Annotated in this window: 42 protein-coding genes (1 of these 42 running past the window's edge); 30 read left to right on the top strand and 12 right to left on the bottom strand. The window is 60.6% G+C overall.

All coding sequences use genetic code 11. The features are described 5' to 3' along the window. The 3 genes from DW892_RS05500 to DW892_RS05490 all read left to right on the top strand — a co-directional run. Positions 1 to 1,212, top strand: partial view of a polysaccharide deacetylase family protein gene (locus DW892_RS05500; RefSeq protein WP_233546843.1) — the 3' portion only. It extends 195 nt beyond the left edge of the window; only the last 1,212 of its 1,407 coding nucleotides appear in the window; its start codon lies beyond the left edge, outside the window; it ends in the stop codon at positions 1,210 to 1,212. Positions 1,213 to 1,540: 328 nt separating this feature from the next. Further along, positions 1,541 to 3,385 (top strand): magnesium transporter, encoded by a 1,845-nt coding sequence (locus tag DW892_RS05495; RefSeq protein ID WP_117766257.1) that lies wholly within the window; start codon positions 1,541 to 1,543, stop codon positions 3,383 to 3,385. A gap of 74 nt (positions 3,386 to 3,459) precedes the next feature. Continuing rightward, a complete protein-coding gene (locus DW892_RS05490) occupies positions 3,460 to 4,656 on the top strand; it encodes an Nramp family divalent metal transporter (RefSeq protein ID WP_055252163.1) in 1,197 nt (398 codons plus the stop codon). Between the two features lie 550 nt (positions 4,657 to 5,206). Here DW892_RS05490 and DW892_RS05485 read toward each other — a convergent pair. Then, complete coding sequence (locus tag DW892_RS05485) at positions 5,207 to 7,423, bottom strand: acyltransferase family protein (RefSeq protein ID WP_117766255.1); 2,217 nt, start codon at positions 7,421 to 7,423, stop codon at positions 5,207 to 5,209. Positions 7,424 to 7,609: 186 nt separating this feature from the next. Here DW892_RS05485 and DW892_RS05480 point away from each other — a divergent pair, with 186 nt between their 5' ends. The 16 genes from DW892_RS05480 (at position 7,610) to DW892_RS05405 (ending at position 27,103) form a co-directional block, all read left to right on the top strand. Then, a complete protein-coding gene (locus tag DW892_RS05480; protein WP_117766253.1) occupies positions 7,610 to 8,605 on the top strand; it encodes a ribokinase in 996 nt (331 codons plus the stop codon). A gap of 4 nt (positions 8,606 to 8,609) precedes the next feature. Next, positions 8,610 to 9,584, top strand: a complete 975-nt coding sequence (locus tag DW892_RS05475) for a nucleoside hydrolase (protein WP_117766251.1) — start codon at positions 8,610 to 8,612, stop codon at positions 9,582 to 9,584. 312 nt (positions 9,585 to 9,896) lie between these two features. Next, a complete protein-coding gene (locus DW892_RS05470; RefSeq protein WP_117766249.1) occupies positions 9,897 to 10,907 on the top strand; it encodes a LacI family DNA-binding transcriptional regulator in 1,011 nt (336 codons plus the stop codon). A 257-nt stretch (positions 10,908 to 11,164) separates the two neighbouring features. Continuing rightward, on the top strand, positions 11,165 to 12,565 hold the full coding sequence (locus tag DW892_RS05465) for an L-fucose/L-arabinose isomerase family protein (protein ID WP_117766247.1): 1,401 nt from the start codon (positions 11,165 to 11,167) through the stop codon (positions 12,563 to 12,565). 2 nt (positions 12,566 to 12,567) lie between these two features. Then, positions 12,568 to 13,404, top strand: coding sequence for a transketolase (locus tag DW892_RS05460; RefSeq protein WP_197736868.1), 837 nt, complete (start codon positions 12,568 to 12,570; stop codon positions 13,402 to 13,404). Further along, entirely contained in the window at positions 13,397 to 14,338 is a 942-nt protein-coding gene (locus DW892_RS05455; protein WP_117766245.1) for a transketolase family protein, read from the top strand. Before DW892_RS05460 ends, DW892_RS05455 begins: the two co-directional genes overlap by 8 nt. A gap of 177 nt (positions 14,339 to 14,515) precedes the next feature. After that, positions 14,516 to 16,006, top strand: coding sequence for a glycerol kinase GlpK (locus tag DW892_RS05450; protein ID WP_117766243.1), 1,491 nt, complete (start codon positions 14,516 to 14,518; stop codon positions 16,004 to 16,006). Positions 16,007 to 16,158: 152 nt separating this feature from the next. Continuing rightward, positions 16,159 to 16,647 (top strand): S-ribosylhomocysteine lyase, encoded by a 489-nt coding sequence (locus DW892_RS05445; RefSeq protein WP_117640520.1) that lies wholly within the window; start codon positions 16,159 to 16,161, stop codon positions 16,645 to 16,647. 201 nt (positions 16,648 to 16,848) lie between these two features. After that, entirely contained in the window at positions 16,849 to 17,688 is an 840-nt protein-coding gene (locus DW892_RS05440) for a PRD domain-containing protein (RefSeq protein WP_117646431.1), read from the top strand. A gap of 68 nt (positions 17,689 to 17,756) precedes the next feature. Then, positions 17,757 to 19,127 (top strand): PTS transporter subunit EIIC, encoded by a 1,371-nt coding sequence (locus tag DW892_RS05435; RefSeq protein ID WP_158567030.1) that lies wholly within the window; start codon positions 17,757 to 17,759, stop codon positions 19,125 to 19,127. A 105-nt stretch (positions 19,128 to 19,232) separates the two neighbouring features. Continuing rightward, positions 19,233 to 20,213 (top strand): alpha/beta hydrolase, encoded by a 981-nt coding sequence (locus tag DW892_RS05430; RefSeq protein WP_117766239.1) that lies wholly within the window; start codon positions 19,233 to 19,235, stop codon positions 20,211 to 20,213. Between the two features lie 123 nt (positions 20,214 to 20,336). Next, a complete protein-coding gene (locus tag DW892_RS05425) occupies positions 20,337 to 20,981 on the top strand; it encodes a DUF4867 family protein (protein ID WP_117766237.1) in 645 nt (214 codons plus the stop codon). A 343-nt stretch (positions 20,982 to 21,324) separates the two neighbouring features. Then, on the top strand, positions 21,325 to 22,755 hold the full coding sequence (locus DW892_RS05420; protein ID WP_117758597.1) for a 6-phospho-beta-glucosidase: 1,431 nt from the start codon (positions 21,325 to 21,327) through the stop codon (positions 22,753 to 22,755). A gap of 432 nt (positions 22,756 to 23,187) precedes the next feature. Continuing rightward, positions 23,188 to 24,987 carry a histidine kinase N-terminal 7TM domain-containing protein gene (locus DW892_RS05415; RefSeq protein ID WP_158567029.1) on the top strand — a complete coding sequence of 600 codons (1,800 nt, stop codon included), beginning with the start codon at positions 23,188 to 23,190 and terminating at the stop codon, positions 24,985 to 24,987. Positions 24,988 to 24,989: 2 nt separating this feature from the next. Next, the gene (locus DW892_RS05410; RefSeq protein ID WP_117766233.1) at positions 24,990 to 26,483 is read left to right on the top strand and encodes a sensor histidine kinase; all 1,494 of its coding nucleotides are present in this window, start codon (positions 24,990 to 24,992) and stop codon (positions 26,481 to 26,483) included. Further along, positions 26,480 to 27,103 carry a response regulator transcription factor gene (locus DW892_RS05405; protein ID WP_117766231.1) on the top strand — a complete coding sequence of 208 codons (624 nt, stop codon included), beginning with the start codon at positions 26,480 to 26,482 and terminating at the stop codon, positions 27,101 to 27,103. The genes DW892_RS05410 and DW892_RS05405 overlap by 4 nt, the downstream gene beginning before the upstream one ends. 192 nt (positions 27,104 to 27,295) lie before the next feature. On the opposite strand, the gene DW892_RS05400 is transcribed toward DW892_RS05405, so the two are convergent. From DW892_RS05400 to DW892_RS05375, 6 genes are all read right to left on the bottom strand, one after another. Next, positions 27,296 to 28,138: a hypothetical protein gene (locus DW892_RS05400; RefSeq protein ID WP_117766230.1), complete on the bottom strand. Its 843-nt coding sequence runs from the start codon at positions 28,136 to 28,138 to the stop codon at positions 27,296 to 27,298. 80 nt (positions 28,139 to 28,218) lie between these two features. Then, entirely contained in the window at positions 28,219 to 29,460 is a 1,242-nt protein-coding gene (locus DW892_RS05395; RefSeq protein WP_117766228.1) for an SPFH domain-containing protein, read from the bottom strand. A gap of 48 nt (positions 29,461 to 29,508) precedes the next feature. Further along, complete coding sequence (locus DW892_RS05390) at positions 29,509 to 30,831, bottom strand: hypothetical protein (protein ID WP_117766226.1); 1,323 nt, start codon at positions 30,829 to 30,831, stop codon at positions 29,509 to 29,511. A gap of 24 nt (positions 30,832 to 30,855) precedes the next feature. After that, positions 30,856 to 31,593: a DUF4428 domain-containing protein gene (locus tag DW892_RS05385; RefSeq protein WP_117766224.1), complete on the bottom strand. Its 738-nt coding sequence runs from the start codon at positions 31,591 to 31,593 to the stop codon at positions 30,856 to 30,858. A gap of 332 nt (positions 31,594 to 31,925) precedes the next feature. Next, positions 31,926 to 33,437, bottom strand: coding sequence for a nucleoside hydrolase-like domain-containing protein (locus tag DW892_RS05380; RefSeq protein WP_117766222.1), 1,512 nt, complete (start codon positions 33,435 to 33,437; stop codon positions 31,926 to 31,928). 79 nt (positions 33,438 to 33,516) lie between these two features. Further along, complete coding sequence (locus tag DW892_RS05375; protein WP_117766220.1) at positions 33,517 to 34,854, bottom strand: prolyl oligopeptidase family serine peptidase; 1,338 nt, start codon at positions 34,852 to 34,854, stop codon at positions 33,517 to 33,519. 490 nt (positions 34,855 to 35,344) lie between these two features. Between DW892_RS05375 and DW892_RS05370 the strand changes: the two genes are divergently transcribed. Then, the gene (locus tag DW892_RS05370) at positions 35,345 to 36,772 is read left to right on the top strand and encodes a PTS transporter subunit EIIC (RefSeq protein WP_117766218.1); all 1,428 of its coding nucleotides are present in this window, start codon (positions 35,345 to 35,347) and stop codon (positions 36,770 to 36,772) included. Positions 36,773 to 36,982: 210 nt separating this feature from the next. Then, the gene (locus tag DW892_RS05365; protein ID WP_117766393.1) at positions 36,983 to 38,296 is read left to right on the top strand and encodes a DUF4038 domain-containing protein; all 1,314 of its coding nucleotides are present in this window, start codon (positions 36,983 to 36,985) and stop codon (positions 38,294 to 38,296) included. Positions 38,297 to 38,511: 215 nt separating this feature from the next. On the opposite strand, the gene mgtA is transcribed toward DW892_RS05365, so the two are convergent. Next, entirely contained in the window at positions 38,512 to 41,280 is a 2,769-nt protein-coding gene (gene mgtA / locus DW892_RS05360; protein WP_117766216.1) for a magnesium-translocating P-type ATPase, read from the bottom strand. A gap of 435 nt (positions 41,281 to 41,715) precedes the next feature. Between mgtA and pyrE the strand changes: the two genes are divergently transcribed. Together pyrE and DW892_RS05350 are read left to right on the top strand one after the other, a co-directional pair. After that, positions 41,716 to 42,396, top strand: a complete 681-nt coding sequence (gene pyrE, locus DW892_RS05355) for an orotate phosphoribosyltransferase (protein WP_117640525.1) — start codon at positions 41,716 to 41,718, stop codon at positions 42,394 to 42,396. Positions 42,397 to 42,797: 401 nt separating this feature from the next. Continuing rightward, positions 42,798 to 43,418: a helix-turn-helix domain-containing protein gene (locus tag DW892_RS05350; RefSeq protein ID WP_055250846.1), complete on the top strand. Its 621-nt coding sequence runs from the start codon at positions 42,798 to 42,800 to the stop codon at positions 43,416 to 43,418. Positions 43,419 to 43,560: 142 nt separating this feature from the next. Here DW892_RS05350 and DW892_RS05345 read toward each other — a convergent pair whose 3' ends face one another. Both DW892_RS05345 and DW892_RS05340 read right to left on the bottom strand, forming a co-directional pair. Continuing rightward, complete coding sequence (locus DW892_RS05345) at positions 43,561 to 44,415, bottom strand: MurR/RpiR family transcriptional regulator (protein ID WP_117766214.1); 855 nt, start codon at positions 44,413 to 44,415, stop codon at positions 43,561 to 43,563. A gap of 166 nt (positions 44,416 to 44,581) precedes the next feature. Continuing rightward, positions 44,582 to 47,173 (bottom strand): glycosyl hydrolase, encoded by a 2,592-nt coding sequence (locus DW892_RS05340; RefSeq protein ID WP_117766212.1) that lies wholly within the window; start codon positions 47,171 to 47,173, stop codon positions 44,582 to 44,584. Between the two features lie 114 nt (positions 47,174 to 47,287). On the opposite strand from DW892_RS05340, the gene DW892_RS05335 reads away from it, so the two are divergent. The 4 genes from DW892_RS05335 (at position 47,288) to DW892_RS05320 (ending at position 51,366) form a co-directional block, all read left to right on the top strand. After that, entirely contained in the window at positions 47,288 to 48,280 is a 993-nt protein-coding gene (locus DW892_RS05335; protein WP_117766210.1) for a helix-turn-helix domain-containing protein, read from the top strand. Between the two features lie 167 nt (positions 48,281 to 48,447). After that, complete coding sequence (locus DW892_RS05330) at positions 48,448 to 49,896, top strand: glycoside hydrolase family 1 protein (RefSeq protein ID WP_117766208.1); 1,449 nt, start codon at positions 48,448 to 48,450, stop codon at positions 49,894 to 49,896. 140 nt (positions 49,897 to 50,036) lie between these two features. Further along, positions 50,037 to 50,573, top strand: a complete 537-nt coding sequence (locus tag DW892_RS05325) for a PTS glucose transporter subunit IIA (RefSeq protein ID WP_117629667.1) — start codon at positions 50,037 to 50,039, stop codon at positions 50,571 to 50,573. A gap of 235 nt (positions 50,574 to 50,808) precedes the next feature. Further along, entirely contained in the window at positions 50,809 to 51,366 is a 558-nt protein-coding gene (locus tag DW892_RS05320; RefSeq protein WP_117766206.1) for a hypothetical protein, read from the top strand. Between the two features lie 426 nt (positions 51,367 to 51,792). On the opposite strand, the gene DW892_RS05315 is transcribed toward DW892_RS05320, so the two are convergent. Together DW892_RS05315 and pepT are read right to left on the bottom strand one after the other, a co-directional pair. Beyond that, positions 51,793 to 52,914, bottom strand: a complete 1,122-nt coding sequence (locus DW892_RS05315; RefSeq protein ID WP_117766204.1) for an IS110 family transposase — start codon at positions 52,912 to 52,914, stop codon at positions 51,793 to 51,795. 381 nt (positions 52,915 to 53,295) lie between these two features. Next, the gene (gene pepT, locus DW892_RS05310) at positions 53,296 to 54,543 is read right to left on the bottom strand and encodes a peptidase T (RefSeq protein WP_117766202.1); all 1,248 of its coding nucleotides are present in this window, start codon (positions 54,541 to 54,543) and stop codon (positions 53,296 to 53,298) included. Between the two features lie 120 nt (positions 54,544 to 54,663). On the opposite strand from pepT, the gene DW892_RS05305 reads away from it, so the two are divergent. From DW892_RS05305 to DW892_RS05295, 3 genes are all read left to right on the top strand, one after another. Then, positions 54,664 to 55,086 (top strand): metal-dependent transcriptional regulator, encoded by a 423-nt coding sequence (locus tag DW892_RS05305; RefSeq protein ID WP_035138800.1) that lies wholly within the window; start codon positions 54,664 to 54,666, stop codon positions 55,084 to 55,086. Between the two features lie 10 nt (positions 55,087 to 55,096). Then, entirely contained in the window at positions 55,097 to 55,990 is an 894-nt protein-coding gene (locus tag DW892_RS05300) for a homocysteine S-methyltransferase family protein (protein WP_117766200.1), read from the top strand. Positions 55,991 to 56,149: 159 nt separating this feature from the next. Then, positions 56,150 to 57,550: a phosphoglucomutase/phosphomannomutase family protein gene (locus DW892_RS05295; RefSeq protein WP_117766198.1), complete on the top strand. Its 1,401-nt coding sequence runs from the start codon at positions 56,150 to 56,152 to the stop codon at positions 57,548 to 57,550. Positions 57,551 to 57,671 lie beyond the last annotated feature (121 nt).

The raw sequence follows: 57,671 nt of genomic DNA, 5'->3' as shown, positions 1-57,671 counted from the left end.
CTGCCCTATGCGCTCATCGCCGTGGGTTGTGCGCTTGTGCTGTTTATCGCTGCCGTCGTGGGCTACGTCAACCGCAGCGTGGACGTGGAACTCAACGGGCAAAAGACCGCGGTGCGCGTGGGCTCTACGCTGCAGAATCTTATCGACGACCAGGAGTTGACTGACACCTACGATGCAGGCGACCTGCTGGCCGTCGATGACAGCGTGCTCAAGCGCCATGGCGGCGAAAAGCTGTCGGTTAAGGTGGACGGCAAGCGCATAAAACAGGGCAAATGGGATAGCCGCGAACTTGAGGGTGGCGAGAAGGTGACGGTCAAGGATGGCCGTAACACCTACGAGAAGCATGAGGTTCAGGCTACGGTTATCGAGCCCAAGCTCAAGGTCGAGGGCACGGGCGCTATCGAGTATGTGCAGACGTGGGGTGTCCAGGGCCGCTCGGAGGTGTGGGTCGGCGAGCAATCGGGTAAGACGCAGGACCGCGGCGAGGTTGTGCCCGCTACCGATTGCGTCGTTGCGTGCGCCAGCGTGGCGCCCAAGGGTAACGAAAAGTACGTTGCGCTGACGTTTGACGAGGGCCCGAGTGGCGCGACCAAGCAGATCTTGCAGGTGCTCAAGGAGAAAGGCGTCACCGCGACGTTCTTCCTGTCGGGCGATGCGGTCGAGGCCTCGTCCGCCACGGCCAAGGCGATTGTCGATGCCGGGTGCGAGATCGGATCCAACAGCTACAGCGACGATTCGCTCAAGGGTCAGGACCGTGAGGCGGTACGCGAACAGATCACGAAAGGCACCGAGGCGATTAAGTCGGCGACCGGCGTGAAGACGATGCTGCTGCGTGCTCCCTACGCTGCCTTTGACGAGCAAAACTGGATTGATGCGATGGACCTGGTCTCCGCCGTGGTCTCGTGGAATATCGACTCGGGCGACTGGCTGCTCAACGGTGCCGACGAGCAGGTCTCGACGGTGCTCGATTCGGTGACGCCGGGCAATATCGTGCTGCTCACCGATAGAGACGAATGCGCCGAGCAGACGCTCGAGGCGCTGCCGCAGATTATCGACGGCCTCATTGCCGACGGCTACAAGATCGTGACGTTGAGCGATCTGGTCAAGACGGACACGTCGCTGAGCAAAAAGCTCACCTCGCTGACGAAGGTCACCATGCCCAAGGACGCCGTGTTCCCCCAACTTGCCGAGGACGACGACACCACAGAGTAGTCATTGGGTAGTCATTTAAGAACGTCCCTAATGACTATGTCACGGATGCGTCAGCGTTTGGTATGCCTGCAATGTGCAGCGCATAAATTCGATGCCGCAGGGCGATGCTGATGCTATAGTTACTGCGGTTAATGAGGGTCAAGAGAAAGGTTACAGGTGAAATCCAAACCTCGACCATACAGTCGATGACCCCATGCAGGTGCTTTCTGCGCATGCACGGGGTGTAAGCGTCGAGCGGCGTGCCGCCCGCGCATGCGTATACATATCCAGAAGCCCCCGGACGCCGCACGCGCGGTCGCGTCTGGAGGAATAATGATGGGGAGCACCATTGAATTATCTGAGTGAGATGCTCAAATTGCCGGTCTTGGACGTCGATGGCGAAAAGCTCGGCGTTGTGAACGATTTTGGCATTGCTACCGGCGAAGTTTTTCCGCACGTGACGTCGCTCGCGTTCCGCGGACCCGGCAAGACGCCGTTTATGATCAGCTGGCGCAAATGGGTCGACCGTATCGACGAGACGGGTGTACACCTTAAGACGTCGGCCACCGAAATCCGTTTTTCGTACCTGCAGCCGACCGAACTCCTGCTCGCCCGCGACGTGCTCAACAAGCAGATCGTCGACACGCAGGGCATGAAGGTCGTGCGCGTAAACGACATCAAGTTTTCCATGTCGGGCGAAAACCAGCTGCGCCTGCTGGGCGCCGAGGTCGGTGCCCGCGGTCTGCTACGCGCGATCAGCCCCACGCTCGAGCATATCGTCGAAGGCTTTATGAAGCACCTGGGCAAGCCGCTCAGTGAGGACATCATCGCTTGGTCCTACATGGACCTGCTCGACCGCTCGACCAAGAACATCCAACTCTCGGTGTCGCACAAGACGCTCGGCGAGCTGCACCCTGCCGACATCGCCGACATTATCGAGCAGCTTGACCCGCGCCTGCGTGCGCAGGTGTTTGCGCAGCTCGATACTGCCCAGGCCGCCGAGGCCATCTCGGAGTTCGACGACGACGAGCTCATGACCGAGATGCTCGAGGGCCTGTCCGACACCGACGCATCGTCGATGCTGGCCATGATGGACCCGGACGACGCCGCCGATCTGATCGACGAGCTCGATTACGAGAAGGCCGAGAAGCTCCTGCGCCTGATGGGCGTCAAGGAAGAGAAAGCGATTCGTAACCTGCTGGGGTATGAGGACAACACCGCCGGCCGTATCATGACCTCGGAGTTTGTCTCCCTGCCCGCCACGGCAACGGTCGGTGACGCCATCGAGGCGATTCGCGAGCTCGACGAGGACTTCGAGAGCGTCTACTACGTCTATACCGAGGATCCGAGCGGCATGCTGACCGGCGTGCTTTCGCTGCGCACGCTGATCGTAGCCGACCGCGACGCCACGCTGGGTCAGCTGGCTTATCGCGACCTGGTCTATGTGTCGCCCGACGAGGACCAGGAAGACGTAACGGACGAGATGACCAAGTACGACCTGGTTGCCATCCCTGTCTGCGACGAGAACCGTCATATCCTGGGTATCGTAACCTTCGACGACGCCATGGACGTTATCGCCGAGGAACATCAGGAGGACCTGCAGATCGCCGGTGTCGGCTCGGGCGATAGCGCGTCGGACGACTCGACGAACGTGCTCAGCTGGTTCGTACATCGCCAGTACTGGGTTGTTGTATGGGGCATCGCGTCGTGCATCATGGCGACCGTGCTGGGAACGGCGCTCGGCTCCGCGCATCTGGTGGTGTTCCCCATGTGCGCCATGCCGCTCGTGCTGCTGGCGGCCTCGCGCATGGTGTCGTTCGTCAAGAACTACTTCCTGGAATACGACGGTCACGACGACGAGCCCAAGCCGTATCTGGGGTTCTTCTTCCAGAGCACGGGCATGGGCCTGATTCTGTCACTCGTGACCTACCTGTGCGCCCAGCTGGTGCGCACCGCTGCGTTCCCCGATGCGTCCATGTTTGAGGAGCAACTCTTTACCGGGTGCTTTAATATCGCCGCCATCATTTGCCTGGTTGGCAACATGAGTGCCGTGATTTACCTGATGGTGCTGTTCTGGCGTGACGAGCACGATCTCAACACGTCGGGCACCGCCATGAACGTTATTGCCGTCATGATCTCGTGCGTAGCGTACTGCGCCGCTGCGGTGCTGCTCACCATGTCGGTCATGGGTTAGGTGGTCGCGTGCAAAATACCAAGCAAAAGTCGGGCACCAAGCAAAAGTTGACCATCGCGGCCATCTTTGGCGCTATGGGTCCCGGTCTGCTGGCGGCGCTTTCGGGCAATGACGCCGGCGGCATTGCAACGTATTCCAGCGCGGGCGCCAGCTATGGCTACAAGATGCTCTGGATGCTTCCCGTTATGACTGTGCTGCTCATCGTGACGCAGGAGACCGCGGCGCGCTGCGGCTGCGTCACGGGCAAGGGCCTGGCATCGCTCATTCGCGAGCGCTTTGGCGTGCGCAAGAGTGTACTTGCTATGGCGGCGCTGTTGATCGCCAACACGGCTGTGACCATTTCGGAGTTTGCGGGTATCGCGAGCGGCCTTGCTCTCTTTGGCGTGCCGGCGAGCATCTCGGTGCCGTTGGTGGCGCTGCTGGTGTGGATGCTTACCATGTCGGGTAGTTTCCAGCGCATCGAGAAGATTCTGCTGCTGGTAAGCTGCGTCTTCGTGACCTATATTGTCGCCGCGTTTATGGCTGGCCCCAACTGGGGTGAGGTCGCGGTCGACCTGGTCGTGCCTAACATCCAAAATGACCCCAGCTACGTGTCGCTCGTGGTCGCAACGATCGGTACCACCATCGCGCCGTGGATGATTTTCTTGGCGCAGAACAACGTGGTCGATAAGAATGCGGGCGAGGACGACATCGTGCTGCAGCGTATTGATACCGTGAGCGGCTCGATCGCTGCTGATATCATTGCGGGCTTTATTATCATCACGACCGGTACGGTGCTGTTCCCGGCGGGTATTCAGATTAGCGATGCTGCCGATGCCGCCCGCGCGCTGGAGCCCATCGCGGGTCAGTGGTCCACGGTGCTGTTTGCCTCGGGCCTGGTCGCGGCGAGCTTCTTGGCTGCCTGCGTGCTGCCGGGCGTTACGTCGAGCGCTATCTGCGAGGCATTTGGCTGGGAGCGCGGTGCCGACCGCAGCTGGGACGAGGCCCCGGTATATCGCGGCATCATTACGGCCATCATCGGTATCTCTGCCGTACTGGTGCTTATGCCCGGTGTCGATCTGTTCCAGATTATGATGACCTCGCAGGTCATCAATGGCGTGCTATTGCCCGTGGTTCTGGTGTTCCAGGTGGTTATCGCCGCCGACCGTCACATTATGGGTGCCAACCGCAACGGCCGCGTGTGGAACGTGCTCACTTGGGCGACTATCGGCGTGATTACGGTGCTGACGGTCGTCATGTTTGTGCTGCAAGCGATGGGCTACAGCGCTTAGTGCCTCTTTTGGACTCCAAACAGGCCGCTGCCATGGGTTGCGGCCTGTATTTTGCCTGTTATAGGGGGTTAGTAATATGCGTGTGGACAAAAAATGCCATATATGAGTACTGTCGCCTGGCCAATAGCATTTACGACAAGGAAAATAATGAACATATCTAAAAATCTGTTCATTAAAAGCGCAGCTCCAAGTCCTAAGCCGGCCATTCTGGTCAACTGGAAAGGTCGTGCGCTACCGCATGGGCGTCATTTTGGGTGGTTTTGCCTGCTACTAAAATGGTAACAGTACTCATATTTGCCCCTTTTTGTCCACGACCTCTTGGAGCCGGCTCGAAAAGAGTGATTTTGGGTTGTTTGCTGCTGCGGGTGTGGGCTTGGAAACAACGCTCGGGGTGGCGAGGCGCCCAGAATTCGGTCGCAAGGAGGGCATTCCTCGGCTGTGTCAGGAGTGTCCCTAGGTGCCGGCACATAAGGAACGTCCCTAACTGCCGGAGGGGGGGTGCCTGCCGTGGCAGGCACCCCCCCCGGATGTGGGAAGTTTGCGCTGCAGGTTACTTGTCGGTGCCCAGCTTGTGCGGCTTGAGAGCGAGCGCATTGACGAGCGCGTCGGTGGCAGACTTGACGGCTGCCGGCTGCGGATCGTTGACGTGATCCTCGGGATGCACGGGCAGGTCCTTCTTGACTGCGTCGTGGATCAAGTTGAGGTATTCAGTCACGCCAGTGGTCGATAGGTGCGTGCCATCGCCATCGAACAGGTCGTTGCGGTTGGCACTGTATCCGTACCAATCGATAACGCGCACGTTCTTGTAGCGCGTAGCGGCGTTGGCGATGGCCTGGTTGGTAGAGCCAACCCACGGCTGCGGGCTGCGCGTGTTCACAAACACCACAATACGCTTATCTCCCGCATCGGCCATGATGGCGTCGATCTGATCGTCGGTTACCAAGCCGTTGGTGCCCAGCGCAAAGACCACGATCTTGCCGGCAAGGTTCTGTTGGAGATAGCCCTCAAATGTCGCGCGGCCCGCATCAAACTGGCGGCCCTTTTCGGCATCGATATGGCTGTGCGGGAACACGCCGTCAAAGGAATCAACGGCGCGCAGCGACACGGAGTCACCGATCATCAACAGGTCGTAGGAGCCATCGGGGAAGCCGTCGTTGTCCTTGTCGGTGTCGTCGGCCGCCTGCTGGTCGGTGGGCGCGGTGTTTTTGGCTTCCTTGTTGAGGACTTCGGCGCCCTCACCGCTCAGCGCGGAGGTCTCCGGCACAAAGATCAGGCCGCCCAGCGCGATGACAAGCACGATCCCGCAAGTGGCGCACACAGGAATATGCGCGCGTACCCAGTTGGCGGGCGTGGTGGTGCCGTCGCGGAACTCGGATACGGTGCGCCCAAAGGCGCCCTTTCTAAACGGCGTCTCGATAAAGCGATATGAGCATTCGGCCACGGTGACCACCAACAGCACCTGCAAAATGTACTGCCACCACGGTGTATCGTTGATGTTGGCGACCGGGTTCATAAGCAACAGCAGCGGATAGTGCCACAGGTAGATGCTGTATGAGCGCTTGCCAACCCACACGAGCGGCTCGGCGGACAGCGCGCGGGCAACCATTCCCTGGGGCTGCACGCAGGCCGCGATGACCATGAGTGTGAGGATCGAGCACAGCAGCGTGCCTCCGCGATACTGGAAGGCGGTGTAGCCGTTGGTGAGCGCGACCATGGCGGCAAGGCCAACCAGACCCACGACGCCCAACACATCGATGGATGCGGGCGAGGACCAAAAACGCACGAGGGCGCTCGGCTGTGCCGGGGCGGTCTCGGCTGCGTCGTCGGCCTTCTCGCCAGGCTTGCCCTCGGCCTTCTTGCCGTGCTTGGCGGCGCCAGCCAGGCGATTGAGCCCCAAACGATGAGCGAGACGCACCGGCGCCAGGTCGCGATCGGGGATAAAGGCCATCCAGGCGCCCAGCAGCAGCGAGAAGACGCGGGTGTCGGTGCCGTAGTACACGCGGCTGGGGTCGGCGGCAGGGTTATAGAGCACCATCATGGCGATGGCGGAGACGGCAGCCAGGCCCAGAACCACGCGGCGCGTGTTGGGCTTGCTCATGTGCATGGATACCATAGCGAGCAGCAGCGGGGGCCAAACCAGGTAGAACTGTTCCTCGATGGCGAGCGACCAAAAGTGCGTAAGCGGCGAGGGGTCGCCCAGGGCGTTGAAGTACGAGACGTCCTGCATAATCTGCCACCAGTTGTTAAAGAACAGCAGCGATGGCAGGATGTCGGGGCGCATCTTGGTGAGCATCACGTGGTTGAAGACGGTGCACAGCGCGCAGGTCACCACCACGACGGTTACCACGGCGGGGACCAGGCGACGGATACGGCGGATCCAGAAGCTCTTGAGGTCGATGCGACCGGTCTTAGCGACTTCGTTGAGTAGCAGGCGTGTGATCAGATAGCCCGAAAGCACAAAGAAGATCGTGACGCCGAGCAGGCCGCCCTGCGCCCACGTGAGGTTGAGGTGATAGAGCACCACCGCGACGACGGCAAGCGTGCGCAGGCCGTCAAGGGCAGGGATGTAGCGGGACTTGGGGCGAGCAGGCGTCTGCTCCGTGGCGGGAGTGTTGGCACGGCCCGCGCTGTTGGCGGAAGCGCGATGGGGGCTCGTGGTGCGTTGCGGCTCGTTGGCACGGCATTCGTCCTTCACGCGTTCGTGCGGTGCCGGCTCGTTGCCCGTGCGGCGTCGACCGCGCGAGCCCGATTGCGAGAATTGTTCCATAAAACATCATCCAATGACGAGAATAATCAGCACACATTCATTGTAGCTGCCTGTTCCTGTGAATGCTTGCTGCTGGCGCAAGCTCAAGCGCGTGTTCACATCAAAGTGAACTAAAGTTATAGAGGTGCGAGAGCACGCGATTGACGGCCGACAGCGGGTGCAGAGCCCACGGACGAGGAGGTTTCCATGGCGGATCACAGCATCGTTGCGGTGTTCGGCAGCATGAACATGGACCTTTCGGTGGCGTGCGAGCGCATGCCGCGCGCGGGCGAGACAGTCGGTGGCAGCGGTTTTATCACCAACGCCGGCGGTAAGGGCGCCAATCAGGCCGTAGCTGCCGCGCGTATGGGCGCGTGCACGCACATGATCGGCGCGGTCGGTCGCGATACCTTTGGCGATGTGCTCGTGGCGGGGCTTCAGGATGCCGGCGTGGGCGTTGAGCTTGTGACACGTCTCGATGGCGTGGAGACCGGTACCGCGACTATCATTCGCTGCGAGAGCGACAACCGCATCGTGCTGTCGCCGGGCGCCAACCATGCACTTGCGGGCGAGGACGTTTCCCGCGCACTGAGGCGCCTGGTGCCCGACGAGCTCGATGGCGACGCCAGCGAGATTGCCCCGGCTGCCGGAAGCGTCTTTATCGTCCAGGGCGAATGTGATCTGATGGCAACGGCCGCGGCGCTCTCTTGCGCTCACGAGCTGGGATTCTATACGATCTTTAACCCGGCACCCGCCTGCGACCTGCCGGCGGGAGCGTGGTCTGCGGTCGACCTGGTCTGCCCCAACGAGACCGAGTGCCAGGTGCTGACGGGCATTCTGCCCACGGATGACGCGAGTTGCGCCGCCGCGCTCAATGCGCTGCTCGACAAGGGCGCCGGGGCTGCGGTCATCACGCTAGGCGGCGACGGCTCAGTTGCACTTGGTGATGACGGTGAGCTGCTGCGCATGCCGGCGCTTTCGAGCGAGGTGGTCGACACCACGGCTGCGGGCGATACGTTTATCGGCGCGCTTGCGGCGGCTCGCCTGCAGGGTCTGCCGCTCTTTGAGTGCATGGCGGCGGGCGCACGCGCCTCGGCGGTGACGGTGTCGCGCCTGGGCGCTCAGCAATCAATTCCCACGCGTGCGGAAGTCGAGCGCAAGTTTGGTTTAGACGGTTTGGATGTAGACGGAGAAGCGGAGTAGAACAATGGCAATCAAGAAGTTGATCCTTGATCTGGATATGGGTGTGGACGATGCGATGGCGCTCGCCTATGCCATCGCGAGCCCCGAGGTGGAGCTCGTGGGCATTACCACATGCTTTGGCAACGTGCGCGTCGAGCAGTCGGCGCACAACTGCCTGGCGGTGCTCGACCTGTTGGGTCGTCCCGAGGTGCCGGTGTACCTGGGCGCCGATCGTCCCATGAAGGCGACCGAACCCTACACGCCGCCGGCGTCCACCACGCTTATCCACGGCAAGAACGGCATTGGCGGCGCAAGCGTGCCCGCCTCGCCGTACGAGCCGGTGGGCGCGACGTCGGCCGATGGCAATGCGGCGGTCGATTACCTGATTGATGCCGCGCGCACCTATGGTCCCGACCTGATCTACGTGGCGACCGGCCCGCTCTCCAACTTGGCACTTGCCCTGGAGCGCGATGCGGCGGCGATGATGTCTATCGGCCGCGTGGTGGTGATGGGCGGCGCCCTGACCGTGCCCGGCAACGTGAGCGCGGGTGCCGAGGCCAACATGGCAAGCGACCCCGAGGCCGCCGACGCCGTGCTGCGCTCGGGTCGCAAGCTCACCATGGTGGGCCTGGACGTGACGCATCGCGTGGTGCTCACGCGCCGCGATGTTGCCGGCTGGACGGGCTCGGGCACCATGGCGGGCTGCGCATTTGCGAGCATGGTCGAGCACTACATTGGCTCGTACGAGATGAACGCACCCTACCTGGGCGGCTGCGCACTGCACGATCCCCTGGCTGTTGCCGTGGCGATCGACCCCACACTCGTGGGTGCGCTCGGCTGCAATTTGCGCGTCGACCTGCTGGGCGAGTACCGCGGCCGCACCATCTGCGACGAGCACCGCCTGTCCGATCCGGACAAGAGCGCGCTTGTGGCGCTGACCGTCGACGCCCCGCGCTTCCTGACTGAGTTCAAGACGCGCATGGCCCGCGTCCTGGGATAAATGTTTTTCACGCCCCGCCCCATGTAGTCAATTTGGGACGGGGCTTTTTCCCTACCTCGGTAATGATTTTTCTGGGACGGGGATTAAAAAATCATTTGGTGGGAGCGGCGGCGAAAGTAGTCAAAATAGCCCCGTCCCAAATTAGCTACCGAGCAAATGCGCCCGTTGGGGGAATAGTCGCGTCGCTTCGCTTGACAACAGGCTAAACTAGCTATTAAACATTTACTATTCTGTTTAGATTGAATTTGCGGTCGTTTAGTTGCCGAGCCATCGAGTCGCGATGCTCCGCCACGGCCGTTGCTAGGGGGAACAATGGCCAAAGCAAGTGTTCGCGAGATCAGCCGCATCACCGGTTTTTCGCCCGCAACCGTGTCCAACGCGCTCAACCGCAAGCGCAGCGTGAGCGAGGAGACCGCCAAGGTCATCTTGGAGTGCGCGCAGTCGCTCGGCTATCAGCAGTCGACGCAGCTCGAGAGCATCCAGTTTGTGCTTGCGCGCAAGACGGGCGCCATTCTGGACGAGAGCACCTTCCATCCCGCGGTCATCGAGGGCGTGGAGCGCCAGGCGCGTCGCCACGGCATGAGCACGAGCTTTGTCTCGCTCGACTTTAGCGACCTGAACGCCGTGCGCCCGCAGGTCGAGGGCCTTATCGCCGACCCGGCTGCCGCCATCGTGCTGATGGGCACCGAGCTGGGCGAGGAAGACTACGCCCTGTTTGCCAACGCCGCCGCCCACCTGATCGTGCTCGACGGTTGGAGCGACCGCCAGTACTTTGATGCCGTAGTCATTGCCAACATCGATTCGGTGCTGCGTGCCGTGGATTACCTTATCGAGAAGGGTCACAAGCATATCGGCTATCTGGCAGGCGACCTTCGCATCCGCAACTTTAAGGATCGCGAGCGCGGCTATCGCCAAGCGCTTGAGGATGCGGGCCTCGAGGCCAATCCGGCATGGCGCGTCACGCTGAACACCACGCTCGAGGGCGCTTATCGCGACATGGGCGTGTGGCTCGACAGCATCTCGCGCGACGACCTGCCGACGGCTTTCTTTGCCGAGAACGATGTGCTTGCCGTGGGCGCCATGCGCGCGCTGAACGAACACGGCGTACGCGTGCCCGAGGATGTCTCGATCATCGGCTTTGACGACCTGTCTCTGGGCGCCTTCTCCAACCCGCCGCTCACTACGGTGCACGTTCCCAAGCACGAGGTGGGCGAGATCGCGGTGCGCCGCCTGGTGGGCAACATCCGCAATCCCAAGAGCTATACCTGCAAGACGGCCGTATCGACGTATTTTGTCGAGCGCCAGAGCGTGCGCGAAATCTAGGCGAGGGCAGCATCGCTCGCGGCGCGTCAAAGCGCGCGAGGGCAGTAAAAACAACCCTATTCAAAAAGGGGGTCCTTCGGGACCCCTTTTTGTTTCCCTTGTATGTTCAGTCTGTTTACATACCGTTTAGGCTGATTTCACTACCGTCCACGGGTATTTCGCGCTAAACTTCTAAACAGAATAGTAAAACATTTAGTAAACAGAACAAAACGAAACAAGCGTCTGTTTACTGAACATGTGACTAGGGGAGGACGTACATGGATAAGATCAAGCTCGGCTTTGTGCCCACGCGCCGCAGCATTTTTAGCGCGCCGGACGCGATTAAGTATCGCGGCCTGACGGCTAATCGCCTGCGCGAGATCGGCGTCGACATTGTGGACATCGACGACATCAACGACGAGGGCCTGCTGTTTGACGACAGCCATATCGAGCCTATCGTCAAGAAGTTCCGCGCCGAGGGCGTCGACGGCATCATGCTGTGCCACGCCAACTTTGGCACCGAGTACGTTTGCGCCCGCCTTGCCCGTGAGCTCGGCCTGCCCGTGCTGCTGTGGGGCCCGCGCGACGAGCGCCCCGAGCCCGACGGCACCCGTCTGCGCGACAGCCAGTGTGGCCTGTTCGCGACTGGCAAGGTCCTGCGCCGCTTCCAGGTTCCCTTCACCTACATGACCAACTGCCGCCTGACCGACCCCGAGTTCGAGCGCGGCGTCTGGGACTTCCTGGCCGTGTGCAACGTGGTCAAGACCTTCAAGCACACCCGCATCCTGCAGATGGCCACTCGTCCGTTCGACTTCTGGTCGACCATGTGCAACGAGGGCGAGCTGCTCGAGAAGTTCAACATCCAGCTTTCACCCATCCCCATGACCGAGCTCGTCCAGGCCGTGCGCGACGCCCAGACCGACGAACAGGCCATGTCCGCCATGCTCGACCACATTCGCGACAGCTTTGAGATCTGCATTCCCGAGGACAAGGTCCCCGCGGTCGCAGGGCTCGCTATCGCCATGAAGCGCCTGGTCGATAAGTACGGCTGCAACGCCGGCGCCATCCAGTGCTGGAACGCTCTGCAGGACGAGCTGGGCATTATGCCCTGCGCCGCCAACGCCATCCTCAACGAGATGGGCATCCCTATCGTGTGCGAGACCGATATCCACGGCGCCATTACCGCGCTGATGGTCGAGGCCGCCGACCTGGGCCGTCACCGCGGCATGTTCGCCGACTGGACCGTGCGTCATCCCGATAACGAGAACGGCGAGCTGCTACAGCACTGCGGTCCCTGGCCCTGCAGCTGCGCGGCCGTCAAGCCCAAGCTCACCTACCCGCTGGCTTTCGATCACCCCGGTGCGCTGACGGCCGAGGCCAAGCACGGCGACCTCACCCTTGCCCGCTTTGATGGCGACAACGGCGAGTATTCGCTGCTGCTCGGCAACGCCCGCGGCATCGACGGGCCGGCCGGCATGGGCACCTACCTGTGGGTTGAGGTCGACAACCTCAAGCGCCTCGAGGCCAAGATCGTCGAGGGCCCCTACATTCACCACTGCGTCGCCATTCACGCCAACGTGGTACCGGTGCTCTACGAGGCGTGCAAGTACATTGGCATCCAGCCCGACCTATACGACCCGATTGAAGAAGACGTCAAAGCTTACCTGCGAGGAGAGTAGAAATGGCAACTATCGAAGAGCTTGAGTCCCTGCGTTGGGATCTTCGCCGCGATTGCGTCGATATCATCATGGCTGGCGCCGGCGGCCACATCGGCGGCGACATGTCGGTGATCGACGCCCTCATGACCCTCTATGCCAACCACCTCAACATTTCGCCCGAGACCGTCGACGACCCCAACCGCGACCGCTTTGTGCTCTCTAAGGGCCACGCCATGGAAGCCTACTACGCGGTGCTGTGCCACGAGGGCTATCTGGACCTCGACGACGTCAAGGCCCGCTTCTCCAAGTTTGGCAGCCCCTACATCGGCCACCCCAACAACAAGCTCAAGGGCATCGAGATGAACTCCGGCTCGTTGGGTCACGGTCTGCCCGTGGCCGTGGGCATGGCGCTTGCCGGCAAGATGGACGGCCGCGACTACCGCGTCTACACCATCATGGGCGACGGCGAGCTTGCCGAGGGCTCGGTCTGGGAAGGCGCCATGAGCGGCGGCAACTACCAGCTCGATAACCTGTGCGCGCTCGTGGACCGCAACCGCCTGCAGATCAGCGGCAGCACCGAGGACGTCATGAAGCAGGATTCGCAGGAGGAGCGCTGGGCCGCCTTCGGCTGGAACGTGCTCTCCATTCCGGGCAACGACGTCCAGGCCATCGATGCCGCACTGACGTTGGCCGCCGAGACCAAGGGCAAGCCCACGGTCATCATCCTCAACACGGTGAAGGGCTACGGCTCGCCGGTTATGGAGGACAAGGCCGCCTGGCATCATCACTTGCCCAACGACGAGGAATATGCCCAGATCATCGCCGATTTCGCTGCCCACAAGGAGGCTATCAATGGCTAACAAGATCGCCAACCGCAAGGTTATCTGCGACACGCTGCTCGAGGCCGCCGAGACCGATAAGGACATCGTCGTCCTGTGCTCCGACTCCCGCGGCTCCGCATCGCTCACGCCGTTCTTCGATCAGTATCCCCAGCAGTCCGTCGAGGTCGGCATCGCCGAGCAGGACCTGGTGAGCATCGCCGCCGGCATGGCTTCGTGCGGCAAGAAGGCTTGGGCCGCCTCGCCGGCGTCCTTTGTGACCACGCGCTCGTATGAGCAGTGCAAGGTCGATGTCTCGTACTCCAACACCAACGTCAAGCTCATCGGCATCTCGGGCGGCGTCTCCTACGGCGCCTTGGGCATGAGCCATCACTCCGCGCAGGATATCGCTGCCATGAGTGCGATTCCCAACATGCGCGTATATCTGCCGAGCGATCGTTTCCAGACCGCCGAGCTCGTGCGCGCCCTGGTTGCCGACAACAAGCCGGCTTATATCCGCGTGGGCCGCAACCCGGTCGAGGACGTGTATACCGAGGACGAGTGCCCGTTCCAGATGGACCGCGCCACCTGGGTGCGTCGTGGCACCGATGTGACGATTGTCGCCACCGGCGAGATGGTCCGCCATGCCGTGGACGCCGCCGACCTGCTGGCCGAGCAGGGCATCTCCGCTACCGTGCTCGACATGTACTGCGTCAAGCCGCTCGACGCCGAGGCCGTGATTGAGGCCGCCGGTGCCACGCGCGCCGTCGTGACCGTTGAGGAGCACAGCCCCTTTGGCGGCCTGGGCTCCATGGTCGCGCAGGTCGTGGGCGAGCATTGCCCGCGTCCGGTTAAGTGCCTGAGCCTGCCCGACGCGCCGGTCATCACCGGCACGAGTCCCGAGGTCTTTGCGCACTACGGCCTGACGGGTGCCGGAATCGCGCAGACCGTCGCCGAGTTCCTGCCCGCAGAGTAATTGGTGCATCGGGGACAGGTTACTTTGCATCAACTTGGTGCAAAGGGGACAGGTTTGCACCAATCCTTTTAGGTTGAATTCTGAGCAGGCCGGCTGCGCTCTCATGAGCCGGTCGGCCACTCGCTCCTTGTCCGTCGGGTTTTAGTTTTTAAATCGACGGGGGAGACAGGAGAGTACATGAGCAAATACATCATCGGAATCGATCAGTCCACGCAGGGCACGAAGGCGCTGCTGGTGGACGAGGGCGGCCACCTGATTCATCGTGCCGACCGCTCGCATCGCCAGATTGTCAACGAGGCCGGCTGGGTGAGCCATGATCCGACCGAGATTGCCGCCAACGTGCTGGCCGTGGCGCGTGCCGTGGTGGAGGAGACCGGGGTCGATCCGGCCGATATCGCCGGCATTGGCATCTCCAACCAGCGCGAGACCACCGTTGCCTGGAACCGCACGACGGGCGAGCCGCTATGCGACGCCGTGGTGTGGCAGTGCGCCCGCGCCCGCGAGCTGTGCGACGAGCTTGCCGCGCGCGAAGGCGTGGCCGAGCTGGTGCGTGACACGACGGGTCTGGTGCTCTCGCCCTACTATCCGGCGGGCAAGATGGCTTGGATCCTCGCGAACGTTCCGGCGGCTGCCGAGGCTGCGGCGGCGGGCGAGCTGTGTCTAGGCACCATCGATGCTTGGGTGGTCTGGACGCTCACGGGCGGCGCGGAGTTCCGCTGCGACTGGTCCAATGCCAGCCGCACACAGCTCTTCGACCTGCGCCGTGGCTGCTGGAGCGAGCCGGTGTGCGAGGCCTTTGGCATCGATCCGGCCTGCCTGCCGCAGGTGACCGACTCCGACGGTCTCTTTGGCACGACGGACCTGGACGGCTTTTTGCCCGCGCCCGTGCCGGTGCACGGCGTGCTGGGCGACAGCCATGCGGCCCTGTTTGCGCAGGGTTGCCGCAGCCGCGGTATGGCCAAGGCAACGTATGGCACCGGCAGCTCGGTCATGATGAACGTCGGCGACGAGTTCGTCGCCAGCTCGCATGGGCTTTCGAGCTCGCTCGCATGGCGTATGGACGGTGTGACCGAGTATGTTCTCGAGGGCAACGTGAGCTACGCCGGCGCCGTCAAGACGTGGCTGCGCGACGACCTGGAACTCATCAACAATCCCGAGGAAGTCACCGACCTGTGCTACGCCGCCAATCCGGCAAGCCGTGTCTACTTTGTGCCGGCGTTCACTGGCCTGGGCGCGCCGCACTGGGCGAGCGATGCCGAGGGCTGCATCTTTGGCATGACGCGCACCACGGGCCGTGCGGAGTTCGTAAAGGCCGCTGACGAGTCGATCGCCTATCAGATCTTCGACGTGATTGATGCGATGGTCGAGGATTCGGGCGCGGCGTTGGCCGAGCTTCGTGTTGACGGCGGTCCCACGCGCGACGCGTACCTGATGCAGTTTGAGAGCGACTTGGTCGGCTCGCCCATTCGCATCGCGAGCAACGACGAGATGAGCGGTCTGGGCGCGGCCTGGGCCTGCGGCATTGCGCTGGGCATGTACACGCGCGACGTCGTCGACGTCTACGGCGCCCGCGGCATCGTGGAGTCCACCATGTCCGCCGACGAGCGCGCCAAAAAGATCGCCGGCTGGCGCCATGCCGTGAAATCTACAATCGCGTACACCGCCTAGCATGATTATTCTGAGACGGGGATTAAAAACTCATTGATCCCCGTCCCGGGCAGCTCATTTGGGACGGGGCTTTTTTGACTGGTATGATTGGTGCGACCATTCGAACCAGCTAAAAGAGCCCCGTCCCAAATTGACTACCGAGAGGAACTGCCATGGAGCGCATTGCAAGTTTTTCCGTTGACCATCTGCTGCTTGAGCCCGGCGTGTATGTGAGCCGCATCGACCGCGATCCGGCGACCGGCGCCGCCGTCACCACCTTTGACCTGCGCCTGACCACGCCCAACAAGGAGCCAGTCATGAACACGGCCGAGTGCCACACCATTGAGCATCTGGGCGCCACCTTCCTTCGCAACCATGCCGAGTGGTCGAGCCGTATCGTCTACTTTGGGCCCATGGGCTGCCGCACGGGCTTTTACCTCGTCGTTTTTGGTGAGCTGACGAGCGAGGAAATCTTGCCGCTTGTGCGTGAGCTGTTCGAGTTTGTTGCTGGCTTTGAGGGCGATATCCCCGGCGCTGCTCCCGAGGAGTGCGGCAACTACCTGGACCAGAACCTCCCCATGGCCAACTGGCTTGCGCGTCGTTATCTCGACCGCGACCTGGCCGATATCGACGAGAAGCACCTGCACTATCAGCAGGCATAGGGCCGCCCTCTGCCTCCAAACCGTTCACACGGAGATATCGACCGTTTAACTGTTTAGAAGTGTTTATTCGAGGTCATTAGCACTAGCTCGCTTAAACTAGTCCTCAGAGTGATATTCAGGCAAGGCTCCTGAAGCAGCATCTGTCGACATTGATTGTCGGATTCTGCTTCGGGAGCCTTGTTCTGTTTAGGGGGGGGACACATGGAAATTGTTAAACGAATTAATACCAGCGCTGTCCTCTGCGTCGATGGAAATGGCAGACAGTTGGTTGCATTCGGCCGTGGTCTGGGGTTTAAGAATGTCGGAGACGAGGTCCCTCTTTCGGAGATTCAACGAACGTTTTATAACGTTAGCTCTCGCTACATCGCTCTCGTTGACGAGGTCCCCGACGAGCTTCTCGAGCTTACCTCGGATGTTATTGATATGTCGACAGGTTTGCTGTCTTATGAGGTGAGCCCTAATTTGCCGTTTATCCTTGCGGACCATATCGCGTATGCGGTTAAGCGCAAAGAGCAAAATATCGTTGTCCGCATGCCTTTATCGTTTGATGTCCGCCAACAATATCCCGTCGAATTTAGAATCGGCGAGTATGCACTTAAGATAATCAGGAAACGTCTTAACGTTAGGCTTCCAGCTCATGAGGCAGTTGGAATTGCCATGGCGTTTATCAATAACATGGCCGATTCGGACTCATGCGAAGTAGTTAAAGAGTTTAGCGCGGATATCTACGATCGTGTTCTGGAGGAGTCAACCGTTGCTGTTGAAAATCGGCTTGGCATTCAAGTTGATCGGGAAGGTTTCGATTACGCAAGGTTCGCAACCCATCTTCAGTACTTATTCAATAGGTTGAACTCTGGCGAAAGCATCGTGAGCGACAACCGCAAGATGTACCTCTCGCTCAAAAAAGAATATCCGGTGGCATCAATGTGCGCCGATGATATTGCTTCTGTTCTCAGCCGACTGACGGGGCGGGAACTTATAGACGAAGAAAGACTCTACCTCATGATGCACATCAATCGAATTGCATCGAAAACAAGGTAATTAGTTGGCAAAGGCGCGCGCTTTGCTGATGGTTACATATAAAACTCAACATGGGAGAAATGGTATTTATGGCAGATACAACCAAGCTCGCTGCCGAGATTCTCGAGATGGTGGGCGGCGCAGACAACGTTACATTTGTAGCTCACTGCATGACTCGTTTAAGGTTCAACCTTAAGGACGAAAGCATCGTAGACGATGCAAAAGTCAAGGCGATTGATGGCGTGATCGACATTCGCCATTCCGCGGGGCAATATCAGGTGATTGTGGGACCTAAGGTCGATAAGGTCTATGAAATCGTTGCCAAGGAAACCGGGATTGACGCCGGAGATTCCGAGGCAAGCGAAGGAGAGACTAAGGGCTTTCTGGGAAAGCTAATGAAGTTCATCAGCGGCATCATGATGCCCGTTCTTCCTGCCTTGATCGCATGCGGAATGATAAACGCCATCCTTAGCATTCTGACGACGGCGGGTGCTGTTTCCGCCGAGAGCGGAATATACACTCTGCTGTACGGCATGGGAAATGCCTGCATGTATTTCCTGCCCGTTCTTGTCGGATCATCTGCTGCTCAGTTCTTTGGAACCGATCGATATATCGGTGCGGTACTCGGCGCAATCCTGGTTTATCCGACTTTCGTTGCTGCGGCCGGAGCGGGCGATGCGCTGGATTTGCTCGGCATGAAGTTCACAATGGTGAGCTATTCCTCCACGGTGTTTCCTGCTATCGTGGCGGCTTGGTTCGCATCCGTTCTTAATAAGTGGCTGCGGGCGGTTCTTCCCGATGTTGTGGCATTTGCGCTCGTCCCGTTCCTGACGGTTGCTGTTGCCGCCCCCGTCTCGCTCCTTGTGATCGGCCCCGTTATTCAGCAGGCGAGCTCTTTGCTTGCGGCTGCAGTGCTGGCGGTCTATCAGTTCAGCCCCGTCCTTTGCGGCGTTATTCTCGGGCCGATATTCGGTCTCGTTATGATCCCCCTTGGACTCCATTGGGCCCTGATCGTGCTTTCCATCAACAATATTATGACCGTCGGCTCCGATCCTATCCTTGGACTTCTCTGCTGCAGCATGGGTGTTGTCGGCGCTTGTTTGGCGTTTGCCCTCCGCTCGAAGGACCCGAGTGAAAAGAGTCTTGGGTTCAGCTGTGCCATTACGGGCTTTTTCGGGATTACGGAACCGGCGCTGTACGGCATCATCTTGGAGCACAAGAAGATCATTATCGCTTCCATGGTCGCCGGAGCAATCAGTGCTGTTATCCCGGCGATTTTCAACACCTGTACGTTCGTTATGACGTCGAGCGGCATTTTTAGCTTCCCCGGTTATATGGATCCTTCTGGTGATATGAGCAGCCTCATCGGCGCAATTCTTTGCAATGTCGTCGGTTTAATTCTTAACTTCGTTCTCGTTTACATCCTGTATCGCCCTGATGAAGAGGCGGTAGTGGAGTAGACAATTATTCGGGATGTAAGCTGCCGAAAACCCCGCGGCAGATTGCATGTGGTGGGCTTGCCGTTGATTCACGCGAGCCCACCCTCATTTTTGGAGTGACTAGCTATGACAATTACTGCCGATATGACGTTTGGCGAAATCGCGCTCCTTCCTGAGTTCGCTGGCTTTGGCGAGCACCTTATGCTTTGCCGGCCTTCAACTTGGGAGCGCATGTGGAATAAACCCATTGTGTCTCATATGAATTCTGATGCTAATCCATATGAAACTGCTCGCGTTTTGCGTGGATTGAATCGAATTGTCGAGCTCGTGGATGACGGGAGGCAGGTTGCCTACGATATTTGGGATGAAGCCGACTGCATCCGTGATCCGACTCGGCGCAATACGAAACTGTTCTTCTTTCCCGGGAGACCTAGGGCTCCCTTTATCATTGCGGTTTCGGGCGGAGGTTATCAGAGCGTTTGTCATCAAGTGGAAGGCTTTCCCGTTGCCCCCGAGCTCAACGATGCGGGCTATAACGTGTTCGTGCTGTCATACAGGGTGAGGGTCGAGCCTTTGATGCCGCGCCCAATCGACGATTTAAATCGAGCCGTCCGTTTTGTCCTGGAGAATTCAGCGAAATTTAATGTCGCAAAAAGTTATGCAGTTATCGGCTTTTCTGCTGGTGCGCATTTAACTGCCGAGTGGGGGACGGACAACAAGGGATTTGCGTCCTACGGATGCGAGGCGCCAAAAGCCTTGGCCCTGTGTTATGCACCGATTGATCTTCATGGCTTTGAGAACGCATCAGACAATAGATTTCTTGATTCGGTGTGCGGCGGGGCTGGTCGCGACTCGCTCGATGATTTCTGTATTAATCAGCATGTGTGGGAGCAGTATCCTCCGACATATCTTTGGCAATGCGCTGACGATGATATTGTATCGCCCGACAATTATGAAAAGATGGTCGATGCTCTGGATGCAGCTGGAGTACACCATGAGGGAGTCATGTATTCAGAAGGGGGGCACGCATTGATGAAGCCCCATGCGCCGGAGACCGACTACTGGTGTATGAGCGTTATTGAGTTTCTTAAAGATTATCTCGACTAGGAAACTGCATGTCGCTTTTTAAGCGGGTGATTTCGTCATGCAATGTTTTCGGTATTGATCGTGGTCGTGGATGAATGATGTTCTAGAATGTTCGTACTGTCACATAAACGAACAGGAGCGAACATGCATATCTACTCTGTATCAGATCACGAGTTCAAATCTTATGGCTGCGTGTGGAACGACGTTCCGTCCAACCTGACCGCTCCGCTCATCGAGGCGCTCGCGGCTACGCCCATCCCCGAGGGCAGCAAGTACGTAGCAAGCGCGCCGGAGCTCGAGGGCGTCAAGGATGCCGATAAGCTGGGCTTTCTCATGTACGGCGGCCGCTCCTTCCAGCTCGGCTGGTGCAACGGGCACAACACACGCCTCAACTGCCTGGAGTATCACCGCGCCAGCGAGTTTAACCTGGGCGCCCGCGACTTTATCCTGCTCGTGGCGCATCGCTGGGAGATCGAGGACGGCAAGCTCGACACCGCGTGCGTCAAGGCGTTCCGCGTACCGGCGGGCAAGGTCGTTGAGGTCTTCAACACCACGCTCCACTACACGCCCTGCATGGTCGACGACGGCGGCTTCCAGGTGATGGTGGCGCTGCCGGCGGGCACCAATGGCCCGCGCCCCGAGGCTGCAGCCGACATGCCTGCCGCCGGTGACAGCTACTGCTACTGGAAGGCTGACAAGTGGGTCCTCTGCCACGCCGATAGCCCCAAGGCAGCCGAAGGCGGCTACGTGGGCCTCGTCGGCAAGAACCTCGACATCACCGTGGACTAGGGGCTTTTGTTTTAATCTGTAACACCTGGCGGGCTAAATCGTCTCTACCTGTTACAGATTGAGATAACCGCAGAGGGTGCCCGAAAGATCTCGATCTGTAACACCAGGCCCGGTTTTGGCGGTCTACCTGTTACAGATCAAGACAAACCGCCCCAAACCACCACAAAGGTGCCTGTCCCCTTTGTGGTGGTTTGGGGCGGCGGTATCAGAAAGTGTCAGGCAGGGGCGGCTGCCGGACGCCCGCGCGCGAAAAGAAGTGTCGACCTGCGTTGCTGTCGTTGAGCGGCGCGCTGTTTGCGGGGATACTGAAGCTACGACAAACAGCGTGTGAAAGGATTGATGCATGGCTTTCCGTAAAGACTTCCTGTGGGGCGGCGCGACGGCTGCCAACCAGTGCGAGGGCGCTTACGACGTGGATGGCCGCGGCCTGGCCAACGTGGACGTGGCACCGCACGGCCCCGAGCGCTATGCGGTGGTCTCCGGCCAGCGCAAGATGCTCGACTTCGAGGACGGCTATTACTACCCCGCGCAGACCGGCATCGATTTCTATCACCACTACAAGGAGGACATCGCCCTCTTTGCCGAGATGGGCTTTAAGACCTTCCGCATGAGCCTGGCTTGGACCCGCATCTTCCCCAACGGTGACGAGACCGAGCCCAACGAGGCCGGCCTGGCTTTCTACGAGGATGTGTTCCGCGAGTGTCAGGCGCACGGCATCGAGCCGCTCGTGACCATCACGCACTTCGACTGCCCGATCCACCTCATCAAGGAGTACGGCGGCTGGCGCAACCGCAAGCTCATCGACTTCTACAAGAACCTCGCGACCACGATCTTTACCCGCTACAAGGGTCTGGTGAAGTACTGGCTCACCTTCAACGAGATCAATATGATCTTGCACCTGCCGTTTATGGGTGCCGGTCTGGTCTTTGAGGAGGGCGAGAACAAGGAGGCCGTCGAGTACCTGGCCGCCCACAACGAGCTCGTCGCCAGCGCTTGGGCAACCAAGATCGCTCACGAGATCGACCCTGAGGTCAAGATCGGTTGCATGCTTGCCGCAGGTAGCTACTACCCCTACAGCTGCCGTCCGGGCGATGTGCGCCAAGCGCAGATTGACAACCAGAGCAACTATTTCTTCGTCGACGTTCAGAGCCGCGGCTACTACCCGGCCTATGCCGTCAAGAAGCTCGAGCGTTTGGGCATCGATGTGGGCATGACGGATGAGGACCGCGAGATCCTGGCCGCCAACACCGTCGACTTCATCAGCTTTAGCTATTACAGCACCCGTTGCTCCGCCGGTGCCGATAACCCCGATGTCGAGCGCACCCAGGGCAACGCCTTCGCCGGCGCCAAGAACCCCTACCTGCAGGAGAGCCAGTGGGGCTGGGCCATCGATCCGCTGGGCTTCCGCATCACCCTCAACGACCTGTACGACCGTTATCAGAAGCCGCTGTTTGTGGTCGAGAACGGTCTGGGCGCCAAGGACGTTGTCGAGGAGGATGGCTCCATCAACGACGACTACCGTATCGACTACCTGCGCCAGCATATCGCCGCGATGCGCGATGCGGTGACCGAGGACGGCGTTGACCTGCTGGGCTACACCACCTGGGGCCCGATCGACCTGGTGTCTGCCGGCACGGGCGAGATGTCCAAGCGCTACGGCTTTATCTATGTGGACCGCGACGACGCCGGCAACGGCACCCTCAAGCGTTCCAAAAAGAAGAGCTTTCACTGGTACAAGCATGTCATTGAAACGAATGGTGAGGATCTGTCCTAAGGAAGCCGAGACACTCAACTTCAGAGTTTCCTAACCAATACGCCCGGCGAGCAGTTAATGCCCGCCGGGCGTTTTGTTAAAAGAAGTGAAAGCACTCATTGGGGACGTACTTAAATGAGTACCCGCAGAATGAGAGTGGATAATCTCCCGTTTTTAGCCTGTTTGTGGGCTCAAAGTGGGAGATTATCCACTCTCGCCATTTGGGCGTCCAAAAATCCTCGCTCGTTTTGTCTTAGTCATTGGGGACGTTCTTAAACGACTAGTCGCTGGCGACGTCCCTCGCCGTCGGCGGATTTTGGGACATGTGGCCCGCTTTTTGGGCCCGCCTGTCGGTACACTAAAAGCACTATGGGTACCCGCGAGCGACATATCGGCCACGCGACCGCCCGATCCGCGCCCGTGGCGGATCTTAGGGGCGGCAGGCTCTTCGCCATGCCGCGATTCCTTGTTGGAATATCGCATGGCGTGTATCGCCACCGCGTCTTTGTTATCGCCGGCGCCATTACCGCGCTGTTCCTTATGCTTTTGGCAGTCTTGCCGGCGCTGTTCGCCTTCGACCCCAAACTTTCTAACGCCGTGCCCGCCTATAGCGAGGTGTCCGAAGAGGTCGTGGATGCGCTCGTCCACTCGAGCTCTCTCCCGCTGCTTGTCGCCGCAATTGCATTTTCAATCTGGGGTGTGTTGGCGTACCTACGCTGCTTGGACTACGTCTTGCGCCGCCGCCTTGTTGCCATCGCCGCCATTTGTGCCCTGTGGATGATCGAGGTCATCCTCAAATATAAGTCGTTCACGCCGTTCTATGCCACCGTGCTGTGGTACCTGTACTACGTGCCCATGACGCTCATTCCGCTGATCTACCAGCTGTGCGGTCTGCGCCTCGCGGGTTTGGAACAGCATCGTATGGGGCGTCGGTACCGCACCGTTTTGTGGGTCATGGCTGTCCTGCTTATCGGCTTTGTGCTTACTAACGATGTTCATCAGCAGGTCTTCCATTTCGATCGATCGAGTGGAACCTGGAGCAACGATTACACATATGGTTGGGGCTACGGTACCGTTCTGGTATGGACAGCCTTTAACTTCGTTGCCTTTTTTATCCTGGTTGGCCGGTCCTCGTCCTTTCGCATCCAGCGTTTCTCGGGTATGGCGGCACTCGTACTGCTGGGTGGTGCATTCTTTGCCATCTCGTATGCGTTGCGCGTGCCCTGGGCATGGAAGCTCAACTTTTCGCTCGTCTATTGCGTCCTGTGCGTGGTGGCGATGGAAATCTGTCTCGATTGCGGTGTCATTCCGTCGTATCACGACATTGCTGGCATCTTCGACACCTTGCCGCTCGACCTCAAAGTTCTAACGCGCGACCTGCAGGAAGTCTATGCCACGCCGGTGTCAAAGCCAATGCCGGTAGGCGTGCGCGAGGAGTTGCGGACCCAGGAGCACGGCCGCTCCCATGCCTTTGCCGTGGCGTCCGATCCCGATGTGATGTACCGTGCCTTTCCACTGTTGGGCGGATCGGCCCTGCTTGCCCAAGACGTGTCGGAGCTCAACGAGCTTAACCGTGAACTGGCACATCGTCGCATGGAGCTGCAGCGTCAAAATGAGCTGCTCGCCGCCGACTACGACCTTAAGACGCATTTGGCAGATCAAGAGGCCGAGACCTTGCTGGTCCAAGACGTGGACCAGGCGCTTGCCCGCGCGCTCGAAGGGGTGTACGACCTGCTGAGCTCGCTGCCGCCGTTGACCGACGAAGCGTCTTCGCACGAGCGTTACCGCATGCTGCAGCGCGCCAAGATGCTCGTCGCCTATTGCAAGCGCAAGGGGTCACTCACGTTGGCACAGCACGGGGAGAGCGGTTTTGATCGCGACCGCATTCAGCTCATTGCCAACGAGCTCGCAAGCGACCTGCGCACTATCGATATCGATTGCGCCTCGATTATCGCCATACGGCGCCCGATGCACGCCAGTACGGTAAGTGCCCTGTACGACTGCGTGTATGACTTTGCGTTTTTTGCCTACACCACCGACCATCCGGCGCTTATGTATCACTTGGGCGACCATGATCGGTGCAGCGTCGAGTTGCGCGCCACGCTTTTTTCCAACGACGAGGAGGATCTTTCGCAGACACCCGCTGCGCAAGAGCTCGAAAGCGCTTTGCAAGGGCGCAACGTGGCATATCGCCTTGAGGGCGAGCCCGGCCAGCTGCGCATGATCGTCTTGATGCCGAGGGCGGGTGAGTGACGATGCAGATTTCGCTCATCCTTCCCCAAATCGTTGCGCTCGATGTTGTCTTTGCCCTGGCTGCGTGTCTGCAGACGATCCACGTCCCGCTCATCTCATCGCGCCGCTCGTCCTATAACCGTAAGGTGATTTGCGCCTACGAGGCGAGCCTTGTGCTTCACCTGATGATTTCGGCGCTCATCTTATTCGCGTCGTCTGGCTCGTATCTGGTGGCGTCGCTTGACGTTTGCGCCAGGGCAATGGGCGGAGCGCTGTGGCTCAATGCCGCAATCTTCGCCTATGGCGTGGTGCTTATGGTGCGCTATCGTCGCCCCGTCATGCTGGTCGAGCTGCTGCTTGTTGTCGCCGTTACACCGCCGGTGGTTTTTGCCATGGGCTCGGCGTGGACCGTTGTCCTTATCGCAGAGGGAGCGTTCTTCCTGTTCCGTTCCATCGCGGCGCTCTTGATGGACGTCCGTAACCGCCAGGAGGATATCACCGCGTTCTCGACGATCGAGACCATCAACGTGATTCCCGTGGGCATCCTGTATCTGGACCCGAGGGGCCGTCCGCTGCTCATGAACCGCTGCATGCGCAAAAACCTGGTGGAACTTCATATGCCCACCGATCTAGGTGACATGAGCGGCACATGGAACGACCTGCGCAAACTTAGCATGCAAATGCCCGAAAGCAGTAGGAACCGTGTGCGGATTAACTTGGACCGTTTTGGTGATGCTCGCGCGGTGGTCGAGGTTTCTCCCGCCGAGATTCGCTTGTTTGTGCACGATGACGTTATGGTTTCGGGCCGCCTCTTTGAGCGCATTATCGGGCTGGATGTGACGGAGTATGCGCATGCCCACGACCGCCTGGCGCAAGCCAATCACCTGCTTGAGCTTGCGGGCCAAGAGCTCCAGTCCCAGATCGAAGAAGTCAAAAAAGTTGCCGACAATGCGGCCTACCTGCGCATGCGTGCCCGCGTGCACGATGTGATCGGGCAGCGCCTGTCCATCCTCCATCGTTATCTGGAGGAGGGGCGCCTGGATGACGAGTCACTCGAGCAGATCGACCCGCTGCTGCGCTCAATCGCTGCCGATCTGCGCAGCGAGGGCGACACCGAACCGGCAGAGCAACTGGGCGATATCGTCCATGCCTTTGGCCTGGTGAGCGTGCAGATCGATGTGGAGGGCGAGCTGCCAAGCGACGCGCGTGTCGCCGCAGCCTTTCTGCAGATTATCCGCGAGGCCTCGACCAATGCCACCAAGCATGCGCAGGCGCATCGGGTCCATGTGCGCCTGCGGCAGGAGACGTCGGAAGACGGCGCTGTTGCGCGGATGGTCGTTTCTAACGACGGCGCGCCTGCACCCGTATCGTATCGCGAGGGAACGGGTATCCCTGGTATGAGGCATGTCGCACAGAATCTGGGCGGCAGCCTGGAAGTCCACACCGCCCCGCCCTTCACGCTTACGGTGTCCATCCCGCTCGCCTCCAACGCCACGGTCCAAAGGAGAAGCTCATGATCCGCGTGTTAATCATCGAAGACCAGGCTATCTTGCGCGAGAGCCTGGCGCGTTCCGTGGGCGACCAGCCCGACATGACCGTTGTCGCCGCGATCGCCGACGCCTCGGATGCCTTGGACGTTGTGCTCAAGGAGCGTCCGGACATGATACTGATGGATGTGTGCACCGAGCACGATTCCAACGGCATCGTGGCGGCGGCGCGCATCAAAGAACGGCTGCCCGAGTGCCGCGTCATTATCATGACGGGTATGCCCGAGATCACCTTTGTGGACCAGGCGCGCGAGGCGGGCGTCGACAGCTTTGTGTACAAGAATGTTGGTATCGACGAGCTATTCGCCGTGATGCGCTCCACGCTGGCGGGTTACTGCACGTTTCCCAAGCCGCCAGAGAGCATCTTCTCGGGCGCGGCGGCCCTCGACGATGTCGAGTTGTCGATCTTGCGCCTTGCCTGCGAGGGTAAGAGCCGCCGCGAGATCGCGGCCGAGCTGTTTATGAGCGAGGGCACCATCAAACGCCGCATCTCGGAGATTCTGAGCAAGACCGGCTACGACAACATCATGCGTCTTGCCGTGCATGCGGTGACCGAAGGCAGTATCGTCCCCAATATGGAGCGCCCGTAGTCGGTACGTCGCCCATGTTCCGGCGCCATACAAGCAGGCCGCCCGCCGTTTTGCATCAGAAGACGGCGGGCGGCCTGCTTGCATGGGCAGTGCTGTCGGCATAAAGCGGCGGGGCCGCAGGATCATTTCCTGCGGCCCCGTCTGGTACGCGCGCGGGTTTGTCCGCCAATCCGCGGCTGTCGATGTCTGTCGCTACGCGATGGTTGCGCTGTAGGAAGCGACGTCCTCGTAGGAATCGGTCAGGTAGGCGTCGATGCCGATGGTCGTGTTGACTAGGCTGTCGAAGCTGTCAAGCGTGCCCTTCGAGAAGGTGAACTCTTCGGTGGCGTTGGTGCCGGGCATCAGGTGGGCCGAGAACCAGGCTTCCTTCATGGTGCCGTTGACGTTTGTCTTGCCGGTGGGGGCGTAGAAGGTCAGGTCCTTGTCGCTCTTGTTGACGATGTTGACGACAAAGCCGATGTCGCCCCAGTCGTCCTGGAACTTCTCGGTGATGGTGATGGTGCACAGGTCGTCATCGGCGACGGTGACGGCGGGGGAGATTTCAATCTTCTGGACGTCGTCGTCTTCGACGGCCTCCTCGACTTCCTCTTCCTTCTCGGCGGCCTCGCGATCCTTCTTCACGGTACCGGATAGGTCCTTATCGGACTTGCTAAAGATGAGCTTGTCCTCGCCGTCCTCAAGGACAAGCTTGCCGTCCTCGAGCTTCACGTCGGTCGTCTCCTTGTCGACGGTGATACTCGCGGTGGTAGCGTCCTTGGCCTCCCACTTTAGGTCGGAAACTTCGGAGAACAAATCGAGGCTGCCCGTGCCGTCTTCATCCAGGACCATGATGCAGCTGATGCCCCATTCCTCGAACATATCCATATACTCATCGGTCAGCTCTTCGCCCTCCGTGGTTCCACCCGAGAGCTTCCAGCTGCCGACAAAGTTGGCCTTGGGGTCTTTGCCGCCGCCGCTGCAGCCCGTCAGGGCAAAGGCGAGCGCAAGGACGCATGTCAGAAATGCGAGTACGGACTTTTTGAACGTTGTCTTCATGGTGTCCTCCTTTATCGAACGAAACCCATAGAAGCAAATGCGGGGGTGGCGGATCCCCCGCCAATTACCAGATAGAGGGGCTAGGGCCTGGGCGTTCCGCAGTTGCTGCAGAACTTGCCGCCGTTTTCGCTGCCGCAGTTGGGGCAGAACCACTTGGCCGGTGCCGGGGCGGGTGCGGGACTGCCGCACTCGGAGCAGAACTTGCCGGTGTTGGTGGCGCCGCAGCTGCAGGTCCATGCACCGGCCGCAGGCGTGGCAGCGGATGCCGGCGCGGGAGCGGGTGCCGGAGCCGGCTGCGGGGCGGCCTGCTGCTGTGCCTGGCCGGCGGCGAACAGCTGGCTGGCGTTCATGCCGCCCATGCCACCTGCCATGCCCATGCCCATAAAGCCTGCCATCGCGCCGTTGGGATTGGCGGCTGCCGCGCGCATTGCGTCGCTCTGGGCGCTGGCAATGTTGGCTGCCGCCATGGTGGGATCGCGCATGACCGCGGCTTTCTGCAGATCCTTGATCATCTGCTCGTCCTCTTGCGAGGCGGCGATGGAGTTGACGCCAAAGCTCACAATCTCGACGCCGCGCAGGTCACGCCAATCGGCAGAGAGGACCTCGTTGAGCGCGCGGGCGAGCTCGGTGGTGTGGCCGGGGATGGCGCTGTAGCGGATGCCCATTTCCGAGATCTTGGCAAAGGCGGGCTGCAGGGCGGTGAGCAGCTCGGACTTAAGCTGGCTGTCGATCTTGTCGCGCGTGTAGCTATCGGTCACGTTGCCGCATACGTTGGTGTAGAACAGCAGCGGGTTGGTGATGCGGTACGAATACTCGCCGTTGCAGCGCACGGAGATGTCGACGTCCAGACCAATGTTGTTATCGACCACGCGGAAGGGCACGGGCGAGGCGGTGCCGTACTTGTTGCCGATGATCTCCTTGGTGTTGATGAAGTAGACGCGCTGGTCCTTGCCCGCGTCGCCGCCAAAGGTAAAGCGGCTGCCGATATTGGCGAAGGTCTCCTTGATGGAATCGCCCAGGTTGCCGCTAAAGACGCTCGGTTCGCTGCCGGTATCGAAGACGAACTCACCAGGCTCCAGCGCGACTTCGATGATCTTGCCGTTTTGCACCACGAGCATGCCCTGGCCGTCGTTGACGGCGATGACCGAGCCGTTGGAGATGACGTTGTCCTCGCCGCGCGTGTTGGAGCTGCGGCCACCGGTGCGTTTGCTGCCCTTGCAGGCCAAGACGTCAGCAGGCATCGATTCGCAGTAGATAAATTCCTTCCACTGGTCGGCCATGACGCCGCCGGCAGCTCCCAATCCAGCTTTCAAGAGTCCCATGGTGATCTTCCTTTCTCGTCAAAGGCCGGGTGGTATTGGTCGGATTGCTTAGTCGTCCTTGTCGTCTTTCATGACAACGGTGGTCTCGGTGTGGTTGAAGGTGTCGTGCTTCTCGGTCAGGTCGAGCTCGCCGCAGTACTCGTCGGCGTGGGTGGCCTCGTTGGCCGTCTTGAGCTGGCCTACCAGTAGCACGTCTCCGATAATCACGATGATCAGCGGCGCGACGATGTTGATGAGGATGCCCTCGATATCAAAGGCGAGGTAATCCGGATCGAAGGCGTTCTCACCCATAAAGAGAATCTGGGAGAGGATAAATCCGATCACAAAGAACAGCACCGAGGCAATAGCGAGCTTGGGCTTGGAGCAGGGGAGCTCGCCGACCAAGCGGCCGGTCTGGCCGTTCATGGCAAACAGGTAGCTCTTGCCGTTCCACGAGGTGGAGAGCATCCAGACGGGGAACAGGGCGTAGTCGCTGTCTTCCCAGGTGTAGTCGAGCTGCTTGCTTTCGACCGTGGCATCGTCGTATTCGTCGACGACAGTCTCGCGCAGGGCCGAGATCGTGCTTTCTTCCATACGGCGCTCGGCGCGCGCCTTGCAGGTCTCGCAGTCCTCGTCGTAACGGTTGGCGATGTAGCCGGGCATATATGCGACCGAGAACGGACGCAGCGCGTCGTAGTCAAACGGCTCGATGGCGTCCATGTGGCCGTCGGGCATCTTGGACGATCCGTCGACGGGCACGCGCTTAAACGAGATATTGCCCTTGCGATAGGCATCGTAGTGGTCGGTGGTCGTGACGGTGCGGTCGGATTCCTCGGTCACGGTCTCGTTGGTCGCGTCAAAGTGCACTTCGCCGTCCACGCGGGCGCCGTAGAGCCAAAACGGCACGTAGACACCTTGGACCTCGTCGATGTGGTTGCCGGTGACAAAGCTCTTGGGCAGCAAGATCTTGCCCTTGTAGTGTTCCTTGAGTGCGGCCGTGACGTCGTCGCGCCCGAGCTTAAACGGAATCACCAGGTCGGGCGAGAAGTCGCCAGAGAGCTGGCCGGGCGCCACGGCGGAGTTGCCGCAGTACGGGCAGGTGGTGACGGCGACGGTGCCGTCGGACACGAGCTCGGCGCCGCACGACGAGCAGATGTAGCCGGCGTTTTGGGCGAGCTCCTGCACGGCATCGTCGGCAGCAGGTTTGGGAGCTGCGGCTGCGGCATCGGCTTTGGCATCTGCCTTGTCCTGGCGCTCGCGATAGAGGGCCTCGACTTCTTCGACTTCAAAGCGTGAGTCACAGTAGTCGCAGACAAGCTTTTGCTCGGCGCTGGCAAAATGCAGGGGACCACCGCAGGCAGGGCACTGATAGTTAACGCTCTCGAAGGCCATGATCGGTCCTTTCCGTGCCGGAGGCTATGCGCCGATGGCGCCGCCGCAGTATTCGCAGCGCCCACTGGCATCGGGAATGGTGGTGGCTCCGCAGAAGGGGCAGGTCACCGCGGTCTTGGGGGCCTTGGCGGCCACGACGCTGTCGCGCGTCTCCTGGCGCAGCTGCACCAGCGCGTCGCGGACCTCGGTTGCCTGGCGCTTGGCCTCGCGGTATTCGATGGAGCCGCGCTGATCGATGGTGGAGTCGTTCACGCGCAGGTTGATCTCGGTAAAGTACGGCGTGTTGACGTGGATGGTCAGATTAAAGTCGTAATCCAGGTCGTAGCGCGGCGGGTTGTAGCTCTCGCGCTCGCCGTCCTTGGTCTCGCGATAGATTTCGGTGCGATGCTCGTCGATATCCATATCGCAGCCGAGTACCTGCGAGAACTCGATGATGTCGGGATTGGCGTCGCGCCAGCGGCTCTGCGAGGTAATGATCAGCAGGCCCGCGTCCTCGTCGAGCATGATGTTGGTGCGCCCGGCAGAAAGCGTGCGCGTGGGGTTGAACGACGCCAGGCGCTCGGCATTGGCCTCGCGGTAGGCGATCTGCTCGCGGATATCGTCCGCGGTGCTGGAGCGATAGCCGTGAAAGTAGGGGGAGAGCTTGCCGGCGCACTCTTTGCACAGGTAGCCTTCATTGATTTTTGTCTTACCTAGAAGTCCCAGCTCGGTACCGCAAATCGCGCACTCTTTCTTCTCGAACATCTTGTCAAAGAAGCCCATGGCTGCCTCCCATCAACTGGTAGCGTGTGTCACTTTTGATGATGGGGGAGTGCGCAGCCTTTCACGATACCCAGACGGCTCAACGAGTCTCCACAACTGGGACACATGGCCCATTTTTGACTAGTCATTGGGGACGTACTTAAATGAGTGAAACTACTCATTTAAGTACGTCCCCAATGAGTACCCGCAGAATGAGAGTGGATAATCTCCCGTTTTTGGCCTGTGTGCAGGCTCAAAGTGGGAGATTATCCACTCTCGTCATTTGGGTGTCCAAAATCCCCGCTCGTTTGGCGCCTGGGGACACTCTTTGTCGAATGTGGGCGTCGCCCTTGCTATGCCACAGTCACGGCGACCTGGGTGTAGCGGGTGCAGGAGCACTCGGCGCGCGTCTGCACGGTGAGGGTGAGCACAAAGCGGTCGCCGGGTCGTGCGTCGGCGGGCACGATGAAAGTGGCATCCTCCGTGCATTCTTGCCATAGCGACAGATCCTGGACGCCTGCATAGCTCGACGGGTCTACGGCGACATCCCAATGCGCATCGAAGCCCCTGCCGTCGGGGTCGACGATGGTCGCCGCAAGGTCGATGCGCTCGCCGGCTGCGGCGCTGCGGTCGGCCGTGACCTCGACAACATGCGCCGGATGCGAGCAGGCTGCCGGATCATGGGCACACCATTGCGCGCGGGCGGCAAAGTCTTCCTGATAGGCACGCAGGTAGGGATTGAGATTGTCGTCTGCGGGCGTGCTGATGGAGGCAAAATCGGCGGGCGCCTTCGCATCGGGGTGTCCATCAAGAAACATGCGGCCGAGTAGCGTATCGAAGTCGCGGTCGTCAATACCGCGCAGGCCAAACGGCAGCAGCGGAATATAGGTCATGCTGTCGCCTTCGGCCATAAAATCGCCGCGCTCAAACTGCACCGCGGGCATGCCTTCCAGGCCCCAATCCAGACGGGCATGCTTGCCAAACTGAAAGCGCTCGGGCTCGTTTTCGTAGACCTTACCATCGCCATAGAACATATAGCGCGCCATGAGGGGGCCGTTGCCCTGCGTGAGATTCTGCTCGGGCCAAGGAGCCTTAAACAGCGGCAGCGTATCGGGCTGAGCTGTTTTGGCGTCGAAATAGTTGCCATACATATAGGGCGTACGCCAAAAGATGAGCTCGGGAAAGAGCTCGCGCCCATGGTCGAGCCACGAGTTATCCTGCCCCACACCATCGGCAACGCCCATCACGCGCACCTTCTGATAGACCCGCTGCTGTACGGCGGGCCACTCGGGCGTGGCGCGATAGCGCTCGGCAATACTCATGAGGGCGCGAACGATCGTATTCATACCACCCCAGCTGAGCAGCCATAACGTACGCGGATCATCATCCAGAATCGCCAGCGCAATTACGCGAGACCCCTCAGTTTCCTCAGTCACATCACCCTCAAAGGCAACATTTCCCACAAAGGTGCGCTCGATCATCTGGGCGGGCGTGGGAAACGGCGGCTCACCGGCAGCGGCGGCATTTGCTTGCAACTGCGGCCAAGCCTGGGCATATTCATTACTCCAGAGACTCTCAATCCAATGCTCGGGAAACGGCCGATACTCACGAAGCTCGCCGGCTAGCGGATCGGGCTCATGAGGCACAACAGCCCACTCATAAGAGCGCCGCCCTTTGGTCCGCCAATGCGAATTCACCTCGCCGAGCGTATGAACCCCATCCCCAAGAAAGTGATACTGCGAAGCCGTATACACCACAGCCTGAACATCAAGCAAGTTGAGATACAGAGCCAAATGAACAAGCGAGTTCATATCATCGACTTCCATATCGGTAGTAGCAATCACCCGAGTCAAATTCTGGGACATAAGCAAAGCTCCAACCAAAATAATTTCAGCCAGTTACGCGCAAGGCAAGACTAAACCCCGGTCCCCGCGATGGGAGGGCTTAGCGGTCGACCCTGGCCGACCACTCCCAGCAGCCCACCGGCTCGCCGTCGATGAGTACGTTGCCCCCGTCGAAGTCTTGATAACACAGGTCGTTGAATTGGTGGATCCACACGCCGTGGTTGAACGTCTTCTTGGCCGAGCCGTCGGCCTCGCGATACACGCCGGTCAGGTCCTCGACATGGCTAAAGTAGGTGAGATGCACGTTGGCGCCGGCATCGCGCAGGCGCGCGAACAGCGGCAGCACGGTCTGCTGCGGGCACACGAGCTCGTCGCCCTTGGAGTGCGTAAACCACAGCGGCGTCTTGGCGAGCGCGGCTACGTCCTCGTCCGTGGCGTTGTACCACGGGGCGCAGCAGGGAAGGCCCGCGGCGAAGAAATCGGGGTAGTCGGCGCACAGGCGCAGGGTCATAAAGCCGCCGTTGGAAAGACCGGCGACCACGATGCGGTCGGTGTCGATGCGGTCGGCATGCTCGGCGACAAACTCATCGATAAGTGCCTTGAGCACGGGGGAGTAGATGCTCTGGTTGGAGTGACCAAGCTGCTCGACGCCGTTGTCCATCCAAAACGTGGGCGACTGCGGCACGAGCACCCAGGCAAAGCCGCCAAAGTAGCGCTGGATCTGCGCCTGGCTGATGGCCGTCACGCGGTTGCCGATATAGGCGCGCGTGGCGCCTTCGCCCTGCGTGGCGCCCTTGCCCTCGCCGGCGCCGTGCAGATACACCACGAGCGGTGCCTTTTGGGGCACGGCCGTGGCCTCGGGCGCAAAGGGGTTGAAGCATGCCGAGTCCTCGGCCTTAAAGCTGGGCTCAAAGAAGCCGTATTCGAGCGCGATACCGTCGACGGCGGTCTTTTGCGTGTCGTTGCTCCAGCCTTTGAGCGCAGGGCAGATATCGCCACGGCAGGTGTCGAAGACCAGGCCGCAGGTGGGATCGTCGCCGTCGTTGCCGGGAAGAGCCGCGAGCTGCGTGATGCGCAGCTGGTCATCGAGCATGCGCGAGCCCATGACGCCGCCTTCGATGGTCTTGGTCAGGCGCTGCTCGGCGACCTCGAGCGCCACATGGGTGCCCACGGCGAGCTTACGTCCGTTTTCGTCGCACGGATATGCGGCGAGAACGTCGATGTAACCCACGGAGGGCGCGGCATGGTCGGCGCCGCGCTCCTTGCGCATCAGAACTTCGCCCGAGCGTTCGTGACGCTCTACATATATATGGAAGGTGTTCGCGTCGATGTCGTTGGCGCGCACGGTGCAGGGCAGGTCGAGTACGACCTTGCTGATCCAGGGGCCAAAGTCGCCCAAGGTGGTGACGGTTGCGTAGGTACACAATTTGAGTTCCATGAGCTGCCTCCCTTGCGCCGCTAGTGGGAAACAAAAGCGGCAATACAATCTAAACATGTTTAGTTTAATCCAGAATTGCAGAACAAGCTGATAAACTCGGTAAACGGCAAAATTTAACACGCCATGAACTACTAAACATATGTTTACTAGCTTCTAGCAGGGCTTCTGTTGATGAGTTAACAGGTCATAGAGGTGTTTATCAAAATAAAAGCCCACGTAAAGAGCCATTTATCAATAGACAGTCAAAGAGACTATCTCCCGCCATTGGAATACGTTCACCCCCGATTTCCTACCGTTCGCCGGACTCTGCACGGTAAAATTGCCACAAATGAGGCGCTCCGTGTAAACTAAAGCCCGTAAACGTTCAGTAAACACTTTGTTTACGACAGCGTATCCAAGGGTCCGGCAACCGTAAGGGGTTATAGTCGCCGGGCCAAAGGCGTGCCTAAGCCCAAGGGGGCTGGCACACGAAGATATGGGGAGGGGTCCCATGGCAGTAGATAACAAGCAGATTGCCACCGATGTCCTCGAGCTCGTGGGCGGCGCGGAGAATGTTTCCGTTGCCACCAACTGCATGACGCGCCTGCGTCTGACGCTCAAGGATAACAACAAGGTCGACGTGGAGAAGATCAAGAAGGTCAAGGGTGTTCTGGGTTGCCAGTTCGCCGGCGCCCAGCTCCAGGTCATCATCGGCCAGAACGTGCCCAAGGTGCTCGCCGAGTTCGTCGCCATCTCCGGCGTCAAACAGGGCGAGGCGGTCAACGAGAACCTCGACGCTCCCAAGGAGAAGTTCGAGCTCAAGAACCTGCCTAACATCATCCTCGACTATCTGTCGGGCTCCATGACCCAGCTCATCCCGCTGCTCATGGCCGGTGGTCTGTTCCGTACCATCGCGGCCGTCCTCGGCCCCACCATGCTCGGTGTGCTCTCGGCCGACGACCCGACCTATACGTTCCTCTACACCACGCTGTACGAGGCCACGTTCACCTTTATCCCCATCTACCTGGGTTATGCCGCCGCTAAGAAGCTCGGCGCCAGCCCGGTGCTCGGCATGCTGCTCGGTGGCGCCCTCATGGCTCCTTCCGTGGTGAGCGTCGCCACCCAGGAGGGCGGCGGAATCATCTCCGTCTACGGCATCCAGATCGCCGCTGCCAACTACCAGCAGTCCGTCCTGCCGATCATCCTTTCGGTGCCCGTCCTGTACTTCATCGAGAAGTTCTTTAAGAAGGTTATGCCCGACGTGCTGTCCACGGTCTTCACGCCGTTCTGCACCGTGATCGTCACGATCCCCATTGCCTTCATCGTCCTCGCTCCGATCGGCAACGAGATCGGTACGCTGATCGCCAACGCCCTCTTCGGCCTTGCTGACCTTGGCGGCATCGGCATCCTGATCGTCATGGCCATCCTCGGCGCCTTCTGGCAGCTCTTCGTGGTCTGCGGCATGCACATGCCCGTCATCCTGCTCGCCCAGGTTCAGATCATCGCTGCCGGTTACGATCCCTTCGTCTTCGTTTCCACCAACTGCGCTATGGCCGCTGTCTGGGGCTGCGCCTTCGGTGCCTTCCTCAAGATGAAGAACCCCGACGAGAAGTCTCTCGCCATCGGTTACGTCATCTCCGCCATCGCCGGCGGCGTCACCGAGCCCGCGCTCTTCGGCATCCTCATGCGCTTCCGTCGCACCATGTTTGGCATGTTCATCGGCGGTGCTATCGGCGCTGTGTTCTCCGGCCTCATGGGTGTTACCTACTACCTCGCAGGCGGTGCCTCCAACTTCCTGGTCTTCACCAACTACCTGCAGGGTGGCCAGATGAACACCGTCTGGGCTATCGTTGGTATGGCAATCTCCTTTGTCATCGCCGCTGCCGTCGTCTTTGCCTGCGGCTTCTCCAAGGAGGAACTCGCCGAGATGGAGGCCTAAGGCCAAACCATTCGGTTGCATATGACCTCACCTACACGACAGGGCCCCGTCAGGCGCAAGCCCGGCGGGGCCCTTCTTGCAAGGTAGACTGATGGGGGGCGGGTGAGATTCGCCCGCGAGGGTTTGCCAAGCGGCGGGGGCTTTCGCGCGGGGTTACCGCGAAAGTTTCCGGCGGTTCGCAAATCCTTTATCGAACGAAAGGACATGCAGATGAGTTTGGGAACGCTGACCGTCAACGGTCGCCAGGACGGCTTTTTGTGCGAGGGCAAACCGTTCTTTTGGTTTGCCGATACGTGCTGGAGCGCATTTACGAGCATCGCCGAGGACGACTGGGACTACTATCTGACCCGCCGTGCCGAGCAGGGCATGAACGTGCTGCAGGTCAACACACTGCCGCAGTGGGATCGCTGCTGCCCCGATTTGGGCATTTGGCCCTATGCCAGCGAGGACGGCGTGCACTTTGATTGGTCCCGTCCCAACCAGGCGTACTGGGACCGCGCTGCTGCCATGTGTCGCGCTGCCGTCGAGCACGGCATTCGTCCGGCACTCGTGCTTATGTGGTGCAACTACGTGCCCGGTACCTGGGGCGCCAAGATTGCCGAGCATTGCGGTGCCGAGGTTATGCCGCGCGAGGAGGTCCGTGCCCACGTTGCCCGCGTCGTCGAGAACCTGGGTGAGTTCGACCCCGTTTACGTGGTGACAGGCGATACCGACTTTACCAGCGACGAGGCGATCGCCTATTACGAGGATGCCCTCGACGAAGTCGTCAATCGCGCGCCCGAGGCGTTGCGCACCATGCATATCAACCGCGGCAACCGCACCATCCCGGCACGGTACCTGGACCGCTTGGACTTCTACATGTTCCAGCCCGGCCACAACTACGAGGGCCAGCCCGAGGCTTGGCACTTGCCGCAGGACTTTATCGCCAACTATCCCAAAAAGCCGATGGTCAACTCTGAGCCTTGTTACGAGCAGATGGGTGCGTCGCGCAATGTGTACTGGCGCTTCACCGCGCAGGACTGCCGCGCGAGTGTGTGGTCGTCGATCCTTGCCGGCGCCAGCGCGGGTGTGACCTATGGCGCGCACGGTGTTTGGAACTGGCAGACTAGCAAGAGCCAGGGCTCGGTGTTGGGCGAGGGCTTCGATATGCCGTTCCGCTGGCAGGAGTGTCTGCAGTTTGCGGGCGTTTGGGACTTTGGCGCGATCGAGCATGTGCTTGCCGGCCTGGGTGCTACGGCTGGCGACGACGCACTTGCCGTGGTTCCGGCGCAGGAGCTCCTCGATGACGCGCGCGAGGCCATTCGTGTGGCGCGCGTTGGCGATCGCGTCGTCACGTACCTGCCGCGCACCACGGCGCTCAAGTTTAAGCTCGACGGCGCGCGTGGCTGGACGGCGACGGTTCTCGACATGGAAGACAAGCGCGTCGCCAAGCTGCCCGTTCGCGACAACGGTGACGGCACCGTGCGCGTGGCTCAGCATCCCTTTGAGCACGACGCCCTGGTGATCCTGACCCCTGGGCGTTAGCGTCCGTCTCGTCCGCTACCCGGGCTTCGCTCGGTTGCCAAACAACCCAGTCTCTTACTAAGTTGCGGTGGAATAGCCCCTAAATCAAAGTCGCGGGACTTTAAGCAGGAACTATTTCACCGCAACTGCTGAGGGGATAGGCTGCGGCAGCGGCAGAGGCGTTGGCAGCTGTGGCAGTGGCAACGGCAGCTGACAGGGTGTTTTCCGCCTGCTTGCTACAGCAGCTCGCCGTGGCGGGCGATGTAGCGGCGCTTTGCCAGCTGGGTGAGCGCGATGTAGGCGGTGACGATGCCGATGAGCAGCGCGAAAAAGCTCGTGGGCAGCGGCATGAGACCCAGCGCATCGGCGATGGGGCTTGCCGGTAGCCAGGTGACGAGCACCAGGCCCAGCACGGTGAGGAGGCACAGCGCGGGCGCGGCGTGGTCGCGCGGGCGTGGCAGGCGCGGGGAGCGCAGCATGTGGACCACGAGCGTCTGCGACCACATGGACTCGACAAACCAACCGCTCTGGAAGAGCGCCGTAAAGGCCGCCATGCCTGCGACGTCGCCTATAGCGGCAAGCTCTGCCCAGCTTGCGCCCACGGCGGCGGGGCACACCACAAAGAAGAGCGCGGCGAAAGTCACGATATCAAACAGTGAGCTCACGGGACCCAACTCGAGCATAAAGCCCTTAATGGACGCGGCATCCCAGGCGCGCGGACGGGCAGTCCAGGCGTCATCGACGGTGTCCCACGGCAGCGCGATGCACACGATCTCGTAGACCAGCGACAGCAGCACCAACTGCAGAGCGCTCATGGGCAAGAATGGCAAGAACAGGCTCGCGACGGTCACGGATAGCACGTTGCCAAAGTTGGAGCTCACCGTGGTCTTGAGGTACTTGAGCAGGTTGCCGTAGGTGCGGCGGCCTTCGATGATGCCGCGCTCGAGCACGCCCAGGTCCTTCTGGAGCAAGATGATATCGGCGGATTCCTTGGCGATGTCGACGGCCGAATCGACCGAGATGCCGCAGTCGCTCGCGCGCATGGCGGCGGCGTCGTTGATGCCATCGCCCATAAAGCCCACGGTGTGGCCGGGCAGCTCGCGCATGACGCGCACTAGGCGCGCCTTCTGCAGCGGCGAGAGCTTGGCGAACAGATGGGTTTTCTCGGCGCGCTCGGCAAGCTCGGCGTCATCGAGCGCATCGATCTCGGAGCCCAGCAAGACATTGCTCGCGTCGATACCGATCTGCTCGCAGACGGTGGCGGCGACGCGATCGTTGTCGCCGGTCAGGACCTTGACCGCCACGCCCTTGGCCTCGAGGGTGGCGACGGCGCCCGCGGCACTTGCTTTGGGCGGATCGAGGAAGGCCAAAAAGCCCATCAACACCATGTCGCATTCGTCGGCAATGCCAAACTCGCCCACGCAGCGTGGATTGGTTTTCTGCGCCACGGCAATCACGCGCAGGCCCTCGGCATTGAGCCCAGCGACCTGCTGGCGAATCTGGGCGAGCTTATCTTCGGTGAGCGGCTGGGCGGCCCCATCGACCTCGACAAAGGAGCAGATCTCGAGCATTTCCTCGGCAGCTCCCTTGGTGACCATCTGGGTTTTGCCTTGGGCATCGGCGACAACTACGCTCAGGCGACGGCGCGAGAAATCGAAGGGAACCTCGTCGACCTTGGTGTAGCGGTCGCGCAGGCTCTGGCCCAGCGTGGAATCGGGCACGACGGTCGAGGACGTCACGTCGGCACGGTCGATAACGGCCAGGTCGATAAGGTTTTTGAGGCCGGTCTGGAAGAAGCTGTTCAAAAACGCATGGCGCAGCACGCGTGCGTCCTCGTTGCCGTCGGTGTTGAGGTAGCGCTCGAGCACGATGCGGTCTTCGGTGAGGGTGCCGGTCTTGTCGCAGCACAGGACGTCCATCGCGCCGAGGTTTTGGATTGCCGGCAGCTCCTTGACGATAACCTGACGACGGGCGAGGTCCTTGGCGCCCTGCGACAGGCTCGTGGTCACGATGACGGGAAGCATCTGCGGCGTGATGCCCACGGCCACGCTCGTGGCGAACAGCAGTGCGTCGATGACGTTGCCCTTGGTGGCGGCGTTGATGGCAAAGACGGCCGGCGCCATAACGAGCATGAGACGTACGAGCAACATGGAGACGCTCGAGACGCCGCGGTCAAACGCGCTCTTCTCGCCGCGCCCGTTGAGTATCTTGGCGATGCCGCCCAGGTAGGTGTCCGAGCCGGTGGCAACGACAAGCGCCATGGCGGTGCCGTTTTGCACGGAGGTGCCGGTAAAGACGATGTTCTTGCAGGCAGAGAGTGGTAGCGCGGAGCCGTCGGCACCCTCGACGACGGTGATGGCAGCGGTCTTCTCGACGGCCTCGCTCTCGCCGGTGAGTGCGGACTCGATCACAAACAGGTCGCGCGCAGTGATGATGCGGGCATCTGCCGGCACCATGTCGCCGGCAGAGAGGCGGATTACATCGCCGGGGACGAGCTCGTCGAAGGAGATCTCGACGCGCTCGCCGTCGCGCAGGGCACAGCAGGTGCTGGAGACCAGGTCCTTAAGGGCCTCGGCCGCATTGCCGCTGCGGGCTTCCTGGATAAACTTCATGCCGCCCGATACCAGCAGCATGATGCCGATGACGATGACCGTGGAGGGGTCACGCTGCAGCTCGGGCACGGCGAGCACGTCGATGTAGAGCGAGACCAGTGCGAGGGCGGCGAGGATGCCAGCGAAGGGATCGACGAACGCGTCGGCGATGCGGCGGGCGAGCGTCTTGGTCGGCGCTTCGATGGTGTTGGGGCCGACGGCGCTCAGGCGCTCGGCGGCGTGCTCGGCGGTGAGGCCGTCGGCTGTGGCGTCGAGCAGCACGAGGGCATCCTCGGCGCTATGGGTGGCGGCGAATATGGTGTTCTTGGACATGCCGGTATGAGCGGCGGGGCGCGCCGTGCGGCGGCGCTTGGAGATGGCTTCGAGTACCGTGGCGGTTTTGAGCATCAGCATAGGGTCCTCCTTGTTGAAGGGAGTTAGCGTACGTGTCGTATGTGCTTCAAAAAACCTAGATGTCGCTCACGTCATGCTTTCGAACCACCACAAAGGGACAGGCACCTTTGTGGTGGTTTTGACGATCGGCTGTTGGCGCTTATGCGCGCGCGGAATCCTCGCGGCGTGCCGAGGGCGACATGCAGGTTTTTCGACTATGACTGCCTTCCATGGCACACCTCCTTAAGGCCGGGCGCGGCGCGCTTTGGGTATCTCGTACCCGTTACAATCCGCCCGTATTCTTGATGAGGGGGTTTGCCGTGTCAACCCCAATGTTTGGAAAACCATTGCCCCTGACAAAGCCTTTACAGAATGCCGAGGCCCCAAAGCGCGCCCGCAACGCGCCCTGCCTGCGCTAAACTGGAAGGCACGTACGCGATTACGAGAGGAGCCCGCATGGAGGCTTACAAGCAAGAGTTCATCAAGTTTATGGTTGAGTCCGACGTCCTTAAGTTCGGCAGCTTTACGCTCAAGAGCGGCCGTCAGTCCCCGTTCTTTATGAACGCCGGCGCTTACGTGACGGGCTATCAGCTCAAGAAGCTGGGCGAGTATTACGCCCAGGCCATTCACGATAACTTTGGCGACGACTTTGACGTGCTGTTTGGGCCGGCCTACAAGGGCATTCCCCTGGCCGTCGTGACCGCAATTGCCTACCACGAGCTGTACGGCAAGGAGGTCAAGTACTGCTGCGATCGCAAGGAGGCCAAGGACCACGGCGCCGACAAGGGCAACCTGCTGGGCTACGAGCCCCAGGACGGCGACCGCGTGGTCATGGTCGAGGACGTCACTACCAGCGGTAAGTCCATCGACGAGACCTATCCCAAGGTCAAGGCTGCTGCCGATGTCGAGATCAAGGGCCTCATCGTGTCCCTCAACCGCATGGAGGTCGGCAAGGGTGGCGTGACCACCGCGCAGAAGGAGATCGAGGCCAAGTACGGTTTCCCCGTCGCGAGCATCGTCTCCATGGCCGAGGTCGTCGAGACCCTCTACAACCACGAGATCGACGGCAAAGTCGTCATCGACGACGAGCTCAAGACCGCTATCGACGCCTATTACGAGCAGTACGGCGTTCGTTAGTTACGGCGTTTTACCAAACGCCGTAACTGCTCGACGCTGCGCGCTGCCCAGGGCGACAATTTGTCATTCAAAAGGCAAGGCATGACCAGAAGGTCTATGCCTTGCCTTTTTCATGCCAACTTGTTCGCCCTGGGCGGCGCTCGCTGTCCGTCCTCTGCCTGCGGCGTCATCTTGCTCCGGATGTGGCACTTGGGGACGTTCCTTTTCTGCCGGCACCTGGGGACACTCCTGATGTGGTCGTTGGGGACGTTCTTAAATGACTACTCAGGATGAGCGTCCAAAAATCCGCGCTCGTTCGATTGGCGCATGTCTACGCAGCGTAGGTTGTCGAGCCTGGCCTTCAAATGGATACTGACTGTCGAACCGGTTCACTCCATTTCTTCAATTTGATTGGACAGCCCATGAACCAGACACGGCAAACCAATGCCTCCCATACTTTTTTGGCAGCGCATGCCATCAAGCAGCTGCGCGAAGAGCGCGGCCTCACCCAGCGCGCCCTGGCGGAAAGCCTTGGCGTGACCGATAAAGCCGTCAGCAAGTGGGAATCCGGCCGCGGCCTTCCCGACATTTCCCTCGTTGAGCCTTTGGCCCAGAGACTCGGCATAAGCGTGGCCGAGCTTTTGGCCGGTGACATTCGGGCCAACGCCAACCGTGCAGGCAATATGCTCAAAGGCGTCTTTTACGTTTGCCCTATCTGCGGAAACGTTGTGCACGCGCTCGGAGAAGGCAGCTTTAGCTGCTGTGGCTCCACGATGTTTCCCCAGGAGGCCGAAGAGCCGGACGCGGACCACGCCTTTTCCATCGAGCGCATCGAGGACGATTGGTACGTCACGCTCGATCATCCCATGACCAAGGATCACTACATTAGCTTTGTGGCATATGCGACTATGGACGGCATCTGCTTTAAGAAGCTCTATCCAGAGCAATCGGTGCAGCCGCGCTTCCATATTACCGGGCGCGGCAGGATATATCTTTACTGCAACCAACACGGACTCTTTACGTCGCTGACGCCTCGCAAATAACGGCTGTCTTCCGCCCTCCTCATGCGTTCCCAGGGGACCCAAAATGAGCGTGGATAATCTCTCGGGTTTGGCCTGTGTGCGGGCTCAAAGTGGGAGATTATCCACGCTCGTTATCTGAGTGTCCAAAAATCCACACTCGTCGCTACTTGAGTCCGGGCAGGCGGGTGTAGGGGAACGAGCGCTCTAGGAACTCGGAGCAGCGGGCGTAATCTTTGGCAAAGTAGCTGCTATAGAGCGAATCGAGTACGTATTGCACGGCGATATGGCTGGCGAACTGCGTGATGCGGTGCGTCATGCTCTCGTGGTCGCTTACCGTGAGATAGGCGGCAAAGCCGGGGTGAATGCGGGCACAGTACGGCGTGCCGATGACGATGACCGGGACATGTCGACTGCTAAGGATCGGCAAGATCTCCTTGAGGTTGGGGGCAAGGCCGCTGTAGGAGATGACGATTGCCACATGGTCGGGACCCGAGGCGAGCGCCGTGCGCACCTGCGCCTCGACGCTGTCGTGGCACGTCGCGCTTTTGCCGGCGGAAAGCAGGCGATCGCGGAACATTCCCGCTGGATACAGGTTATGCGAGCCCGCGTAGATGTCCACGGTGCCGGCGCGCATGATGAGCTTGGCGGCGTGGTCGAGCTGTGCAGGGTCGAGCAGCTCCTGCGTTTCGGCCAAGGTGGTCTGGTAGAGCCCCTCCATGCGCTCCATCACCTGCGCAGGGGTGGAGGTGGCATCGAAGGGAAAGTTGATGTCCACGTCGCGCCGGTTGCCCGCCTCGGTCGCCTGGCGGATGAGCTCGACCTTGAGGTCTTTGAATCCCTCGAGGCCGAGCTTTTTGCAAAAGCGGTGCACGCTCGCGACCGAAACGTTGGCGCACGCGGCAAATTCCTTAATGGAAAGCCCGCGCACATCCTCGCCCATGGCGAGGGCCGTTCGCCCAAGTTGTTGCTCGGTGGGGGTGAGGCTTTTGCCCTGCGTGATCTTTCGCCTGATATCCATATGGCTCCTATGCGTTTGCGTCGCGATAAACCAATCATAGCGATAAATAAAACGTTCGGCTTAGCTGGGAGTTTTGGTCCGCCGGTCTATGAACGACGGACCGCTCGACGCTGTGCGGGCTCAACATAGGGGCGCTGTCCTTGTTGGGCCGTTTGCGCCCGGGGCGTTACCCGAGCACGCGTACGGGCCCCAAGAGGCCGCTGGGATCGGAGGGCTCGGTCATGCCGAACATGTCGGGGACGGCGTGGTCGAGGGTGTTGATGATATCGATCGTAAGCGCGTGCTCGCCGGCTAAAAGTGCGGCGGCCTCAAAGCGGTAAGGCGGACAGATGCGGGTGCCGAGGGATTTGCCGTCGAGGGTGACGGCTGCGGTCTCAAAGACCTCGCCAAGGTCGATGACGGTGCGGGTGGCCGCTTCGCCCAGGACAAAGGAGGCCCGGTAGCGGAATGTGCCGGCCTTGCCGGGGAACTCGGCCGAGGAAAGGTCGTGCAGGTCTGCAAGCTCAACAGACTCGCCAAAGGCATCGGTGCCAGGGGCAGAGAAGGCAACCGCCCAGGGCCCGTCGACGCATGTGGCTTCGTCTCCAGCAGTTGCCGCGCCGGCGGAACCTGTAGCCCCAAGGACCACGATGCAGCTCTCGTAGGGAGCCAGCTCGAGCGTGCCGTCAAAGGCGGCGGGATCGGTGCCGTTGAGCAGGTCGAGGCGCGCGCCTGCAACGGGTGTGCCGTCGGCAAGCGCAATCTGAGTGGAGATACCCTGCTTGGGATGCTCGTTGACGAGCATTAGATAGGTCTCGCCCGCCCGCTCGTAGCGCAGTGCGCGCAGCCAGGGCTGGGGCTCGGCACAAACCACGGTCTGCATACCGGCGTCGGCAAGCGTGCCTGCGAGCTCGGCGGTTGCCAGGAGCTTGATGCCGGCGACCGCGGCTGCATCCACGGAGGCAAAGCCCTCGCGGGCTGCAATATCACCGTCGTAGCGCTTGCTCGGCAACTCATCCAGCGCGTACACGGCAACACCTGCGGCTGCGGCGCGCGCGGCAAAGTCGAGCACGGCTCCGCCGACAAACTCGGCTCCGGGCATCACCAGGCAGCGGTATGCCTGGCCGTTCACGCCAAAGCCGCTACCGTCTGCGGCAATTTCAACGGCATAGCGCCCTGCGTCCTCAAATGCCTCTGCCGGCACGATGTCAAAGTCGACCTGCGCGCGCATAAGCTCGGAGGCGGCATGCTGCATAAAGTTCGCCTCGCCTGTCCACTCGGCGTCCGCATGGTAGAGAAGCGCCACCGGGGTCGTTGCGCGCCCGCCGCTCAGCAGGCTCGCCGTACGGTTCATGTAGCTCATGAGCTGCCCAAAGTGTGCAAACTGGGGGTTTTGGCCATGCGCATAGAAATGCGGCGGGCAGTCCCAGTCGGGGAAGGCGGCCATGCTAAAGGCATGCGGCACAAACCAATTGACGCCGCGCACCAAAAAATGATCGGCGATCCACTTCATCTCGCGTAGGCCTTCGTGCCATCCAAATGCGCCAAAGACCTCGGCCATGCAGCGCCCCTGCTTTTTGGGATCGAGGTGTGCTGCCGAGGAGCCCAGCTTGGGCAGCACGTAGTTATAGAACTCGAGGTCCCACACGCCGCGTCCGTAGCTGTGAAGGCCGCGGTCCATGCCGGGTACCAGCTGGTTGATCACGATGTCGACGCCCGCCATGTCCTGACCGCCCACGGCGCGGAAGTAGTGCCCGGCGCCCACGCCCAGGCGCGCGTGGCAGTCCTTGTCCTCGATAACGTGGCCGATGTACTGCACGCCGCGCGCGCGGCACCAGTCTCCGAGCTGGTCGCAGAAGCACTCCTTATAGAGGGTGCTCGCGATGTCCATATAGACGTGGCGTACGTGCGCGCCGGCCGGCTCGCGGTCCCACAGGTGCGGGAGCTCGGCCAGGTAGCGCTCGCCCAGTGCCGCGCGTAGGCGACGCTCAAGCTCGGCCGACCAGGGTAGGGGCGCGGTGGCCTTGCCGATGAGCGTGTCCGAGATGCCATCGGGGCCCGTGGTGCCCTTCTCGTTGGCAAATCCGGGCTCATCGGAGAAAAAGCCCAGGATCGTCTTGCCAAACTCATCGCCCAGATGCTCAAAATGCGGCTCGTAGACAGCATCGATGAGCTGCGCCACCGAGGTGCGGTCGACCATATTGATGTAGTCCTCGTTGTAGGAGGTCTTGCCGCTCGTGAACATCACGCATGCCTGCGTGAGGCCCGCAGGTGCATCGAAGACCAGGCGGCTGGGGTTGCCGTCTGCATCGTCGATTACTCGGTAAGCGACGTCGACGGGGCTGCCGTCCTGCATAAATGTCACGCCGTAGAAGCGCTCCGTTTTGTCGAGCATGTTGGCGAGCGCGATGCTCGCGGCGGACGTGGGGCCCACGATGTCGAACGTGCGGTGCGTGAGCACGATCTTGCGGAGCTCGGGCACGGCCTCCTTGACGGCGCCGTTGGCAAAGCCCGTGGGGAAGTGCGCGTCGTCCAAGATCCAGAGCTTAAGGCCCAGCTGCTTGCACTCGTCAATGACAAAGCGCAAGTCGCGCCACCAGCCCTCGCCGCAAAAATCGGGGTGTGGGCGGCTTTCGAGACAGACCTCGTGGATGTCGGCGCCGGCGATCTTCTCCAGATACTCGGCAATGGTCTTATGGCTCTCGCCCTTCATCCACAAAAACGGAAGCACATGGTTGTCGTATGTACCCTCGAGCACCTGCTGATAGTGCGCGGTCATGGATCCTCCTTGGCTCGATCGATCTGCTGCATAGCACAGATTATGGACGCGTCGGCGCGTTCTGCTAATATCTGAATCACGACGAACTATGACTAAATCAACGATTGGCAAGCCATGGAGATCGACGAGCTCGAGCGTAGGCTCAGCGAACTGAGCGCCAGTGAGATCGCTTATAAAGACGGCATGGCATTTGATTGGTCGATTATGACCGAGCATGTCGAAATCGACGGATGCCCAGTGCGCAAGATTGGGCAGCCAGGGTTTGCCTATGCCCAGCCCGGCATGCCGCGTGGCCTGACGATAAGGAAAAACTCGCGCTTTAATGCAGTTCCCGAGCACGTGCATGATTACGTGGAGATGAGCTATGTGTATCGCGGGCGCTGCCCGCAGACGGTGGCGGGGGAGAGGCTCGAGTTGCGCCGCAACGAGGTGCTTTTGCTCGACGCCCTTTGCCCTCATGCCGTGGCGGCGCTCGGCGAGGACGACATCATGCTGAGCATGACCGTTTCACGCTCTTTTTTGCGCCGGAGTCTCGAGTCGAGCCTCTCGCGCGAGAGCGCGGTCTCGCGGTTTTTGTTCAACGCGCTCAACAGCGAGACGGACCATCGGGGCCATGTCCGTTTTTACTGCGGCGAGAGCCGTCGGATTCGGCGCTACATGCAGGAGATGCTCTGCGAGCTGTACGACCCGAGCCCCAACGGTCCCGAGATCGTCTTGCGTCTGTTTCAGCTGTTTTTGGCCGAGCTCATGGATTGCTACGAGCGCGAGCTGGTGCGCGGCGCGGCGGACGGCACGGCGGGGCCCACTGCCCTGGTGACGGGAATGCTTGGCTATATCGATTGTGAATTCGCTGCATGCTCCCTCGAGGGGATGGCGGCGGAGTTTGGCTTGAGCCCTAATTATGCGACGGCGCTTCTCAAGCGCCATGTGGGCAAGACCTTTAGGCAGCTTGTGCAGGAGCGACGCCTGGTACGTGCGGCCGAGCTTCTGCGCGGCGGCGCCACGGCCGGGGCGGCTGCGCATGCGGTGGGCTATGAAAACATGAGCTTCTTCTACCGTAAGTTTCACGACAAGTATGGCTGCACCCCCGCGGCATACCGCCGGTAAGCGCGGGGCGGATCGTCTTCGCTCCTTCGGTGTCAAAAAGTTTCAGCTGCAGCGCTGTTGCAGCGCGCGTCTGCGAAAAGAAGTGTCGGGTTTGGCACCCCTGCCCCTGCCTGTCGCGTGCGTGGGCGATACTCGGCCTATCGACCCGCAATGCAAAGGAGATGCTCATGGCAAACATCAAGTTCCCCGAGGGTTTCTATTGGGGCGGTGCCACGGCCGCCAATCAGTTTGAGGGCGCTTGGAACGTTGACGGCCGCGGTCCGTCGGTCGACGACCATTTCTTGGGCGGCAGCTACAAGGAGCCGCGTCAGATCACGATCGACATCGACCCCGACCGCTTCTACCCCAATCATGACGGTATCGACTTCTACCATCACTACGAGGAGGACATCGCGCTGTTCGCCGAGATGGGCTTTACCATGTTCCGCATGTCCATCTCTTGGAGCCGCATCTTCCCCAACGGCGACGATGCCGAGCCCAACGAGGCCGGCCTCGCCTTCTACGACCGCGTCTTCGACTGCCTGCGCGCTCACAATATCGAGCCGCTCGTGACCCTGTCGCACTACGAAATGCCTTATCACCTGGTCGAGAAGTACAACGGCTGGGCGAGCCGCGAGCTCATCGGCTTCTTTGAGAAGTACTGTCAGACCGTCTTCGACCGCTATCAGGACAAGGTCAAGTTCTGGCTCACCTTCAACGAGATCAACTGCGGCACCCAGGACATGGGCAACCTCTTTGGGACCAGCATGATCCAGGGCTTTGAGGGCCCGGCTTCGGCGGTCCACACCACGCCGCAGGCCCGTATGCAGGCCCTGCATCACCAGTTTGTCGCCAGCGGCCGCGTCGTGCGCTATGCCCACGAGCACTATCCGCAGTTTAAGATGGGCAACATGGACTGCTTCATCCTCTCCTATGCCGCCACGTGCGATCCGGCCGACGTGTTCGCCACGCAGCAGGAGATGAATACCATGAACTGGTACTGCTCCGACGTGCAGGTGCGCGGCAAGTACCCGTTCTATGCCAAGCGCTTCTGGGCCGAAAACGATGTCGAGCTCGTGATGGAGGACGGCGACCTGCAGGATATCGCCGACGGCAAGGTCGATTTCTACACCTTTAGCTACTACATGTCCGGCACCGTGGGCACCCACAAGGACCACGAGATGACCGAGGGCAACATGACCTTTGGCGGCAAGAATCCCTATCTGGAGTCCACCGACTGGGGCTGGCAGATCGATCCGCTGGGTCTGCGCATCGCCCTCAACGAGATTTACGCCCGCTACGAGATTCCGCTGATGGTGGTCGAGAACGGCATGGGCGCCTACGATGAGGTCGAGGAGGACGGTTCCATCCACGATCCGTACCGCATCGCCTACTTGCAGAGCCACATCAAGGCCATGGGCGAGGCCATTGCCGACGGCGTCGACCTGATTGCCTACACCTGGTGGGGCCCCATCGACTTGGTTTCCGCCGGCACCGGCGAGATGCGCAAGCGCTATGGCTTCATCCACGTCGATAAGTACGACGACGGCACCGGTACCTACGAGCGCCGCCGCAAGGACAGCTTCTACGCCTACCAGAAGATCATCAAGTCCAACGGTGCCGAGGGCCTGGATTAATCGACAATATGAGTGCCACCGGGGAAAAGCGTTGGGATGGGCTCGCGATTCGAGTCCCCACCTTAGCATTTGAACCATTTGGCACTATAATCACCATAGGCATGCGCACAACGTTGCGCTTAATCAAGAGGAGAAAACGTATGGGTCTGTTTGACATGTTCAAGAAGAAGGCTGAGCCCGCGGCTGCCGCTGCTCCGGCCTCCATCTCTGCTTCTGCCGGCGCCGACGTGCTGTGCTCGCCCGTCAAGGGCAAGGTCATCAAGATGGCCGACGTGCCCGATCCCGTCTTTGGTGGCGAGGTTCTGGGCAAGGGCTGCGCCGTGTGGCCCGAGGACGATCTGGTCTACGCTCCCTGCGACGGCAAGGTGACCGTCACCATGGGTCACGCCGTGGGCCTGCAGTCCGATAGCGGCATCGAGGTTCTGGTGCACGTTGGCGTCGATACCGTCAACATGAACGGCGACGGCTTCGAGGGCTTCGTCAAGGCCGACGATGTCGTTAAGGCTGGCCAGCCCATGCTCAAGATCGACCGCGCCAAGATCGCCGCTGCCGGCTACAAGGACTGCGTCGTCGTGGCTGTGTCCAACACCGCCGAGTTCGCCGACGTCGAGCTCGCCGTCGAGGCTGACTCCGCTGTCTCCGCTGGCGATGCCATCGTCAAGGTCGTCCGCAAGTAGTCTGCGGCAACATAAGGGTGTTTTGGGGTGGTCGGGTTATCCGGCCGCCCTTTTTTATTGCAATGCGGCGGAACGTTTTATTGCGCGTTGGGCGGACCGGTAAACCGTTCGGACGTTAAATCGAGCCGACTGCGCCTTTGCTTTGCCGGGGGTGTTCGTTATCGGCTAGTATGGCCTTATTGTTACGACGCGCACCGCGTCGGGAAGCGCGGTGCCGCTTGTTGGGAGGAATGTCATGAAGAAGAAGCTGCTGCTTGCGCCCCTGATGGCTGTTCTGGTCGCGTGCGTGGTTGTGCTTTCCGGCTGCGGAGGTCCTTCGGTTGAGGAGCTCATCACCGAGGATCTTACGACGCAGTTTGACGAGGTCAAGAACGGCGGCGACGACTTCCTCGCCGGCCTGGAAGAGGCCTCGGGCGACGAGTTCGAGCAGCTGGGCATCGATCCCAAGGAGTACGCCAAGAGCTATCTCGAGGGTTTTGACTACAAGATCGGCGATGTGACGGTCGACGAGGACAAGGGCACCGCGACTGCCGATGTCACCATTACCTGCAAGTCCATGAACAAGATCGTTGAAGATTTCGCCACCCAGTATCAGGAGAAGATCGCGGCGCTCGATACGATGCCTTCCGAGGACGACCTGTACAAGATGGCCGGCCAGGTCATGGTCGACGTGACCAAGGCCGCTAAGACCAAGGACACCAAGGTTACCTTCAAGTACTCCTGCAATGACGACGGCGAGTGGTCTGCCGACGATTCCGCAACCAACGAGATGATGAATGCCATGATGAGCTAGTTTGTTACGCGGTTTTGCCAAACCGCGTAACGGCTCGACGCTGCAAGCCCGCCAGAGCGGCAATCTGCCTTTCAACTTCGGCGGCATGACCAGAAGGTCAATGCCGCCTTGTTTCAAGGCACCTTGCTCGCTCTGGCGGGCTTTCGCTCATATGACCCAATCCGCTGTCAAGAGCCACAATGGCCCCGCCGACCGCTTGCAATCGGTCGGCGGGGCCTGCCGTTAACCCGTCCCGGTCCGCCCCCGGCATGTCATCGACGCCTTCGGCTCAGTCTCATATCCGCGGATACCGTTCTGTCGGCCCGCACTCCATTCCTTCGGCGGGGTTCCCCAAGTCTGTCGAGGCGCATGCGGAGGGCTCCGCGCGCACAGCGAAATAGGGGGTATCCCCGAAGGCCGCCCGGCTCGCCGGGACGGGGGCTATGTCTATTCCGCGCCCTCCCGGCACATCATGCCGAGGGCCCACAGCCACCTCACGAGCTCGGCCGCGGTGGCCGCGTTGGCCTTCGCCGCGGGCATGCCGCGGGCGAGCATCTCCTCGCGCCGCCGCAGGAGCCGCTCGGACCCCTTCCTCCCGTGCATCCTTATCTCGAGGGGCACGCCCGTGTCCCTCGGCATGAGCTTCGGCTGGTGCCGCGCCGCGGCGTAGCACCATGAACCCTCAACGGCCAGCTTCCTCACGAGCGCGTTGCCCGCACCGCTGATGCCTCCGAGCCGCACGGAGTCGCCGCTCGACCTCTGACTCGGCGCGAGGCCGAAATAGGCCGTGACCTGCCTTCCGGAACGGAACCTCGTGAAGTCGCCGACCTCGGCCGAGAAGGCTGCGGCCAGCGCGAAGGCGCAGCCCTTGATCGACTGGAGGGCGGCCGCCTCCGCGGCGATCGGGCTGGCATCCACGGCTGCCCTGTACTCGGAGAGCAGATCCGCCCGGGCCTCCGCCGCGGCCTCGACCTCGCTCCTCAGAGCGGCGAGCGTCCGAACCCCGCCATCGTCCTCCGGCCTGACCTTGTCGAGCCACCTCAGGAAGTCGTAGGTCCAGTACTTCCTCGGGTTGCCGGCGGGCGTGGTGCCGCCGTAGGCGAACCCTCGCTTTGCGAGGAAGGCGAGCAGCCGCTGCTTGGCGGTCGCCAGGCGCGCGGTCGCCCCGTCGTAGGCGCCGGCGAGGTCCCTGATGCCTTCGACCTCGGGGGAGGGGACCCATACGGGGGAGATGTCGTGGGCGAGTATCGCCTTGGCCATCCTGGCGGCGTCGTTCCTGTCGTTCTTGGAGGCCGAGTCGGCGGCCGACCTGGGGATCTTCGAGACCGCGGCGACGACGCACTCGACGCCGAGCCCGGCGAGCTCCCTCTGCGGGGCGAAGCCGGGGTAGCCGCTCTCGTAGGCCGCGAGCGACGGCCCGGGGAACCCACCCATCCACCCGGCGATCTCGCCCCAGGGGTTGCCGGGGAACCTCCTCGTCACGGCCTCGCCGGTGTCCGCGTCGAGGGCGCAGACGGTGGTCGACCTCAGGTGGACGTCCATCCCGAACGCGGTAGAATACTTTGGCATGGGAGCCTCCCAACCTCGTTGCGGCGCGGCTGCGCCTATGGCACTTCAACATCATTGTCGCAGCCCCGACCCGCGGTCACGAGCGGGGGCTCCTATCTTTTTAGTGCCCTCGGATTGGGTCATAGTGTCTGTCGTTACCAAAACATCGGCGTTGCCTTGGTCCGGACTAGTCGTTGGGTAGTCATTGGGGACGTTCTTAAACGACTAGTCAAACAAGAACGTCCCCAATGACTACCCACAAAGCGAGAGTGGATCTCGTCATTTTGCGGCACTTGGGGACGTTCCTTTTCTGCCGGCAGTTAGGGACACTCCCTGTACAAAAACCGCCCCGTCCTCTGTAGAGGACGGGGCGGTTTGTCTTTTAGGCTTGAGCGGCCAGGCTTATGCAAAGCGGGCGACGAGCTCCTGGAGCACGTCGGTCATCTTGACGAGCGAACTGACCGGGACAAACTCGTTGACGCCGTGGTAGCAATAGCCGCCGGTGGAAAGGTTGGGGCAGGGCAGACCGCGGAACGACAGCTGCGCGCCGTCGGTGCCGCCGCGAATCGGCAGCACTTGGGGCTCAACGCCGCAGGCAAGGTAGGCTTCCTTGGCAACATCAATAAGCTCGGGATAGTCACGAACGATCTCGGCCATATTTCGATACTGCTGCTTAATCTCGACCGTCACGCGCTTGTCACCCAAGCGCTGGTTGAGCATCGAGGCGGCGGCATCAATAAGGTCGAGTTTCTGCTGGAACTTGGCTGCGTCATGGTCGCGGACGATATAGCGCGCTGTGGCGTGATCGACGGTTGCAGATACACCCTCAAGGTGATAAAAGCCCTCGTAGCCTTCCGTATACTCCGGGCGCTGCACGTAGGGGAGCAACGCGTTGAAGTCGCAGAACAGATTGCCTGCGTTAACCATACGGCCTTTGGCGTCGCCCGGGTGGATGGACTGGCCCTCAAAGCAGACGGTCGCCTCAGCGGCATTAAAGCACTCCCACTCCAGCTCGCCGATGGGGCCACCGTCGACCGTGTAGGCATACTTGCAGCCAAAGGTATCGATATCCAACAGCTCGGCTCCGTGGCCGATCTCCTCGTCAGGGCAGAAGCAAATGCCGAGTGCGGGATGGGGCAGAGAAGGGTCCTGAGCGATACGCGCGACAAGCGACATGATCTCGGCGACGCCTGCCTTGTCGTCCGCGCCCAGCAGCGTGGTGCCATCGCTGCAGACCAGGTCCTCACCCGCGAGGTCGTTCAGGGCGGGAAGCTTGGCGGTACTCATGGCAACGGGCTTACCGTCAACCGTGCCGCAGACCAGGTCGCCGCCTTCGTAGTGCACGATGTGCGGCTTCACGCCGGCGCCCGGTGCAACTTCGGTGGTGTCGAGATGGGCGATCAGGCCCAGGGCGGGCTTGTCCTCAGCGCCCACACTTGCGGGGATATGCGCGCAGACATAGGCGTGCTCGGTCACGTGGGCATCTTCCGCACCAAGCTCGCGCAGCTCTTCAGCCAGCACGTTGGCAAGGTCAAACTGAACGGCGCTCGAGGGTACCTGGTCGCAGTTTGCATCCTCGGACTGCGTGTTGATCTGGACGTAGCGCAAAAAGCGCTCGAGGACATCGGGGTTCGTGGTGGTGTTTTCCATAAAGACCGCTCCAATCTTGGTCGTCGTGTGCAACAAGAACTCTAGCACGGTATGCCACGGCATACCGCGACGCTTGGATGGGGTAGAATCAGCCAATGAATGCAGAAGGGACGGAAGATCATGGATACGACAAATAGCTCGCGCGAACTACATCTGACGGTGGCGAACGAAGACTACTTGGAGTGCATGGTTCGCATTGAAAGCGAAGAGGGGGAAACCAACGGCGTGCGATCGGTCGACATCGCGCAGCGCCTTGGCGTCTCCAAGGCATCGGTCAATAAAGCGGTTTCGGCGCTCAAAGCATCCGAACTTGTCGAGCAATCGCACTACGGCAAGGTAGTCCTGACCGATCGCGGCCGCGAGGTTGGTACGGCTATCTGGTACCGTCATCGCCTCATCCGCACGTTTTTGGTTCAGGAGCTTGGTGTCGAATTTGAGCGAGCCGATTCCGAGGCCTGCATGATGGAGCATGCGCTATCCGAGGACACGATGAACCGCTGGCTCGCCTATCTCGAAAAGCAGGGAATCAGCGTCGAGGAATAGCGGGATATATATGGATACGAGTTATTACAACCGCTTTGGTGCCGAGGAACTTACGCGCCGCTTGTCGAGCGAGACCTTGTTGGCGCAGGGCCCCATGGGCAGTGTTCTGTTGAGTGAGTACGATGCCGCCGACATTCCACCGGCGTTTTGGAATCTGGCAGAGCCGCAGACCGTTTCTCGTATTCATCGCTTGTATGTCGCCGCCGGCGCGCAGGTGCTCATTACCAACACCTTTCAGGCATCGAGCTATGCCCTCAAGCACGATCAGATTGCGCCGTCCGTGGCGGAGGTCAATCGCGGGGCCGTCGACGATGCCCGCCAGGCGCACCCTCAGCTGCTACTGGGCTCGATGGGCCCGATCGGTATTGAGTGGTTTGCCGAAGACTCTGTCGAGTATCGTGAAATCCGAGGCATTGCGCGCGAACAGGCGCACGCCTTGCTCAATGCTGGTGTTGACGGTCTGCTGATCGAGACGGTGACGTCTATCCGTAATTTGCAGCCCACGCTTGCCGGCGCCCGAGATGCCGCCGACGGCATGCCTGTCCTGGTGAGTTTTGTCGTTGACGATAAAGGCGACCTGTTGGGCGATGGCCTCAACATCGAGGCAGCCGTTTTGTACGCCGAAAAACACGGCGCAAACTCGGTTGGTGTTAATTGCTGTTCGCTTGCGGCCGCGAACGCGGCGGTGCCCAGGATGGTTGCATCGGCGACTACTCCCGTCACGGTGCGTCCCAACGTAGGCGATCCGGTCCAGACTCAGGATGGCCCCGTATGGCACGAGAACCCCGAAGCTTTCGCGCGCGCATGCATCGAATGGAGACATGCCGGTGCCGCAATGGTGGGCAGTTGCTGTGGAACCACGGCAATCACTACGGCAGCGATGGCCGAGGCGCTCGATATATAAAGGGCAAAACCGCTCCATACGGGGCGGTTTTTTTTATTGCCTGCATGTCCTCGGCAGCATTTGCCCAAATGGTGAATGCTGGTACCGGCAGGTTGCCGGGTGCGTGCTGCGGGTATACCTCATGCGTACCATGATCCAAACACTGCGAGGTGTCTGCGCGTGTGCGCGATAATTCATTTTGGAACTGACGGTTGGCGCGCTCGCGTCGATGAGGACTTCACTGCCGATAACGTTGCCCGTATCGCCGATGCCGTCGGCGAGTTGTGGCAAAAGACCAATCCGGGCAAAACGGTATATATAGGGTTCGACACTCGGCCCTTAGCGCGCGAGTTCGCTGAGCTTGCGGCAGGCGTGCTTGCCGCTCACGGATTGGACGCAGTGCTCGCATCTCGGCCTGTTCCGACCCCCGCCCTTACGTGGGCGGCGGCGTATGACGGCGAGGCCTGCGGTGCGCTCATGGTGACGGGATCCCATCATCCGCAGGGGTATCTGTGCCTTAAGCTGCGCATGGGAGATGGCTCGACGGCCAATCAGGATGTCATCGAAGAGCTCGAAGAGACTATGGCCCCCGAGCCGATGGGGATCGAGGAACGCTATCGCACCGCGGATATTATTCCTGACTATATGCAGGCGGTGGCATCGTTTGTCGATGCCGAGGCCATTCGAGCCGCTCACCTGCGTGTGGTAGTTGACCCCATGGGCGGCGCGGCCCAGGGATATCTTGCCGACCTGCTGCGGGAGCTAGGCGTCGAGGTGCACGAGATTCATGCCGGACAGTCGTCCGATCAAGAGGACATTTGCCCCGACCCTGTTGAGCCGTGGGTGGACGCTTGCGAGCGTGCGGTTGTCGAGGACGGGGCGTGCGCAGGCCTGGTGACCGACGGCGATGCCGACCGTATCGGTGCGGTCGACGAACGCGGTAGATATATTCATCCGCATCAAATCATGGCGCTTGTTTTGGGCGACCTCGTTCAATTCCGCAATTTGGAGGGGCGTGTCGTCGTCAATCTCTCGTGCTCGACGCTAGTGCGTCGCATTGCCGAGGCGCTTGGCTGTCGTGTGACCGTTAAGCCGGTCGGTTTCAAATATATAGCTGCAGAGATGAAGAAGGGCGGCGTCCTCATGGGAGGCGAGGAGGCCGGCGGTATCGGCATCGCCGCGCATATGCCTGAGCGTGATGGAATCCTTGCTTGTCTGATTCTGTGTGAGCTTATGGCAAAGACGGGCGCGCCTTTGGGCGTTTTGGTCGATCAGCTCGAGGCCAGTTTTGGTAAGACGAGCTATGGGCGTCGCGATTTGCGCCTTGAGGCCGAAGACGCCGAATCGCTGCGAACGCTGCTTCCTGGCATGAATCCTAAATCGATTTGCGGCAAGGCGCCGCAGGCTGTAAGCCATATGGATGGTTTACGTTTGGCATTCGAGGATGACACCTGGCTGCTGATCCGCCCCAGCGGGACCGAACCGGTGGTTCGCGTATACGCCGAGGGGTTCTCGGTGGAGGAGCGCGATGAGTTGCTCGATGCCGGCTGTGCCTTGGCTAAGGGAGCCTATCAGCTTTAGCCATATGACGCTTCACTATAAAGAGGCCCTCGGTGAGCGGTAGAGAACGGCTGGCAAACGTAAGCAGGGTTTTAATATGTGTAGGAAATGTGTACGCCCAGATTCCCGCCCCCGGCGCCCC

This window comes from Collinsella sp. AM40-7AC (assembly GCF_003468125.1).
Taxonomy (GTDB): Bacteria; Actinomycetota; Coriobacteriia; order Coriobacteriales; family Coriobacteriaceae; genus Collinsella; species Collinsella aerofaciens_O.
This window is presented reverse-complemented; position numbering and strand designations above follow the sequence as displayed.

Bases quoted from the DNA above. Each gene is read 5' to 3' on its own strand.
- DW892_RS05490 (WP_055252163.1), top strand. From the start codon at position 3,460: ATGGGTCCCGGTCTGCTGGCGGCGCTTTCGGGCAATGACGCCGGCGGC.
- DW892_RS05485 (WP_117766255.1), bottom strand. From the start codon at position 7,423: ATGGAACAATTCTCGCAATCGGGCTCGCGCGGTCGACGCCGCACGGGC.
- DW892_RS05480 (WP_117766253.1), top strand. From the start codon at position 7,610: ATGGCGGATCACAGCATCGTTGCGGTGTTCGGCAGCATGAACATGGAC.
- DW892_RS05475 (WP_117766251.1), top strand. From the start codon at position 8,610: ATGGCAATCAAGAAGTTGATCCTTGATCTGGATATGGGTGTGGACGAT.
- DW892_RS05470 (WP_117766249.1), top strand. From the start codon at position 9,897: ATGGCCAAAGCAAGTGTTCGCGAGATCAGCCGCATCACCGGTTTTTCG.
- DW892_RS05465 (WP_117766247.1), top strand. From the start codon at position 11,165: ATGGATAAGATCAAGCTCGGCTTTGTGCCCACGCGCCGCAGCATTTTT.
- DW892_RS05460 (WP_197736868.1), top strand. From the start codon at position 12,568: ATGGCAACTATCGAAGAGCTTGAGTCCCTGCGTTGGGATCTTCGCCGC.
- DW892_RS05455 (WP_117766245.1), top strand. From the start codon at position 13,397: ATGGCTAACAAGATCGCCAACCGCAAGGTTATCTGCGACACGCTGCTC.
- DW892_RS05450 (WP_117766243.1), top strand. From the start codon at position 14,516: ATGAGCAAATACATCATCGGAATCGATCAGTCCACGCAGGGCACGAAG.
- DW892_RS05445 (WP_117640520.1), top strand. From the start codon at position 16,159: ATGGAGCGCATTGCAAGTTTTTCCGTTGACCATCTGCTGCTTGAGCCC.
- DW892_RS05440 (WP_117646431.1), top strand. From the start codon at position 16,849: ATGGAAATTGTTAAACGAATTAATACCAGCGCTGTCCTCTGCGTCGAT.
- DW892_RS05435 (WP_158567030.1), top strand. From the start codon at position 17,757: ATGGCAGATACAACCAAGCTCGCTGCCGAGATTCTCGAGATGGTGGGC.
- DW892_RS05430 (WP_117766239.1), top strand. From the start codon at position 19,233: ATGACAATTACTGCCGATATGACGTTTGGCGAAATCGCGCTCCTTCCT.
- DW892_RS05425 (WP_117766237.1), top strand. From the start codon at position 20,337: ATGCATATCTACTCTGTATCAGATCACGAGTTCAAATCTTATGGCTGC.
- DW892_RS05420 (WP_117758597.1), top strand. From the start codon at position 21,325: ATGGCTTTCCGTAAAGACTTCCTGTGGGGCGGCGCGACGGCTGCCAAC.
- DW892_RS05415 (WP_158567029.1), top strand. From the start codon at position 23,188: ATGCCGCGATTCCTTGTTGGAATATCGCATGGCGTGTATCGCCACCGC.
- DW892_RS05410 (WP_117766233.1), top strand. From the start codon at position 24,990: ATGCAGATTTCGCTCATCCTTCCCCAAATCGTTGCGCTCGATGTTGTC.
- DW892_RS05405 (WP_117766231.1), top strand. From the start codon at position 26,480: ATGATCCGCGTGTTAATCATCGAAGACCAGGCTATCTTGCGCGAGAGC.
- DW892_RS05400 (WP_117766230.1), bottom strand. From the start codon at position 28,138: ATGAAGACAACGTTCAAAAAGTCCGTACTCGCATTTCTGACATGCGTC.
- DW892_RS05395 (WP_117766228.1), bottom strand. From the start codon at position 29,460: ATGGGACTCTTGAAAGCTGGATTGGGAGCTGCCGGCGGCGTCATGGCC.
- DW892_RS05390 (WP_117766226.1), bottom strand. From the start codon at position 30,831: ATGGCCTTCGAGAGCGTTAACTATCAGTGCCCTGCCTGCGGTGGTCCC.
- DW892_RS05385 (WP_117766224.1), bottom strand. From the start codon at position 31,593: ATGGGCTTCTTTGACAAGATGTTCGAGAAGAAAGAGTGCGCGATTTGC.
- DW892_RS05380 (WP_117766222.1), bottom strand. From the start codon at position 33,437: ATGTCCCAGAATTTGACTCGGGTGATTGCTACTACCGATATGGAAGTC.
- DW892_RS05375 (WP_117766220.1), bottom strand. From the start codon at position 34,854: ATGGAACTCAAATTGTGTACCTACGCAACCGTCACCACCTTGGGCGAC.
- DW892_RS05370 (WP_117766218.1), top strand. From the start codon at position 35,345: ATGGCAGTAGATAACAAGCAGATTGCCACCGATGTCCTCGAGCTCGTG.
- DW892_RS05365 (WP_117766393.1), top strand. From the start codon at position 36,983: ATGAGTTTGGGAACGCTGACCGTCAACGGTCGCCAGGACGGCTTTTTG.
- mgtA (WP_117766216.1), bottom strand. From the start codon at position 41,280: ATGCTGATGCTCAAAACCGCCACGGTACTCGAAGCCATCTCCAAGCGC.
- pyrE (WP_117640525.1), top strand. From the start codon at position 41,716: ATGGAGGCTTACAAGCAAGAGTTCATCAAGTTTATGGTTGAGTCCGAC.
- DW892_RS05350 (WP_055250846.1), top strand. From the start codon at position 42,798: ATGAACCAGACACGGCAAACCAATGCCTCCCATACTTTTTTGGCAGCG.
- DW892_RS05345 (WP_117766214.1), bottom strand. From the start codon at position 44,415: ATGGATATCAGGCGAAAGATCACGCAGGGCAAAAGCCTCACCCCCACC.
- DW892_RS05340 (WP_117766212.1), bottom strand. From the start codon at position 47,173: ATGACCGCGCACTATCAGCAGGTGCTCGAGGGTACATACGACAACCAT.
- DW892_RS05335 (WP_117766210.1), top strand. From the start codon at position 47,288: ATGGAGATCGACGAGCTCGAGCGTAGGCTCAGCGAACTGAGCGCCAGT.
- DW892_RS05330 (WP_117766208.1), top strand. From the start codon at position 48,448: ATGGCAAACATCAAGTTCCCCGAGGGTTTCTATTGGGGCGGTGCCACG.
- DW892_RS05325 (WP_117629667.1), top strand. From the start codon at position 50,037: ATGGGTCTGTTTGACATGTTCAAGAAGAAGGCTGAGCCCGCGGCTGCC.
- DW892_RS05320 (WP_117766206.1), top strand. From the start codon at position 50,809: ATGAAGAAGAAGCTGCTGCTTGCGCCCCTGATGGCTGTTCTGGTCGCG.
- DW892_RS05315 (WP_117766204.1), bottom strand. From the start codon at position 52,914: ATGCCAAAGTATTCTACCGCGTTCGGGATGGACGTCCACCTGAGGTCG.
- pepT (WP_117766202.1), bottom strand. From the start codon at position 54,543: ATGGAAAACACCACCACGAACCCCGATGTCCTCGAGCGCTTTTTGCGC.
- DW892_RS05305 (WP_035138800.1), top strand. From the start codon at position 54,664: ATGGATACGACAAATAGCTCGCGCGAACTACATCTGACGGTGGCGAAC.
- DW892_RS05300 (WP_117766200.1), top strand. From the start codon at position 55,097: ATGGATACGAGTTATTACAACCGCTTTGGTGCCGAGGAACTTACGCGC.